This is a genomic window from Pseudomonas sp. v388, assembly GCF_003935425.1.
Lineage (GTDB): Bacteria > Pseudomonadota > Gammaproteobacteria > Pseudomonadales > Pseudomonadaceae > Aquipseudomonas.
The window spans coordinates 798,776-854,316 of the sequence record NZ_RHQN01000001.1 but is presented as its reverse complement, the minus strand read 5'-3'; the positions used below and the strand labels follow the sequence as shown (position 1 = coordinate 854,316).

55 protein-coding genes and 3 tRNA genes (2 of these 58 running past the window's edge) are annotated in these 55,541 nt (G+C 62.5%); 27 read left to right on the top strand and 31 right to left on the bottom strand.

Annotation, left to right across the window (positions count from 1 at the left end):
• The 7 genes from EGJ27_RS03810 to EGJ27_RS03785 form a co-directional block, all read right to left on the bottom strand.
• Positions 1–556, bottom strand: the 5' portion of a protein-coding gene (locus EGJ27_RS03810; protein ID WP_125829365.1) for an ABC transporter permease. 467 nt of this gene lie to the left of the window's left edge; only the first 556 of its 1,023 coding nucleotides appear in the window; its start codon is at positions 554–556; the stop codon falls past the left edge of the window.
• On the bottom strand, positions 556–1,617 hold the full coding sequence (locus tag EGJ27_RS03805; RefSeq protein ID WP_125829364.1) for a microcin C ABC transporter permease YejB: 1,062 nt from the start codon (positions 1,615–1,617) through the stop codon (positions 556–558). Before EGJ27_RS03805 ends, EGJ27_RS03810 begins: the two co-directional genes overlap by 1 nt.
• Positions 1,618–3,486, bottom strand: coding sequence for an extracellular solute-binding protein (locus EGJ27_RS03800; RefSeq protein ID WP_125829363.1), 1,869 nt, complete (start codon positions 3,484–3,486; stop codon positions 1,618–1,620).
• A 198-nt stretch (positions 3,487–3,684) separates the two neighbouring features.
• The gene (locus EGJ27_RS03795) at positions 3,685–3,966 is read right to left on the bottom strand and encodes a peptidylprolyl isomerase (protein WP_062381420.1); all 282 of its coding nucleotides are present in this window, start codon (positions 3,964–3,966) and stop codon (positions 3,685–3,687) included.
• Positions 3,967–4,048: 82 nt separating this feature from the next.
• Complete coding sequence (locus EGJ27_RS03790; RefSeq protein WP_125829362.1) at positions 4,049–5,128, bottom strand: 3-deoxy-7-phosphoheptulonate synthase; 1,080 nt, start codon at positions 5,126–5,128, stop codon at positions 4,049–4,051.
• Positions 5,129–5,168: 40 nt separating this feature from the next.
• Positions 5,169–5,321, bottom strand: coding sequence for a hypothetical protein (locus EGJ27_RS24865; protein WP_177522918.1), 153 nt, complete (start codon positions 5,319–5,321; stop codon positions 5,169–5,171).
• A gap of 518 nt (positions 5,322–5,839) precedes the next feature.
• Positions 5,840–6,070 (bottom strand): DNA-binding protein, encoded by a 231-nt coding sequence (locus EGJ27_RS03785; protein WP_125829361.1) that lies wholly within the window; start codon positions 6,068–6,070, stop codon positions 5,840–5,842.
• Between the two features lie 82 nt (positions 6,071–6,152).
• Here EGJ27_RS03785 and EGJ27_RS03780 point away from each other — a divergent pair, with 82 nt between their 5' ends.
• The 7 genes from EGJ27_RS03780 to EGJ27_RS03750 all read left to right on the top strand — a co-directional run bounded on the left by EGJ27_RS03780 (position 6,153) and on the right by EGJ27_RS03750 (position 11,073).
• A complete protein-coding gene (locus tag EGJ27_RS03780) occupies positions 6,153–6,518 on the top strand; it encodes a helix-turn-helix domain-containing protein (protein ID WP_125829360.1) in 366 nt (121 codons plus the stop codon).
• Positions 6,519–6,638: 120 nt separating this feature from the next.
• Positions 6,639–7,283, top strand: a complete 645-nt coding sequence (gene uvrY, locus EGJ27_RS03775; protein WP_125829359.1) for a UvrY/SirA/GacA family response regulator transcription factor — start codon at positions 6,639–6,641, stop codon at positions 7,281–7,283.
• A gap of 2 nt (positions 7,284–7,285) precedes the next feature.
• Positions 7,286–9,109 (top strand): excinuclease ABC subunit UvrC, encoded by a 1,824-nt coding sequence (uvrC, locus tag EGJ27_RS03770; protein ID WP_125829358.1) that lies wholly within the window; start codon positions 7,286–7,288, stop codon positions 9,107–9,109.
• A 32-nt stretch (positions 9,110–9,141) separates the two neighbouring features.
• Positions 9,142–9,702, top strand: coding sequence for a CDP-diacylglycerol--glycerol-3-phosphate 3-phosphatidyltransferase (gene pgsA, locus EGJ27_RS03765; protein WP_125829357.1), 561 nt, complete (start codon positions 9,142–9,144; stop codon positions 9,700–9,702).
• A gap of 63 nt (positions 9,703–9,765) precedes the next feature.
• Positions 9,766–9,841, top strand: a tRNA-Gly gene (locus tag EGJ27_RS03760).
• A gap of 242 nt (positions 9,842–10,083) precedes the next feature.
• A tRNA-Cys gene (locus EGJ27_RS03755) sits at positions 10,084–10,157 on the top strand.
• Positions 10,158–10,854: 697 nt separating this feature from the next.
• Entirely contained in the window at positions 10,855–11,073 is a 219-nt protein-coding gene (locus tag EGJ27_RS03750; protein ID WP_125829356.1) for a hypothetical protein, read from the top strand.
• 86 nt (positions 11,074–11,159) lie between these two features.
• Here the strand turns inward: EGJ27_RS03750 and EGJ27_RS03745 are convergent, their stop codons facing one another.
• Both EGJ27_RS03745 and EGJ27_RS03740 read right to left on the bottom strand, forming a co-directional pair.
• Positions 11,160–11,528, bottom strand: coding sequence for a hypothetical protein (locus EGJ27_RS03745; protein WP_125829355.1), 369 nt, complete (start codon positions 11,526–11,528; stop codon positions 11,160–11,162).
• A 319-nt stretch (positions 11,529–11,847) separates the two neighbouring features.
• Positions 11,848–12,117 (bottom strand): hypothetical protein, encoded by a 270-nt coding sequence (locus EGJ27_RS03740; RefSeq protein ID WP_125829354.1) that lies wholly within the window; start codon positions 12,115–12,117, stop codon positions 11,848–11,850.
• Between the two features lie 92 nt (positions 12,118–12,209).
• On the opposite strand from EGJ27_RS03740, the gene EGJ27_RS03735 reads away from it, so the two are divergent.
• Positions 12,210–12,584 carry a hypothetical protein gene (locus EGJ27_RS03735; protein ID WP_125829353.1) on the top strand — a complete coding sequence of 125 codons (375 nt, stop codon included), beginning with the start codon at positions 12,210–12,212 and terminating at the stop codon, positions 12,582–12,584.
• Between the two features lie 139 nt (positions 12,585–12,723).
• Here EGJ27_RS03735 and EGJ27_RS03730 read toward each other — a convergent pair.
• Positions 12,724–12,809, bottom strand: a tRNA-Leu gene (locus EGJ27_RS03730).
• Between the two features lie 456 nt (positions 12,810–13,265).
• Here EGJ27_RS03730 and EGJ27_RS03725 point away from each other — a divergent pair.
• Positions 13,266–13,661 carry a helix-turn-helix domain-containing protein gene (locus EGJ27_RS03725; protein ID WP_125829352.1) on the top strand — a complete coding sequence of 132 codons (396 nt, stop codon included), beginning with the start codon at positions 13,266–13,268 and terminating at the stop codon, positions 13,659–13,661.
• 16 nt (positions 13,662–13,677) lie between these two features.
• Here EGJ27_RS03725 and EGJ27_RS03720 read toward each other — a convergent pair whose 3' ends face one another.
• The 5 genes from EGJ27_RS03720 to EGJ27_RS03700 form a co-directional block, all read right to left on the bottom strand.
• Positions 13,678–14,736 (bottom strand): DNA topoisomerase IB, encoded by a 1,059-nt coding sequence (locus EGJ27_RS03720; protein WP_125829351.1) that lies wholly within the window; start codon positions 14,734–14,736, stop codon positions 13,678–13,680.
• Between the two features lie 73 nt (positions 14,737–14,809).
• The gene (gene modC, locus EGJ27_RS03715; protein WP_125829350.1) at positions 14,810–15,898 is read right to left on the bottom strand and encodes a molybdenum ABC transporter ATP-binding protein; all 1,089 of its coding nucleotides are present in this window, start codon (positions 15,896–15,898) and stop codon (positions 14,810–14,812) included.
• Positions 15,899–15,901: 3 nt separating this feature from the next.
• On the bottom strand, positions 15,902–16,582 hold the full coding sequence (gene modB, locus EGJ27_RS03710; RefSeq protein WP_125829349.1) for a molybdate ABC transporter permease subunit: 681 nt from the start codon (positions 16,580–16,582) through the stop codon (positions 15,902–15,904).
• Positions 16,583–17,350 (bottom strand): molybdate ABC transporter substrate-binding protein, encoded by a 768-nt coding sequence (gene modA / locus EGJ27_RS03705; protein WP_125829348.1) that lies wholly within the window; start codon positions 17,348–17,350, stop codon positions 16,583–16,585.
• Positions 17,351–17,452: 102 nt separating this feature from the next.
• Positions 17,453–18,541, bottom strand: a complete 1,089-nt coding sequence (locus tag EGJ27_RS03700; RefSeq protein WP_125829347.1) for a nitronate monooxygenase family protein — start codon at positions 18,539–18,541, stop codon at positions 17,453–17,455.
• A gap of 111 nt (positions 18,542–18,652) precedes the next feature.
• Here EGJ27_RS03700 and EGJ27_RS03695 point away from each other — a divergent pair, with 111 nt between their 5' ends.
• The 13 genes from EGJ27_RS03695 to EGJ27_RS03635 all read left to right on the top strand — a co-directional run bounded on the left by EGJ27_RS03695 (position 18,653) and on the right by EGJ27_RS03635 (position 34,154).
• On the top strand, positions 18,653–19,288 hold the full coding sequence (locus EGJ27_RS03695; protein ID WP_125829346.1) for a TetR/AcrR family transcriptional regulator: 636 nt from the start codon (positions 18,653–18,655) through the stop codon (positions 19,286–19,288).
• A gap of 45 nt (positions 19,289–19,333) precedes the next feature.
• Positions 19,334–20,317, top strand: a complete 984-nt coding sequence (locus EGJ27_RS03690) for an MDR family oxidoreductase (RefSeq protein ID WP_125829345.1) — start codon at positions 19,334–19,336, stop codon at positions 20,315–20,317.
• Between the two features lie 104 nt (positions 20,318–20,421).
• On the top strand, positions 20,422–21,396 hold the full coding sequence (xerC, locus tag EGJ27_RS03685; protein ID WP_125829344.1) for a tyrosine recombinase XerC: 975 nt from the start codon (positions 20,422–20,424) through the stop codon (positions 21,394–21,396).
• 478 nt (positions 21,397–21,874) lie between these two features.
• The gene (locus EGJ27_RS03680; RefSeq protein WP_125829343.1) at positions 21,875–22,267 is read left to right on the top strand and encodes a cupin domain-containing protein; all 393 of its coding nucleotides are present in this window, start codon (positions 21,875–21,877) and stop codon (positions 22,265–22,267) included.
• On the top strand, positions 22,260–23,759 hold the full coding sequence (locus tag EGJ27_RS03675; RefSeq protein WP_125829342.1) for a methionine--tRNA ligase: 1,500 nt from the start codon (positions 22,260–22,262) through the stop codon (positions 23,757–23,759). The genes EGJ27_RS03680 and EGJ27_RS03675 overlap by 8 nt, the downstream gene beginning before the upstream one ends.
• A gap of 14 nt (positions 23,760–23,773) precedes the next feature.
• Positions 23,774–24,976: an FAD-binding oxidoreductase gene (locus EGJ27_RS03670; RefSeq protein ID WP_125829341.1), complete on the top strand. Its 1,203-nt coding sequence runs from the start codon at positions 23,774–23,776 to the stop codon at positions 24,974–24,976.
• Positions 24,973–25,944, top strand: a complete 972-nt coding sequence (locus EGJ27_RS03665; RefSeq protein ID WP_125829340.1) for an ABC transporter substrate-binding protein — start codon at positions 24,973–24,975, stop codon at positions 25,942–25,944. The genes EGJ27_RS03670 and EGJ27_RS03665 overlap by 4 nt, the downstream gene beginning before the upstream one ends.
• Positions 25,945–25,991: 47 nt before the next feature.
• On the top strand, positions 25,992–27,314 hold the full coding sequence (locus tag EGJ27_RS03660; RefSeq protein WP_125829339.1) for a lysine N(6)-hydroxylase/L-ornithine N(5)-oxygenase family protein: 1,323 nt from the start codon (positions 25,992–25,994) through the stop codon (positions 27,312–27,314).
• Positions 27,315–27,351: 37 nt separating this feature from the next.
• On the top strand, positions 27,352–29,364 hold the full coding sequence (gene sbnB, locus EGJ27_RS03655; RefSeq protein ID WP_125829453.1) for a 2,3-diaminopropionate biosynthesis protein SbnB: 2,013 nt from the start codon (positions 27,352–27,354) through the stop codon (positions 29,362–29,364).
• A 5-nt stretch (positions 29,365–29,369) separates the two neighbouring features.
• Positions 29,370–31,091: an FAD/NAD(P)-binding protein gene (locus tag EGJ27_RS03650; protein ID WP_125829338.1), complete on the top strand. Its 1,722-nt coding sequence runs from the start codon at positions 29,370–29,372 to the stop codon at positions 31,089–31,091.
• 36 nt (positions 31,092–31,127) lie between these two features.
• On the top strand, positions 31,128–31,772 hold the full coding sequence (locus EGJ27_RS03645) for a LysE family transporter (RefSeq protein ID WP_125829337.1): 645 nt from the start codon (positions 31,128–31,130) through the stop codon (positions 31,770–31,772).
• Positions 31,773–31,799: 27 nt separating this feature from the next.
• Complete coding sequence (locus EGJ27_RS03640; protein ID WP_125829336.1) at positions 31,800–32,954, top strand: iron-containing alcohol dehydrogenase; 1,155 nt, start codon at positions 31,800–31,802, stop codon at positions 32,952–32,954.
• Positions 32,955–32,957: 3 nt separating this feature from the next.
• Positions 32,958–34,154, top strand: coding sequence for a serine hydrolase (locus EGJ27_RS03635; protein WP_125829335.1), 1,197 nt, complete (start codon positions 32,958–32,960; stop codon positions 34,152–34,154).
• 119 nt (positions 34,155–34,273) lie between these two features.
• Here the strand turns inward: EGJ27_RS03635 and EGJ27_RS03630 are convergent, their stop codons facing one another.
• Together EGJ27_RS03630 and EGJ27_RS03625 are read right to left on the bottom strand one after the other, a co-directional pair.
• Complete coding sequence (locus tag EGJ27_RS03630; protein WP_125829334.1) at positions 34,274–35,380, bottom strand: Gfo/Idh/MocA family protein; 1,107 nt, start codon at positions 35,378–35,380, stop codon at positions 34,274–34,276.
• 168 nt (positions 35,381–35,548) lie between these two features.
• On the bottom strand, positions 35,549–35,956 hold the full coding sequence (locus EGJ27_RS03625) for a RidA family protein (protein ID WP_125829333.1): 408 nt from the start codon (positions 35,954–35,956) through the stop codon (positions 35,549–35,551).
• Between the two features lie 140 nt (positions 35,957–36,096).
• Here EGJ27_RS03625 and EGJ27_RS03620 point away from each other — a divergent pair, with 140 nt between their 5' ends.
• The gene (locus EGJ27_RS03620; protein WP_125829332.1) at positions 36,097–37,023 is read left to right on the top strand and encodes a LysR family transcriptional regulator; all 927 of its coding nucleotides are present in this window, start codon (positions 36,097–36,099) and stop codon (positions 37,021–37,023) included.
• Here the strand turns inward: EGJ27_RS03620 and EGJ27_RS03615 are convergent, their stop codons facing one another.
• The 6 genes from EGJ27_RS03615 to EGJ27_RS03590 form a co-directional block, all read right to left on the bottom strand.
• Positions 37,024–37,362, bottom strand: coding sequence for a DUF3325 domain-containing protein (locus EGJ27_RS03615; protein WP_125829331.1), 339 nt, complete (start codon positions 37,360–37,362; stop codon positions 37,024–37,026).
• Positions 37,363–38,901, bottom strand: a complete 1,539-nt coding sequence (locus tag EGJ27_RS03610) for a PepSY domain-containing protein (protein ID WP_125829330.1) — start codon at positions 38,899–38,901, stop codon at positions 37,363–37,365. It lies immediately after the preceding gene.
• Positions 38,898–39,185 carry a DUF3649 domain-containing protein gene (locus EGJ27_RS03605; protein ID WP_125829329.1) on the bottom strand — a complete coding sequence of 96 codons (288 nt, stop codon included), beginning with the start codon at positions 39,183–39,185 and terminating at the stop codon, positions 38,898–38,900. Before EGJ27_RS03605 ends, EGJ27_RS03610 begins: the two co-directional genes overlap by 4 nt.
• Positions 39,186–39,230: 45 nt before the next feature.
• Positions 39,231–41,456, bottom strand: a complete 2,226-nt coding sequence (locus tag EGJ27_RS03600) for a FepA family TonB-dependent siderophore receptor (RefSeq protein WP_125829328.1) — start codon at positions 41,454–41,456, stop codon at positions 39,231–39,233.
• Positions 41,457–41,618: 162 nt separating this feature from the next.
• Positions 41,619–42,956, bottom strand: a complete 1,338-nt coding sequence (locus EGJ27_RS03595) for a sensor histidine kinase (protein WP_125829327.1) — start codon at positions 42,954–42,956, stop codon at positions 41,619–41,621.
• Positions 42,953–43,672, bottom strand: coding sequence for a response regulator transcription factor (locus EGJ27_RS03590; protein ID WP_125829326.1), 720 nt, complete (start codon positions 43,670–43,672; stop codon positions 42,953–42,955). The genes EGJ27_RS03595 and EGJ27_RS03590 overlap by 4 nt, the downstream gene beginning before the upstream one ends.
• A gap of 561 nt (positions 43,673–44,233) precedes the next feature.
• On the opposite strand from EGJ27_RS03590, the gene EGJ27_RS03585 reads away from it, so the two are divergent.
• Positions 44,234–45,880 carry an acetolactate synthase large subunit gene (locus EGJ27_RS03585; RefSeq protein WP_125829325.1) on the top strand — a complete coding sequence of 549 codons (1,647 nt, stop codon included), beginning with the start codon at positions 44,234–44,236 and terminating at the stop codon, positions 45,878–45,880.
• Between the two features lie 54 nt (positions 45,881–45,934).
• Here EGJ27_RS03585 and EGJ27_RS03580 read toward each other — a convergent pair whose 3' ends face one another.
• From EGJ27_RS03580 to EGJ27_RS03565, 4 genes are all read right to left on the bottom strand, one after another.
• Complete coding sequence (locus EGJ27_RS03580; protein ID WP_125829324.1) at positions 45,935–46,723, bottom strand: SDR family NAD(P)-dependent oxidoreductase; 789 nt, start codon at positions 46,721–46,723, stop codon at positions 45,935–45,937.
• A 91-nt stretch (positions 46,724–46,814) separates the two neighbouring features.
• Positions 46,815–47,246, bottom strand: a complete 432-nt coding sequence (locus EGJ27_RS03575) for a carboxymuconolactone decarboxylase family protein (RefSeq protein WP_125829323.1) — start codon at positions 47,244–47,246, stop codon at positions 46,815–46,817.
• Positions 47,247–47,307: 61 nt separating this feature from the next.
• Positions 47,308–47,925: an FMN-dependent NADH-azoreductase gene (locus tag EGJ27_RS03570; protein WP_125829322.1), complete on the bottom strand. Its 618-nt coding sequence runs from the start codon at positions 47,923–47,925 to the stop codon at positions 47,308–47,310.
• Positions 47,918–48,379, bottom strand: a complete 462-nt coding sequence (locus EGJ27_RS03565; protein ID WP_125829321.1) for a GNAT family N-acetyltransferase — start codon at positions 48,377–48,379, stop codon at positions 47,918–47,920. Before EGJ27_RS03565 ends, EGJ27_RS03570 begins: the two co-directional genes overlap by 8 nt.
• An 88-nt stretch (positions 48,380–48,467) precedes the next feature.
• Here EGJ27_RS03565 and EGJ27_RS03560 point away from each other — a divergent pair, with 88 nt between their 5' ends.
• Positions 48,468–49,934, top strand: coding sequence for a PLP-dependent aminotransferase family protein (locus EGJ27_RS03560; RefSeq protein ID WP_125829320.1), 1,467 nt, complete (start codon positions 48,468–48,470; stop codon positions 49,932–49,934).
• Between the two features lie 49 nt (positions 49,935–49,983).
• Here EGJ27_RS03560 and EGJ27_RS03555 read toward each other — a convergent pair whose 3' ends face one another.
• From EGJ27_RS03555 to EGJ27_RS03545, 3 genes are all read right to left on the bottom strand, one after another.
• Positions 49,984–50,193, bottom strand: a complete 210-nt coding sequence (locus tag EGJ27_RS03555; protein WP_125829319.1) for a DUF2945 domain-containing protein — start codon at positions 50,191–50,193, stop codon at positions 49,984–49,986.
• Positions 50,194–50,236: 43 nt separating this feature from the next.
• Entirely contained in the window at positions 50,237–50,728 is a 492-nt protein-coding gene (locus EGJ27_RS03550; protein WP_125829318.1) for a GNAT family N-acetyltransferase, read from the bottom strand.
• Positions 50,729–50,866: 138 nt separating this feature from the next.
• The gene (locus EGJ27_RS03545) at positions 50,867–51,346 is read right to left on the bottom strand and encodes a nuclear transport factor 2 family protein (protein ID WP_125829317.1); all 480 of its coding nucleotides are present in this window, start codon (positions 51,344–51,346) and stop codon (positions 50,867–50,869) included.
• Positions 51,347–51,517: 171 nt separating this feature from the next.
• On the opposite strand from EGJ27_RS03545, the gene EGJ27_RS03540 reads away from it, so the two are divergent.
• Positions 51,518–52,873 carry an MATE family efflux transporter gene (locus EGJ27_RS03540; protein WP_125829316.1) on the top strand — a complete coding sequence of 452 codons (1,356 nt, stop codon included), beginning with the start codon at positions 51,518–51,520 and terminating at the stop codon, positions 52,871–52,873.
• Positions 52,874–52,973: 100 nt separating this feature from the next.
• Complete coding sequence (locus tag EGJ27_RS03535; RefSeq protein ID WP_125829315.1) at positions 52,974–53,558, top strand: TetR/AcrR family transcriptional regulator; 585 nt, start codon at positions 52,974–52,976, stop codon at positions 53,556–53,558.
• Positions 53,559–53,574: 16 nt separating this feature from the next.
• Here EGJ27_RS03535 and EGJ27_RS03530 read toward each other — a convergent pair whose 3' ends face one another.
• A protein-coding gene (locus tag EGJ27_RS03530; RefSeq protein ID WP_125829314.1) for a glycoside hydrolase family 3 protein crosses the window boundary here: on the bottom strand, positions 53,575–55,541 show its 3' portion. It continues 724 nt past the right edge of the window; the window shows 1,967 of its 2,691 coding nt (coding positions 725–2,691); the start codon falls outside the window, past its right edge; it ends in the stop codon at positions 53,575–53,577.

Genomic DNA, 55,541 nt, shown 5'->3' with positions numbered 1-55,541 from the left:
CGGACCAGACTTCCAGCAGGCGCTGGCCGATCAGGTCGACCCAGCCGCCGTAGTAGCCTTGCAGGGCGCCGGCCGCGATGCCGATCAGCGCACTGATGACGGTCAGCGCCAGGGCGAACAGAATCGACACCCGGGTGCCGAAAATCACCCGCGCCATGACATCCCGCGCCTGATCGTCGGTGCCCAGCCAGTTGGTGGCAGAGGGTGGGCTGGGTGCCGGAATGTTCAGCTCGTAGTTGGGGGTGTCGGCGCTGAACGGAATCGGTGGGAACAGCATCCAGCCGTCGCCCTTGTCGATCAGCCGGCGCACGTATTCGCTGCGGTAATCGGGCTGGAACGGCAGTTCGCCGCCAAACTGGTTTTCGGTATAGCGCTTGAAAACGGGGAAATAGAGCGAGTGCTTGTAGCTGAGCAGCAGCGGCTTGTCGTTGGCGATCAGCTCGCCGCCCAGGGTCAGGGCGAACAGGGCGCAGAACAGCCATAACGACCACCAGCCGCGTCGATTGCTGCGAAACCGCTCCAGGCGCCTGCGCGCCACCGGGGAAAGTCTGGTCATCAGGCGTTCCTCGCGCTGAAGTCGATCCGCGGGTCGACCAGGGTGTAGCAGATGTCGCCCAGCAGCTTTATCAGCAGGCCGAACAGGGTGAAGATGAACAGCGAACCGAACACCACCGGATAGTCTCTGGATACCGCCGCCTCGTAGCTCATCCGGCCCAGACCGTCGAGGGAGAAGATCACTTCGATCAGCAGCGACCCGGCGAAGAACACGCTGATGAACGCCTGGGGAATACCCGACACCACCAGCAGCATCGCATTGCGGAACACATGTCCGTACAGCACGCGGCGCTCGCTCATGCCTTTGGCCCGTGCCGTGGTCACGTACTGGCGGGTGATTTCATTGAGGAAGGAGTTCTTGGTCAGCAGCGTCAAGGTGGCGAAGCCGCCGACGACCAGCGCACTGACCGGCAGCACCAGGTGCCAGAAATAGTCGGCGATCTTGCCCAGGGTGGACAGCTGGTCGAAGTTGTCCGACACCAGGCCCCGCACCGGAAACCAGTTCAGCGAGGTGCCGCCGCAAAACACCACCACCAGCAGCATGGCGAACAGAAACGCAGGCATGGCGTAGCCGATGATGATCGCGGTGCTGCTCCAGATATCGAACTGGCTGCCATGCCTGACGGCTTTGCGGATGCCCAGCGGGATCGACACCAGGTAGGTCAGCAGCGTCGCCCACAAGCCGAGCGACAGCGAGACCGGCATCTTCTGCAGGATCAGGTCGGTCACCGTCGCGCCCCGAAAGAAGCTGGTGCCAAAATCCAGCTGCGCGTAGTTCTTGAGCATCAGCCACAGGCGTTCATGCAGCGGCTTGTCGAACCCGTACTGGCGTTCGATTTCCTTGATCAGCTTGGGGTCCAGGCCCCGCGAGGCGCGTGAATGGCCGCCACCGGTGGTTTCCGAAGAAGCCCCCACGCCGGTGCCGCCGATGCCTTGCAGGCGCGCGACGGCCTGTTCCACCGGGCCGCCGGGCGCTGCCTGCACAATGAAGAAATTGACCAACAGAATGCACAGCAGCGTGGGAATGATCAGCAGCAGGCGTCGGATGATGTAACCCACCATTCACTTCATCTCCGAAACAAGTGCCGAGGCGCCGCGTCTGGCGGCGAACTGTTCGTTGGTCAGGGGCGTGGGGCTGACTTCCCACCAGGTTTCGATGGCTTCACCATTGCTGGCCTGCACCCTGGGGATGCCGAAGCGGTTCCACCACACGGTCGAAGAGCCGGGCGGGTAGTAATTGGGAATCCAGTAGTAATTCCACTGCAGTACCCGATCCAGGCTGCGAGCGTAGTCGGTCATGGTCTGCTTGTTATCGGCCTTCATCAGCCCGTCGATCAGGGTGTCGACGGCGGGGTCCTGAAGCGCCATGTAGTTGGATGAGCCAGGATCGGTGGCCACCTTCGAGCCGAAATTGTTGTAAAGGTCCGAGCCTGGGGATGTCGATACCGGATACCCGGTGACGATCATGTCGTAGTCGCGGGCCATGACCCGGTTCAGGTACTGGGCCGGGTCGATACGCCGGATATCGAACTGGATGCCGATCTGCGCCAGATTGCGTTTGTAAGGCAGCAGCATCCGCTCGATGCCCGATTGAGCGTTCAGGAACGTGAAGCTGAACGGCTCGCCCCGGGCATTGACCAGGTGGTCGCCTCGGGGTGTCCAGCCTGCCTCTTGCATCAGCGCCAGCGCCTGCAATTGCTTGTCGCGAATAAAGCCGCTGCCGTCGGTCTTGGGTGATGTGTAGACCCGGGTGAAGACTTCCTCGGGCACCGTGCCGCGCAAGGGTTCGAGAATCTTCAGTTCCGCCGGCGTCGGCGGCTGTGTGGCAGCCAGCTCGGAGTTGGAAAAGAAACTGTTCTGGCGGATGTACATGTCGCGCATCATCTGCCGGTTGGTCCATTCGAAGTCCCACACCAGAGACAGCGCCTGGCGCACCCGGCGGTCCTGGAACATCGGCTTGCTCAGGTTGAAGACATACCCTTGGGAACTCTGCACCGCGCCCTTGGCCAGATGCGCCTTTTGCAGCAGGCCCTGGGCAAGCGCCGGGCCGTCGTAACGAATCGAGTAGCCGGTGGCCGAGAATTCGCGGTTGTAATCGTAGGCACCGCCCTTGAGTACCTGGCGGGCCACGTCGATGTCGCCGAAATACTCGATGCTGAACCGGTCGAAATTATACAGGCCGCGACTGACCGGCAGATCCTTGGCCCACCAGTCCGGATCGCGTTCGAAAGTGATGGTGCGGCCCGGGTCCACGTGGCCGATCCGGTAGGGGCCGCTGCCGGGCGGGATTTCAAAGCCCGCGCCGTTGGCGAAATCGCGGGTTTTCCACCAGTGCTCGGGGAACACCGGCAGCGAAGCAAGATCCAGCGCCAGGGTGCGGTTGTCGTTGTGCTTGAAGTCGAAGCGCACTTGAGTCGGGGATTCGACCTGGACATCCTTGACTGCCGCAAATTCGGTGCGGTACTGCACGCTGCCCTGAGTCATCAACAGCTGGTAGGTGTATTTCACGTCACTGGCGGTGATGGGCGTGCCATCGGCGAAGCGTGCCTTGGGGTTGAGGTAGAACCGCAGCGACAGGCCGTCCTGGCCGCGTTCCATTTTCTGCGCGACAAGCCCATAGACGGTGTAGGGTTCATCCAGTGAACGCACCGCCAGCGGCGAGTACAGCATGCCGTTGATCTGCGCCACGCCCAAGCCTTTGTCGGTGAATGGCATCAGGTGGTCGAACTGGCCGATCTCCAGCGCTGAACGGCGCATGCTGCCCCCTTTGGGCGCATCGGGATTGACATAGTCGAAGTGCTGAAAGTCGGCAGGGTAACGGGGCGCTTCGCCGTAGACGGTCAAGGCGTGTTGCGGGGCGGCGGACAGGGGTTGCAGGCCCCAGAGCAGGGCAAGGCTTACGGTAATCAGCGATGAAAAAACGAAGCGCATCAATCGATTCCTGACAGGTGTCCGCACACAAGAAACGGGGAAGAACGAGGGGGGCGATCCGCGAACCGTCAAGCTGCCAAGGTACCGGATGCCCTTGGCTTTGTAACGGTCTTTACCGGCAAGCGCCAGTGGACGCTGGCAAAAACGAAAACGGCCCATCCGAAGATGAGCCGTTGAGTGTCAGCGTAGCGCAGGCAATCAGTCCTGGCGGCTGGTCACTTCCAGCAGGTGATAGCCGAACTGGGTCTTGACCGGACCCTGAACCACGTTGACCGGCGCGCTGAACACGACGGTGTCGAATTCCTTGACCATCTGGCCTGGACCGAACGAACCCAGGTCACCACCTTGACGGCTCGAAGGGCAGCTGGAGTTTGCCTTGGCAACCTCGGCAAAATCAGCGCCGCCTTCGATCTGAGCCTTGAGTTCGTTGCATTTTTCTTCGCTCGAAACAAGGATGTGGCGGGCAGTGGCTTTAGCCATGGGAAAACATCTCCAATCAAAAAAAAGAAAGAGCCTACCGGATTCAGTCCGGCATTTCCCGCTAAAAGTTCCTGCCCGACGCTTACCTGTAGCGCAGACGGTCCACCGCATTGCTTAACAGTTGCTCGGTCGCCTCCCAGCCCAGGCAGCCGTCGGTGATCGAAACGCCGTAGCGAAGTGTCTGGCTCAGCGGCTGGCAACCGTCGAACAGGTGGCTCTCCAGCATCATGCCGATCAGCGTGTGGTCACCGTCCAGACGTTGCTGCAACACGTCGTTGAACACCTGCGGCTGGCGCGATGGGTCCTTGCCGCTGTTGGCATGACTGCAATCGACCATGATGCGGGCGGCAATCCTGTTTTTTTCCAGGCTGGCCCGGACCTGCGCAACGCTGGTGCGGTCGAAGTTGGGGCCGCCATGACCGCCGCGCAGGACGATGTGCGTATCGGGGTTGCCGCGGGTCTCGATCACCGCTGGATGGCCGTGGCTGTCCACGCCGAAGTGCCGGTGGCCGTGGGTCGCCGAACGAATGGCATCGCTGGCGACATCGACACCACCGTCGGTGCCGTTCTTGAAGCCCACCGCCATTGGCAGGCCGCTGGCCATTTCCCGATGAATCTGCGACTCGGTGGTGCGCGCGCCGATGGCCACCCAACTGAGCAGGTCGTCGAAATAGCCGGCGGCCATGGGTTGCAGCAGTTCGGTCGCGATCGGCAGGCCCAGCTCGATCATGTCCAGCATCAAGCGCCGCGACAGAGCCAGGCCGGCCGCCATGTCGTCACTGCCATCCAGATGCGGATCGTAGGCCAGGCCCTTCCAGCCGATGGTGGTGCGTGGCTTTTCGACATAGGCGCGCATGACGATCAGCATCTGGTCGCTGACCTGAGACGCCAGTGCGGCCAGGCGCTCGGCATAGTCGAGTGCCGATTGCGGATCGTGAATCGAGCAGGGGCCGACGATGACCAGCAGGCGCGAGTCCTCACCGTCGAGGATGGCGCGCACGGCACGGCGTTGAGCATCGATCTGGGCGGCGAGCGGCACGGAAAGCGGCAACCGGGTCTTGAGTTCCAGGGTGCCGGGCAGGCGACGGGAAGCGGAAGTATCACGCAACACCACAGTGTTGGTGGAAAGGTCGGACGGTTTTACGGCAACGGACGAGTTCATATTAGGCTTCCTGGGCTGGCGGGTAGCTCCCGCCCAAGCCCTACAGGGGTGTTCGACAATTGGCCGGTTCGGCCGTGACGGGTTGGATGCCACCTGGCAGGGACCGGTCGGAGGCGGCAGGCTGGCCCGAACGGAGGTTGCTAAATCGCCAGGCGAAGTCGATGTCGTTGCGGTAATAGGTGGCGTAATTCATGGCGTAATCCTCGATTGAATGTGGGTGCAACGCTGTTTTGCGTGGCCCAGAAAAACGAAACCCCCGGTCGGGTAGCCGACCGGGGGTAGAGAAATTCTCTGGTTGGCGTCCCCTTCAGATGGGCGCCGTGTGGGTATCAGGCGCGCCAGTGGCTAAACCAATACCCATAATAAAAGTTGACCGGCAGGCAGACTGCAGCCGAATCGATCCACGCAGCAGCGTTCGTCGTCAGGCGAGTGACGCCGACGGTACGCAGCAGCGGTGTGGAAAGAAAGAGCGGCATGAGAATGAGAGTCTCCGAAAGGTCGGGGCCGAGCTTACGCCAGATGCGTTGCTGGATTCAAATGGAAATTCCAATCGAGCCTATAGCGGCCGCCGTTTTTACGGCAGCTCAAAACGGGCAGAGGCATGTAGGAATAATGACAGACGTAGCCTGTCGGAAAAGGCGGCGAAATCACCGGGAAGTCTGCTGCCTAAGACGTAAAGGTTTTCCGCACACAGGGCTGTGCGCAGGACCGTCAGTCGACCAGCGATTCTGCCGGGGTGCCCGGCGTCGGAATGCTGCCGATCTTCATCCCCAGTAAAACCGCCACTTTATGAGCTTCTCCACGCCGACCTTTCTTTCGCCCGGCCAGCACCTGGTAGGTCGTTGCCGGATCGATGCTGTTTTCGCGCGCGAATTCCTGAACAGATTTCCCCTGTTGTTCAAGCCAGGCCTTGGCTTGTGCAGCGGTACGTATTCCGGGCATAGTTCAAAACCGTTCAAGTCAGTTTAATTTTACATGGATTCTACCATTCGTAAGGATGGGGTCAACAGGGTTATGCATTCAAATGAGTGGAATAGGGTACCGGCTGAGAAAGGAAAGGGAACGCCTAGGGCTTTCCCAGCGTGCTTTCGGTGAAATCGGCGGCGTGGAGGCCAACGCCCAGGGAAAGTATGAAAGTGGTGATCGTGCACCCAAGGCTGATTATCTGGCTGCAGTGGCCGCTAAGGGAGTGGACGTACTCTATGTATTGACCGGCACGCCAACGCCCATGGCCGTCGACAATCTGAGCGTGGCCGAGGAAAAGGTGCTCGGCAGTTACCGTGTCTTGAACCGCGAAGACCAGGATGCAATCAGAAGGCTGACGACGACCATGGCCGAATTGTCGGCGTCCTATAGCAGTGGCAAGGGGCTACCTTCGGAAGGCGAGTGACAACTCCACCGCCTCGATCCGTGGCCGACAGGTGACTGATCTCGCTTGGGCTAGGTCTGGTCTGATGTTTTTTGTTATGGTGGCGGGTAATTCGTTATGACTGTTGCGTGAGGTGTCTGCTTGATTAGGGTGCTAGTTGTCGATGACCATGATCTCGTCCGGACAGGCATCACCCGCATGTTGGCCGACATAGACGGCCTGCAGGTGGTCGGGCAGGCCGACTCCGGCGAGGAATCCTTGAAGAAGGCGCGGGAACTCAAGCCCGACGTCGTGCTCATGGACGTCAAGATGCCTGGCATCGGTGGCCTTGAGGCCACTCGCAAGATGCTGCGCAGTCACCCGGACATCAAGGTCGTGGCCGTCACGGCCTGTGAGGAAGATCCGTTCCCAACCCGTCTGCTGCAGGCCGGCGCTGCGGGCTACATGACCAAGGGCGCAGGGCTGTCTGAAATGGTTCAGGCAATCCGGCTGGTATTCGCCGGCCAGCGCTACATCAGCCCGCAGATCGCTCAACAACTGGCGCTCAAGTCGTTCCAGCCGGCGGTCAACAACTCGCCATTCGACCTGCTGTCGGAGCGGGAGATCCAGATTGCGCTGATGATCGTGGGTTGCCAGAAAGTCCAGACCATTTCCGACAAGCTTTGCCTGTCGCCGAAAACCGTCAATACCTACCGTTATCGTATTTTTGAAAAGCTCTCGATCAGCAGTGATGTCGAACTGGCTTTACTGGCTGTACGTCACGGCATGGTCGATGCCAGCGCCTGAACATGACCCTTACGTTCGATCCTAGTGCTTTTCTTTCTACGTGCAGTGGGCGCCCGGGCGTTTACCGCATGTTCGACGCTGACGCGCGCCTGCTTTACGTCGGCAAGGCCAAGAACCTCAAGAAGCGCCTGGCCAGTTATTTCCGCAAGACCGGCCACGCGCCCAAGACCGGCGCACTGGTAGCCCGGATTGCGCAGATCGAGACCACGATCACCGCCAATGAAACAGAGGCCCTGCTGCTGGAGCAGACGCTCATCAAGGAGTGGCGGCCTCCGTACAACATTCTGCTGCGCGACGATAAGTCCTATCCCTATGTGTTTCTCTCCGATGGCGCTTTTCCACGGCTGAGCATCCATCGCGGTGCGAAACGGGCGAAAGGGCGCTATTTCGGGCCTTATCCAAGTGCGGGTGCCATTCGTGAAAGCCTGAGTCTGTTGCAGAAGACGTTCCAGGTGCGCCAGTGCGAAGACAGCTACTACAAGAACCGTAACCGGCCGTGCCTGCAGTACCAGATCAAGCGCTGCAAGGGGCCGTGTGTGGGGCTGGTCGAGCCTGAGGTGTATGCCCAGGACGTGCGGCACTCGGTGATGTTTCTCGAAGGCCGCAGCAACGCATTGAGCGATGAACTCAACGCGGCCATGGAAAAAGCGGCCATGGCGCTTGACTTCGAGCGTGCCGCCGAGCTTCGCGACCAGGTCGCCTTGCTGCGCCGCGTCCAGGACCAGCAAAGCATGGAGGGCGGCACCGGGGATGTCGATGTCATTGCTGCCTTCGTCAATCCGGGCGGCGCCTGCGTGCATCTGATCAGTGTGCGCGGCGGGCGAGTGCTCGGCAGCAAGAATTTTTTTCCGCAGGTGGGTATCGAGGAGGAGGTGGGTGAAGTCATGTCCGCTTTCCTGGCTCAGTATTACCTGGGCGGCGTCGACCGCGAGTTGCCTGCCGAAGTCATCGTCAACGTGGTGAACGAGGATTTCCCGGCCCTGATCGAAGCGATCGAGGAGCTGCGCGGGCGTGAGCTGGCCATCAGTCATCGTGTCCGTGGCACCCGTGCGCGCTGGCAGCAGCTGGCGGTCACCAATGCCGAGCAGGCGCTGTCGGCTCGCCTCGCCAACCGCCAGCATGTGGCGTCGCGGTTCGAGGCGCTTGGCCAGGTGCTCAATCTCGACGAGGCGCCGGTGCGTCTGGAATGCTACGACATCAGCCATTCCAGCGGCGAAGCCACGGTCGCGTCGTGCGTAGTGTTCGGGCCGGAAGGGCCGATCAAGGCCGATTACCGACGCTTCAACATCGAAGGCGTCACGGCGGGCGATGACTATGCCGCGATGCATCAGGCGCTCACGCGTCGCTTCAGCCGGATCATGGACGGCGAGGGCAAGCTGCCGGACGTCCTGCTGGTCGATGGCGGCAAGGGCCAGATGTCCATGGCGCGCGATGTTCTCAACGAGTTGGCGGTACCTGATCTCATCCTGCTCGGCGTGGCCAAGGGCACGACGCGCAAGGCGGGCTTCGAAACCTTGTATTTGAATGACGCCGCACACGAATTCACGCTGCCTGGTGATTCACCTGCCTTGCACCTGATTCAACAGATTCGCGACGAAGCCCACCGTTTCGCCATTACCGGCCACCGCGCGCGTCGCGGCAAGACGCGGCGTACCTCCACCCTGGAAGGTGTGGCAGGCGTGGGCCCAACTCGACGCCGCGACTTGCTAAAGCACTTCGGCGGATTGCAGGAATTGTCCCGCGCAAGCATCGATGAAATAGCGAAAGCGCCGGGAATCAGCAAAAAGCTGGCAGAGTCGATTTATGCAAACCTGCACAGCGAGTAGAATGCTCGCTCACCTCGTAGCCAGTTGTGCCGATGAATATCCCTAATCTGATTACCGTTTTACGCGTTGTACTGATTCCGATCTTCATTTTGTTGTTCTACTTGCCCTATCACTGGAGCTACATGGCCGCCAGTTCGGTCTTTGCCTTTGCGGCGGCCACCGACTGGCTGGATGGTTATCTGGCCCGCCGGCTTGAGCAAAGCACGCCTTTCGGCGCCTTTCTCGATCCGGTGGCGGACAAGCTGATGGTCGCAGTGGCGTTGGTCCTGTTGGTCCAGACCCACGCCAACCTGTGGTTGACGCTGCCTGCAGCGGTGATCATCGGGCGCGAGATCGTCATTTCCGCATTGAGGGAGTGGATGGCCGAAATCGGCGCACGTGCCCAGGTGGCTGTTTCAAGCATGGGTAAATGGAAAACCGCTGCGCAGATGCTCGCTCTGGTGATACTGCTCGCCAATGCGCCGGCCTTCACCCCTTGGGTGGTGTTGGGCTACGTTCTGTTATTGGTTGCCGCGGGTCTGACCCTTTGGTCGATGATCCTGTATCTGCGCGCCGCCTGGCCCCATCTGAAATCCACCGCAGAAAAAAAATAAGTTTTTGAATCAAAGGGTTGACGTAAGTTTCTCAGCGTATACAATGGCGCACGTTACCAAGACGCGGGAATAGCTCAGTTGGTAGAGCACGACCTTGCCAAGGTCGGGGTCGCGAGTTCGAGTCTCGTTTCCCGCTCCAGATTCAAGAAGGCGCCACTCAATGAGTGGCGTTTTCGTTTGTAGTAGCTGCATAAGGGAAGAGATAGCGATTTATTTTCTCCCCGTTCTTGACATGACCTCCGTATCAGTCCAGAATTGCGTCCATTCCTGGTTTGGGAATGCAGAAAACCCTTAAGATTCAATGGGTTGGGAATCAAAGCTAAGCTGCTGATTCCAAAGTTCAAATGCGTTTGATGTTGTTGCATGGCATCGTACGTTTGAGGCCGAGTAGCAAAATGGTTATGCAGCGGATTGCAAATCCGCCTACGCCGGTTCGATTCCGACCTCGGCCTCCACATACAAAGCCCCGCAGATTCAGGTCTGCGGGGTTTTTTATTGTGGGCGAAAAAGCATGTGTTCCCTGATTTTTGGGTAGGTGTTCCCTAACTTTGCCTTTTCTTCCAGCGTTCACGTCAGGGAGTACCCGTTCGCCGTGCATCAGATGGACAAGCTGGCAGACTGAGCCGACGCAGATAAGGCGCCGGTGATGGCCGCTATGGTGTGCGCAGGCAGCTGGTTGTTTAGTAGTGAGCTGGCGTCAAAAACCTGTACGTCAGGTACACAAGGCCCTGACAATCGAGTGCCCTCGACTTCGCGGGCCGCTACGGTTTGGGCGTGATTCGCTGCGATCTCACTGAGGGTGGACACGGTACATCTCCTTATGGCTGGCCGGCGCATCGCTGCGTAATAAATGGGTGGGCTGTCGCGTCAGAATTCCATCTTTCCGAATCGCTGACCGGAACCTTGCAAGCGTCAAGCCAGCAACCATACCGGTCGGCAGCGTCTGTAATGACTGACTATTGCTCTCGTTGCCGGCCGTCTTGATGGCTGAGCAGGGGTTTGAGGCGAGGAGCAATGTGGCGAGATGATGTCTGCGCACACTGGTTGCCGATGAATACAGAGCTGTTTGAAAAAAGATGGGGAACGCAGCGGCGGTACTCTGTGTCTACGAATGTATGGAAACTTCGTAACAGGGCACGCAAGGAGAGTGTTATGGAATTGGCAGGATGCATCGCCTACAGCAAGAACAGTGTCGAGCTGGGGCGCGTCGATCAGAGCGGTCACATTCGCCATGTTGATGAGCTGGTGTTCCGCATATCCCGTGGCGCGGTCTACTCAGTTCATGACATGTACCTGGGGCAGCTGAGAAATGGCGTGGGGGTGACCGATCGCGGTGAGTTGCTCTTCACCTTGAGTCCGGCGTTCGCATAAACCCTTCGCGTCAGGCGTCTTATCGACGTATGGCTCGATCCGGTCTATTACCACGCGAGGGGATCGCTATGCCACTCGCAAGTGAATCATGACCGCAGAAAACGAGGGGATTCCTGCATCAGCACGGCGAGGTTGACTGAAAGCGTTTCACCGGTTGGCCTCGACTCGATGGAGGGATGACGCAGCCAGTATTCCCAATAGTTGACGTCTGCCACCCACGTGGAGCCATGGCGTAATTTTGCCAGGTGGTGAGGCTCGCCCAGCTTGAACCATACACGGCGACCGGTGGGAGACATCCAGTGGTGCGTGGCTTCCCGCGGTGCAGTCGACCAGTCAGCCCCAGGCGTGGATGGCATTTCCTGCGCGGGGTGCCTGCGCATCAGTTGCGTCAGTCTTTCGCTGAATTCGACGTCATTGCGGGGTGTTGCAGAGAATTCATCCATGTATTCGGACATATCAGGGTCCATCCTTTTGCTTTGACGACAACCAATTCAAGCCAGCCGAATCCGTGGATTCAATTATTTACCAGTGAAAGATAACAGTTGAATGAAAGAGGGCGCTCGAACCGACTGGCGGTTTGCAATGTAGAAATCGACATCGTATGAATGCTGACCATTCTGGTTGCTTACTACAGATCGCCACCATTACCTCAGTCGCACGGCTTATTGTTGCTTTTACAGCAAAGTCATGTTGAACGGCATCGAAAAGACCTGCCCCACGGTTCAGGCACGAATCTCCATGTTGCGCTGTCACACCTCACCCATCCCGCTTAGGTCAATCCTTGCGATTCGCTCCGGAGCGTTCTCGCTTGAGACTGGTTTTCCGGTAGAGCTCCCAGCGCGCACGGGCTTCTGCAAGCTTGGCGTCAGCCACGCCCTTCAGCATGGAAAACTCGTGAATCGTCTCGGGTTTATCGGGAGGTGTGTCCAGCACAGCGTAGGCCGCTTCATAAAGTTGGTCAGCTTCAACGAAGCACTGGTTGATTTGACTGAGTTCCAACGTCTGTTCGGCTTCCGACACGTAAATTCTTGTGAGCGATTTCATAACTACTCCGTGCAACCAAGGGCAACTCGTTAGCCCTGTGGAATATCTGAAATTAGAATTTACTCCCGAAATTCCTAAGGTTAGCTATCCGTATGAAGGTAACGGTTGAGGAAGGCTATTCATGTGTACCAAAAGCACAGCACTTACCGACCGAAGGTACTCCGCGCACCGTTACCATTTATCGAACCAACGGCACTTCGGCAAAGCCAGCGCAATCTCAGTTTCATGCGCGGATAAGCTGCGCCGCATATCGGAGAATGATCATGGTGAATGAAGACAATGGCCCTGACAGCGCTTATCCAGGCCCGGCCGAGCCTGGCAGCCAAGACGAAACTTATCCTGATCTGGAAACTGACGCTGACAATGATGATCAGGACGAACTGACCGATGATTTCGTCGATTCGGACTTGCCGGACAACTCGCCGGTTGACGAGTCAGAGGAGCCTTCACCCGGCAGCAGTGCATGACAGGGTGGGAAGTCAGTAAAGGGGGAGGCGAGTAGGACAGGACGACGGGCAACCATGAACTGCGAAGCAAACCGACAATTGCGAACCGGAAACTCACAAAAAATTCCGGCTATAGAGGGCGTAAGCGGTGATTTTCATATGGTGCCCCGAGCCGGGGTCGAACCGGCACGTCCAAAGGACGAGGGATTTTAAGTCCCTTGCGTCTACCAATTTCGCCATCGGGGCGGTAGCGCCAAGAGCAGGGAATATATACACCCAGTCCCCACGAAGCAAGCGCGGGAGGGCCGGAAGCGCGCAATCGCGGGCTTTTTTTCAAAAATAAAACTCTCGATAAATCATGGGGCTATGAAATCTGCCTGTAGCGAGATCTCAGCTTGGTGTCCTATTGCGCGGCGCGACCTGTGTTCGCGTCACACATCACCGCTTGAAGCTCGCTGTCCGTTCGCCTATATAAATCTCTGGCGCGGGACGAATCGGGGCGGCGGTCGAAACAGCTCAGACCAGTTCGCCAATGAGCCGATAAGCGCTAGTTGAAATCGTCTAAAGATATAGGAAAAATTCCGACACGGTCGGTGGTATACGGTGGCTCGAGGGAGGCGGGCGGTGAACCGGCAGGCCGGGATGGGGCGGGCTGTGCAGCAAGAAACTGATCGTTTAAACAGGGGATGGAGTAGTCAGGCAATGAGCGACATCGGTTCACGTTTGAGACAGGAACGGAAGCGGTTGGGACTCTCCCAGCGGGAAATTGGCCAGTTAGGTGGAGTGGCCGCCAATGCACAAGGCAAGTATGAAAGCGGCGAGCGGGTCCCCAAGGCAGACTACCTGGCGGCCTTGGCCAGTATTGGGGTGGATGTTCTGTACGTCCTGACCGACCGGCGAACCAGTACGGTGGCGATGGACAACCTGGTTAGTCGGGTGGCCAGGACTGGTGGCGAGCCGGCGGCGCTGTTCGTCGAAGTGCAGCAGGCGGTCAGCCAACTGGTGACCACCATCGAGCAGATCTCCAACAGCTATGACTCCGAGGCTCGACAGGGTGACTCCGGCGGGCGAGCGTTGTCCATGGCGAGCCGGGAGTAGATTGGACGGCAGGCGTCTATCCTGCCTGCGTGTCCTCGATGACCTCTTCCACCTTGTCTGCCAACTGCCGCAGGAAGTTCGCCAGGGCGACTTCTTCCTGGCGCAGCCCTTTGCGCTGTCGGATTTTCGGAAGGCTGGCAAGGTTGCCGAGCAGAAAGCCTTCCAGCACCGCAGGATGGATATAGCATTTACGGCAGATCGCCGGCGTGTTGCCGAGCAGGCGCGAGACCTCCTTGACCATTTCCACGATGTGTCGCTTGGCATCGGCCTCCGGTTCCCATTGCAGCTTGCGCAGGGTGGCCAGGGCCATGGCGCTGGCGGCCCAGGTCCGGTAGTCCTTGGCGGTGAAGTCCGCGCCGGTAAGACTGTGCAGATAAGCATTGATATCCGAGGACGTCACGTTGTGACGCACGCCGTCATCATCCAGGTACTGGAACAGATTCTGACCGGGTAGCTCCATGCAGCGTTTGATCACATTCGCCAGTCGGCGGTCCTGCACGCTGACCCGGTGCTCGACGCCACTCTTGCCGCGAAACTCGAAGACAATCTTGCCCCCATGCACCTCGACATGCTTGTTGCGCAATGTGGTCAGCCCATACGAGCGGTTTTCCTTGGCGTACTGGCTGTTGCCGATACGGATCAAGGTAGCGTCCAGCAAAGAAACGACCGTTGCCATGACCTTTTCACGTCCCATGCCTGGCTGGGCGAGCTGGGCTTCGATCTGCTTGCGCACCTTGGGCAGCGCGTGGCCGAACTGGATCAGGCGGGCGTATTTGTTCTGGTCGCGTATCTCCCGCCACCGCGGGTGATAGCGGTACTGCTTGCGGCCGCGGGCATCACGGCCGGTGGCTTGCAGATGGCCTGCCGGGTCGGCGCAGATCCATACGTCTGTGTACGCGGGCGGTACTGCCAGGGCGTTGATGCGTTTGATCTCGGCCTGATCCCGGATGCGTTCGCCTTGGGTATCGAAATAGGCGAACTTGCCGCGCAACAGTTTGCGCGTGAATCCAGGCTGGCTGTCGTCTACATAATGCAGGTCGGATGCGGCGGGCGTGATGGGGGGCGAGTCGGGCATGGCTGAACCTCAAAGGCAGTTAACATCACTGACCGCTGCCGCGCGGCGAGGTGCCCAGTATCTGCCGTTCGGTTCAGGCCAGCACCGCCACCGCCTTGATCTGCGCCCACATCGCCTGGCCCGTGTGGATCTGCAACTGGTCGAAAGAGAAGCGTGTAATGCGCGCCAGGATCGGCGTGCCGCACGCATCCAGGCGCACAGTCACGTGGGCGCCGTTATCCGCCGCCTGATGACCGACCACCCGGACCGGGAGGCGGTTGAGAATGCTGCTCTGGCCGTCCGGCAGCAGATTGAGACTGACGTCTCTGGCTCCGATCTTGATGCGCAAGCGCGTACCCGGCGCTATCGCCCGATGCGCGACGCGGATAGCCAGTTCGCTGTGGGGCAGGGCCAGGCTCAACAGCTGATAGTGCGCATCATAGGCCGTCGCCGTGCCTTCGATGGTTACCCCCGCGTCATCGCCCAAGGCCAAGGGTAGATCGAGTCGCGCCAGGGTTTCACTGATCGGACCGCTGGCCAGCACCTTGCCCTGATCGAGCAGCACCAGGTGATCGGCCAGGCGCGCAACCTCATCCTGTGCGTGGCTGACATACAGCATGGGAATGTCCAGTTCGCCGTGCAGCCGTTCCAGATATGGCAGGATTTCGTTCTTGCGCTGAGTGTCCAGCGCCGACAGCGGTTCGTCGAACAGCATCAGGCCAGGGCTGGTGAGCAGGGCGCGGGCGATGCCGACGCGTTGCCGTTCGCCGCCGGAGAGGGTGTCGACCCGGCGCTGCAGAAGATGATCGATTCCCAGCAGTTCAGCCGCCTGGGGCGGTTGCAAGTGCTGCTGCCCGCGTGGAATCCGCTTGAAGCCGAACGCCAGGTTACCGCTCACAGAGAGATGGCTGAACAGGCTCGCTTCCTGAAAAACGTAGCCGATGGAGCGCTTATGCGGTGGTACGAATACGCCCCTGGCGGTGTCCTGCCAGGTTTCGCCGTTGACACGGATCACTCCGTGCTGAGCTTTCTCCAGACCGGCGATGCAGCGCAGGCAGGTAGTCTTTCCTGAGCCGGAAGGCCCGTAGAGGGCGGTCACGCCGGAGCCGGGGAGGCTGATGTCGACGTCGACTTCAAAGTCGGCGTAGCGCATCTGCAGGTGAATATCCATAGGCACAGCCATGACTCATCTCCATCCGGAGCTGGACTTGCCGCTGGAATACAACGCCAGCAGCACCAGAAATGAAAACACCAGCATGGCGCCTGCCAGCCAGTGGGCTTGCAGATATTCCATAGACTCGACGTGATCGAATATCTGCACCGAAACGACGCGGGTTTTCTCCGGTATGTTGCCACCGATCATTAATACCACCCCAAACTCCCCGACTGTGTGCGCGAACCCTAAAATCGCAGCAGCCAGGAAACCAGGTCTGGCGAGCGGCAGCACTACCGTGAAGAAGGTGTCCCAAGGGCCGGCACGCAGTGTCGCGGCCACTTCAAGCGGGCGTGGGCCGATGGCGGCGAAGGCGTTATGCAGTGGCTGCACGACGAAAGGCATCGAATACACCACTGAGCCGATCACCAGCCCGGTGAAACTGAACGTCAGCGTGCCAAGCCCCAGGCTCTGGGTGAACTGGCCCACCGCGCCGTTGGGGCCCAACAGCAACAACAGATAGAAGCCGATCACCGTGGGTGGCAGTACCAGGGGCAGGGCGACGATGGCGCCCACCGGACCTTTGAGCCAGGAGCGGGTGTGCGCCAGCCATAGTGCGATGGGCGTACCGATGACCAGCAGAATGAGCGTGGTCACCGAGGCCAGTTTCAAGGTCAGCCAGATCGCCGCCAGATCGGCGCTTCCCAGCGGCATTTACAGCTGATACCCGAACGACTTGATGATTCGAGCGGCTTGCGGGCCCTTGAGGTACTCCACCAATGCTCTGGCGGCTGCACTGTCCTTGCCTTTGTTGAGAATGACGGCGTCCTGACGGATCGGGTCATGCAACTGAGCCGGCACCACCCAGGCCGAACCGCTGGTGAGCTTGCCGTCCTTGTAGATTTGCGACAAAGCGACGAAGGCCAGTTCGGCATTGCCGGTGGAGGCAAACTGATACGCCTGAGTGATGCTCTGGCCTTCCACCAGGCGGGCACGAGTTGCGTCCTTCAGGCCGAGCTTGCTCAGCGTCTGCATGGCCGCCAGGCCATAAGGCGCGGCCTTGGGGTTGGCGATGGCCAGATGTTGATAGCCGTTGCCCTTGAGCACGTCACCCTGGTCATCGACATAACCGGGCCTGGCCGACCACAGCGCCAGCGTGCCGGTGGCGTAGGTGAAGCGCGAGCCTTTGACGGTCGCACCTTCCTGTTCCAGCCTGGCGGGCGTGGTGTCGTCGGCGGACAGGAATACCTCAAAGGGCGCGCCATTGTTGATCTGCGCGTAGAACTGGCCGGTTGCGCCGAACGACGCCACCAGTTTGTGTCCGGTGTCTTTCTCGAAGTCTGCGGCGATGGCCTGGATCGGTGCAGTGAAATTCGCCGCAACCGCGACCTGGACTTCGTCAGCCAGCGCTGAGGCTGCACCGAGGGCAGCACAGGCCGCGACAATGAAAACAAGCGGCGTGCGAAGGGCATTGACTGACATGAAGCGGCTCCGGTGTCTTGAAGTGGAAAAGGCCGCGTGCGGGCGGCCTTTCGCTATATACGAGAATATATAGCGATCTCCAGTCCCGATGGAAGTACCGATTCAGATCCGCGCTGCTACGCCTTGCAGCCTTGCCAGCGCTTGCGCGGCCAACTGACGGGTCAGTTGTTCGGCGGGCAGCTCGCGCTTGATGCCTACGGCCTGGCCTGCCCACATGTTCATGAAGTCGCCACTGCCGGCGGCTTCGGCCTTGGCCCGCAGTGGCATCAGTGCCCCGCCGGCCAGCGGGAACGCCGGCGCCAGCGGACTCATTGGTCCGATTTCGCGCATCACACGATTGACGATGCCGCGCGCGGGGCGGCCGGTGAACAGGTTGGTGAGTGCGGTCTGACTGTCCTTGGCTTCCCGCAGCGCCCGATGATACGGCTTGCTGACCTTGGCCTCCGGGCAGAACAGGTACGCAGTACCGACCTGCACCGCCGAGGCGCCAAGCATGAAAGCAGCGGCGATGCCGCGGCCGTCGGCAATTCCCCCGGCAGCGATCACCGGGACTTTCACGGCGTCGACGATCTGCGGCACCAGTGCCAGCGTGCCGACCTGAGTGTGCAGTTGATCGCTGAGAAACATGCCACGATGACCGCCCGCCTCATACCCCATGGCAATGATCGCGTCGCAGCCGTGGGCCTCCAGCCATATTGCTTCGTCCACCGTGGTCGCCGACGAGATGATGCGCGCGCCTGTGGCCCGCACGCGCTGCTGCAGAGCGGCTTGCGGCAGGCCGAAGTGGAAGCTGACCACTTCCGGCCGCAGGCTTTCGATCAGTGCGCAGCCGACTTCGTCGAACGGCGCGCGATTGGACACCGGCGTCGGTGCATCGTAGTCGGCGCCCAGTTCCTGGTAATAAGGCTGGAGGGCTTCTTTCCAGCGCTCGGCGCGTTCGGCGTCGAACGGCGGCGGGGTGTGGCAGAAGAAATTGAGATTCAGTGGCCCTTGGCTGTGCTGTCGGAATATCGCGACTTCTTCGCGGATCTGCTCATGGGTCAGCATCGCGCAGGGCAATGACGCCAGGCCGCCGCCTTTGGCCACGGCAATGGCCATGGCCGATCCGGTGACGCCGGCCATCGGCCCGTGGAGAATCGGCAGTTCGATAGCGAAAAGGTCCAACAGGCGACGGTCTGGCCAAGTGGTCATGTACAGGCTCCAGGCAGGGCGGTGGAAATTCCGGATTGCGCGCCGAGTATAACGGTTGTCCGGCAACACGCCGATTTGACATTAAATACGATCGGTCTAATCTAGCGCGTCATGACTGAACTCAATTCCAAGCCCCGGCGTCCCGGGCGTCCACCCAAGGTGGACCGCGACCCCCTCGAAACCCGCGAAGCCCTGTTGCGACGCGGCCTTGAGATCATGACCGAGCACGGTTTCACCAACACTGGCCTGGATTTCCTGCTCAAGGAAGTGCAGGTCCCCAAAGGCTCTTTCTATCACTATTTCGGCAGCAAGCAGGCGTTTGGCCTGGCCGTGCTTGACGAATACGCCCGCTATTTCGCCCGTCGCCTGGATCACTGGCTGCTGGATGAAAACCTGTCACCGCTGGAGCGTCTGGTCGGATTCGTGCAGAGCGCCAAGTCGGGCATGGCCCGCCATGAATACCGACGCGGCTGCCTGGTCGGAAACATGGGGCAGGAAATCGGCCTGCTCCCGGAAGAGTTTCGTAGCGCGCTGGAACTGATCCTGCTGGACTGGCAGGCCAGACTGACACGCTGCCTGCAGGCCGCCCAACAATCGGGCGAACTGGGCAGGCGTGCAGACTGCGCCGAGCTGGCCGCGTTTTTCTGGATCGGCTGGGAAGGCGCGGTGCTCCGTGCACGCATGGTTCGCAACGACGCGCCGCTCAATACCTTTATTGCAGGCTTTCTACGCGGCTTGCCGCAGTGAAAGCTCAGCGCCAATTAAAGACAACCGGTCTAAAGAGGAGGCAGCATGTTCAACGGCATTCTGATCAATAAAGACGAACAGGGTTATCGGGCGCATTTGGGGCCGATCGACGATGCTTCCTTGCCGACCGGAGATGTCACGGTCCGGGTCTCCCACAGCACGCTCAACTACAAAGACGCTCTTGCATTGACCGGGCAAAGCCCGATCGTGCGCAGCTTTCCCATGGTGCCGGGCATCGATCTGGCCGGTACGGTCGAAGCCAGCGAATCCACTCAGTTCAAGGTGGGCGATGCGGTGCTGCTCAACGGTTGGGGCGTGGGGGAATCCCATTGGGGTGGGCTGGCGCAGAAGGCGCGGCTCAAGGCTGACTGGCTGATCCCGCTGCCGGACGCCTTCACTCCAGCTCAGGCCATGGCCATCGGTACCGCGGGTTACACCGCCATGCTCAGTGTCCTGGCACTCGAACATCACGGGATCAGACCGGAAGACGGCGAAGTGCTGGTCACTGGCGCCAATGGCGGGGTCGGCAGCTTTGCGATTGCCCTGCTGGCCGGGTTGGGCTATCAGGTCGTTGCCTCCACCGGGCGTGCCGACGAGGCGGATTACCTCACGCGCCTGGGCGCGGCCAGCATCATTGACCGCAGCCGACTGTCCGAGCCGGGCAAGCCGCTGGCCAAGGAACAGTGGGCGGCGGCCATCGATTCGGTGGGCAGTCACACCCTGGCCAACGTTTGCGCGGGTATCCGTTATCGCGGCATTGTCGCCGCCTGCGGACTGGCCCAAGGCATGGAGTTCCCCGGCTCGGTCGCGCCGTTCATCCTGCGGGGCGTGACCCTGGCCGGTATCGACAGTGTGACCCGCCCGCGCGCCGATCGCCTGCAGGCGTGGGCGCGACTGGCGTCTGATCTGGATCGCTCGCTGCTGCCGCTGATCAGCCATGAGATCGGCCTCAGTGAGGTCATTGATATTGCGCCGCGCCTGCTGGCCGGACAGGTCAGAGGGCGGATTGTGGTCGATGTCGAACGTTGAGTCGCGGGCACGGTAGCCTTCAGCTGCGTGCTAAAGTCACTGTTTTGGACCCGGACGAGGCAGCTCAGCGCTGCCTCGCCCATGCAATAAAGGCGTCGCCTCACATGCCCGAAGACTCCCGCAGCGAGCCTGCCGCGCAACCCGTGGCCTCGCCACCTGCACCGAAACTGCCGGATATCAGCAATCCGCTGCAGCTCTACCTCGATCGTCTTGCTCCCTCCAGCCGCCTGACCATGACCTACGTGCTGCAGGACGCTGCCGACCGTCTCGGCCTGGCCGACGTGGACATTCGCGACGTGCCCTGGCACACCTTGCAACCTGGCCATGTCACTGCACTGGTCGCGGCGCTGCGCGCAGACGATTACGCACCCAATACCACCTCGCTGTATGTCAATGCAATCCGCGGGGTGATGAACGAAGCCTGGCGCCATGACTTGATCAGCCACGACCAGTTGCTCAAGATCCGCTCGATCAAACCGGTCAGCGGCACGCGGCTGGTCAAGGGCCGCAACATCCGGCGCAGCCTGATTCGCGAGCTGATGGACGTCTGCGCCGCCGACCCCAGGCCGCAAGGGCGCCGGGACGCGGCGATCATCGCGATCCTCTACGGCTCGGGGATGCGCAAGTCCGAGTCAGTCAATCTTGACCTGTCCCAGGTGGATTTCGCCGACCGCAGCCTGAAGGTACTCGGCAAGGGCAACAAGCAGATGATCAAGTACGCGCCGCAATGGGCGTTCCAGGCGCTGGATGCCTGGCTGCAGCTGCGCCGTTCGTGCCTGCCGCAAGGTCTGGACGATGATCCGTTTCTGTTCAATCGTATCCGTCGCGGCAGTCACATCACCCGGGAGCGGATCACCAAGCACGCAATCTACTTCATCGCCAAGCAGCGCGGTCGGCAGGTGGGGGTAAACATCATGCCCCATGATTTTCGCCGCTCGTTCATCACCCGTGTAATCGAAGAATACGATCTGTCGATCGCCCAGAAACTGGCACACCACACCCATATTGCGACCACCGCCAGCTACGACATGCGCAGCGAAAACGAACGGCGCCGGGTCGTGGACCGGTTTGACCTGTAGACACTTCCAGCCTGCCCGGCGCCAAACCTCGCAGGAGCCGACTGGTCCGCGAAGACATTTTCGCAACTGACCTGTTTGCTGCGCCGGTACCGCCTTTTCGCGGACATGCCCGCGCTCATCACGTATCCGCAAACAAAAAAAGGCCGCTTCGCTAAGCGAGGCGGCCTAAAGATCTAACCAAAGGAATGATGAAGAAGAGCAAGTATTCATGTGCCATGCGACGCGGATTCGCACGGTGACAAAAACGTGTTCAACCATCGCCGACAACGTTAACACCCCCGATTGCACAGGGTGTATCAGCTCTGTTGATAGTCATTATCATCATCCGCAACTTGCCACTTCAGCCCGCGGAACACGCCCCGCTGCGCGGTTCCATCCGTTATTTCGATCCGTCGCCCGCGAGGTATCAACCGATCCAATAGCCAACCCTCGGCCCGGATTACATGCTTGATCCCGTCAACAACGCACGGATTTGAGCATGGAAAAGTTCGATATTCACCGCAGGACCGACTTCGATGCGCTGGTGCCTGAATACGGTCTGGATGGCAGCCGCTTGCTGCCGTGGCAGGGTTATCCGATGCCGTTTGCCGGCGGCTGGTGTGTGGTGCGTCCAGGAACGCAGAGCGAGGCGCACACCCAGGTCGATCAGGAACTGTTCATCGCCATCAAGGGCCAGGCGCGCCTGGTGATCGGTGAGCGGGAAATGTCTTTCGCAACCGGGGACATTGCCGCGATCCCCAAGCACACCACCCATTACGTCATCAACGACTCGGCAGAAGACTTTCACTTTTACGTCATCTGGTGGGACATGAACCATGTGGACGCCTTCGTGGCACAGCACACCGACACCACGGGGTGCCTCGATGACTAGGTTCATTGTCACCATTACGCCGCCAACGCCCAATGGCGACCTGCACATCGGCCATATCGCCGGCCCGTTCCTGGCGGCTGACGTGTTCACCCGGGTACAACGTCAACGCGGGCATGAATGCGTGTTGCTGTCGTATTCCGACGACTACCAGTCCTACATGCTGCGCAAGGGGCTGGAGACCGGGACGCACCCGGTGGAGCTGGCCAGCCGCAACAGCGACCGCATCGAAGCCTCCCTGGCCGCGATCAATATCCAGCCCGACAATTGGATGCGCCCCCATGGCAACCCGTGGTTTGCCGAGGCCGTCGCCGAAGTGTTCGACGCGCTGCAAGCCGCAGGTTTCATCGAGTTTCGTGATTCCCTCCAGGCCTGGTGCCCGGACTGTGAAGTCTGGGGCTACGAAGCGTTTGCCCGGGGCCGCTGCAACTATTGCGGGACCGACTCCGACGCCAGTCAGTGCGAACATTGCGCCCAGGCGCCGGACGCGGAGCGGATGACCGACCTGCGCTGCAAGCTGTGCAACCAGCCGTGCCAGTGGAAAAGCGCCCATCGCGCCTTCCTCAAACTGGCGGCGTTTCGCCCGGTGTTGCGCGAACGTTTGCTGGATCGCCACTGGCGTGCGCCGCTCGGCACCTGGCTGCGCGACACCCTGGAGCATCTGCACGACTGGGGCGTGACCCGCCCCGGCGACGGTGGGCTGGATCTTCAGGCCGACGGCTCGTGCCGGGTGCATACCTGGTTCATGGGACTGGCCGGCTATATCGCGGCGTTTCGCGAATGGGCCGCTTGCACCGGACAGCCGGATCTGTTTCGCCAGTACTGGCAGTCGGGGCAGGGCAGTCTGGTGCATTTCCTGGGGTTCGATTGCGTGTTCAGCCACGCCATCGTCTACCCGGCGCAACTGTCGGTGCTTAGCGGCCTGAACGTGCAGCAGCACTTCGTTCCCAACCAGTTTCTCAAGCTCGATGGCCTGAACCTGTCCACCAGCCGCAATCACGCTATCTGGGTCGGCGATCTGGCCCGCCAGGCGTGTGCCGACAGCGCGCGTCTGTACCTGGCGAGCATCGCGCCGGAGCAGAGTGAAGGAGATTTTCGCCTGCAGCATTTCCTGCAATGGCGAGGCGAGCTGTTCGCCACGTTTTTCCCGGCGCTGCTGGAAGCCGGAAGCGAGCCAGGTCAGGACTGGTGGACCGGTCTTTGCGGACCCGACGCGGGGCTGCTGGAAGCGTTGCGCCTGCAATGGATCAAGGCCGCCGAGCCAGAGCGGTTCTCGATGAAAGGCATGGCGCAGGTACTGCTGGACGTGATCGCCATTACTCGCACACGCCTGGCCGCAGGTCGACCGGTCCATCACCTGGCAGCGTTCATCGCGGTGACCGGCCAAGCGCTGATCCCCGAAATGTCGGCGCTGATCTTCCAGCGCTTCGATCTGCCGGAGGCACGGGTGAACGCCACGCTGATGTCCGGCTCGGTCGCCGATTACTCCATCTGAACGGACGCACAAAGATGTTTATCGACTACCCGATTGCGGTGATCGGCGCCGGGATCATTGGCGCCGCCATTGCCGCCAGACTCACCAGCCTGGGCATTTCAGTGGTTTTGATCGACAAGGGCGCCGCCGGCAGCCTGGGCGCGAGCAGCTACTCCGGTGGACTGGTGCGGCTCTACGACCGCGACCCGTTGTTGATGGAGCTGGCGGCCATGTCCATCGGCCTGCTGGATCAGGACCCATTCGCCAGTGCCTACGCCAGCGCGTTGCAGCGCACCGGCGCGATCTACCGGGCAGGGCCGGATCAGCTGGAACGCCTGCACGCCGCCATCAAGCAGCACGCCAGCGCGCGTTATCCGATGCAGCTGTTGTCCGGCGGCGAACCGGGCTTTTCGGCACACCGCAGCAACCTGTTCGAACCCCATGCCAGTGTGGGCAACGTGCGCCAGGCGGTGGCCGCGCTTGCCGGCCGGGTGCGCCGCGATGGCCTGTTGCTGGAGCATTGCGAGGTCAAGTCGCTGGACTGCCGCTCGCGTGACGAAGTGCTGCTGGATATCGGCCAGGCCACGTTGCGTTGCCGCGCCGTGGTGGTTGCCGCCGGGGCCTGGAGTCAGCGCTGGCTGCCGCCACTGGGCTTGCACACTCGTTCGATTCCCTTGGCCCGGGTCCGCACTGACGACGAGTGGGCGATGCCGGTGATTGATGCTGTGACCCAAAGCTACGCCATCCCGCTGAGCCGTAACCTGGTGCAGACCGGCTGTGGTTTTCGCGACACAGCCCCATGGCCGCAAGACCTGAAATCGCCCGATGCCCGCCATGCCGAAGATGCCCGCGTGCGCATTGAACAACTCTCTCGGAGCGGGTGCGAACCTCGTGGTAGCGGCTTTAGCCGCGAAGCGGCCCGTCCAGCCACAGCCGATATCGCGCCTGTGGTCAGGGTTGGAGGCACCACGCGCCATCAGGTTCTCGACCTATTGCCCGGCTTCGACAGCTACACCCCGGACGGTCGGCCGGTGGTGGGTTTCTGCGCTGAAGACAGTCCGCTCTATGTGGCCACCGGTATGTCCGGCCTGGGCTTCAAATTCGCCCCCGCCGTTGCGCAGATCGCCGCCGGGCAGTTGCAACGCCACCTGAACGGGCAGGCGCCCGGCGCGGACTGGTCGGGCTTGTCACCCTCGCGCCTGATGCAGGTCGCCGGGCAGGTGAGGATGCAGCCATGAGCGACATCCGCAGGCAACCGGCGGCGCTGCGGGTCGGTGTCAGTGCCTTGTTCGACCCGGCCGACACGCCCCATGCGCGCACGTTTCTGCGCGCCCTGTGTGTCGCGCGCAATTTGCTGCCCGACCTGCAACCGGTGCAATGGCTGTTCCTCGATGACGGTGCCAATCCGGCGCGGGGTGCCGAGGTCGCCCGGCAGATGATCCAGTGGAAGGCCGACGTGGTCATCGGCCACTTCTCTTCCGACGCCGCCGTCAGCGCAGCCCGGCTGTACGAACCGGCCGGCATCGCGCTGCTGACGCCTGCGGCGACGATCGACTGCCTGACCCTAGAGCATCGCAACGTGTTTCGTTTCTGCCCATCCGACCGGCGCCTGGCCGGGGACCTGGTGAGCTGGCTGCAGGCCCGGCAATGGCGGGCGCTGCACATCGAGGCGGACACCAGCGCTCACGGTCAAGCCCTGGCTCAGGCCATAGCTGCGGCCGCGCATCTGGCCGGATTGCAGCAGGTCTTCGACCGGGAACAAGCCCAGGTGGAGGTCTTCGCCGGACGTTTGCGTGCCAGTCGACAGCACTGGCAGGCGCGTCGTGCCACCGGCAGTTCCAGGCCGCTGGTGCTCACGGACGATGCCGCGTCGCCGCAACTCGGCGCTGGCCGAGCAGGCGACGTAAACGCCTTCGTCATCGGCTTCGGCAACCCCCAGGCACCTGGCTGCCACAGCGCGCTGTTGCACCGGACGCTGTTCGAAGGGGCTCCCGAAACCTATTTCCGGGAAAGCCTGCTGATGCTGTACGTGCTGGCCCAACTGGCAGTCGGGCCGGAGCGAGGGCCGCAGCTGACCGACGTGCTGCAACGGCGCTGCTTCGCAACGCCACTGGGTGCCGTTGGCTTCGAAAACGGCGAATGCCGGGGCGCCACTACCCGGATATGGCAAGTCGGCAGCGCCGGTTTGCTGCCCTTGACCGGATAGCCGAGTCACCATTTTCCCCCTTAATTCCACCTTCAAGGACGAGCCTGATGAACACTCTGACGCCACCTTCTGTTACTTGCGACGCCGTATGCGTCGGTTTCGGCCCGGCCGGAATGGCCTTGTCCTGCGCCTTCGAGGACGCGCGGGAAGCAGGCGCGCCGCTGGCCGACCTGTCGGTGCAGTATCTGGAAGCTGCGCCCCACACCCAATGGCATCCCGAACTGTTGCTCAGCGGAACCGACATCAACCACCACGTGTTTCGCGACCTGGTGACGCCCCGTAACCCGCGCAGCCGGTTTTCCTTCGCCATGTACCTCAAGGCCCACGACCGCCTGTTCGACTTCGGCCTGCTGGGTCGTCCGGCGAGCCGTCATGAATGGTCGGACTACCTGGCCTGGGTGTCCCGCCAGGTAGACGCCCACACCCGGTTCGATGCGCCGGTACAGGACATCCTGCCAGTCATACGCGACGGGCGCCTGGAGCAGGTGCAAATCCGCATCCGCAATCGGCCGGAAACGTTCAGCACCCGGCATCTGGTGCTGTCCAGCGGCAGCGCGCCTCGGGTTCCCGAGCTGTTCGAACCCTTGCTCGGTCCACGGGTGTTTCATACCTCGCAGTTCCTCACCCGGCTTGACGCCCTGGGTGCGGCGCTGCCCAAGCGCTGGCTGGTGCTGGGTTCCGGGCAGAGCGCCAGTGAATCGGTGCTGGAACTGATCGGTCGAAACCCAGGCATCGAGGTGCATTCGGTGCATCGCTCGGCAGGCTTCAAGCTCACCCAACTGGGGCAGTTCCCCAACCGGGTGTTTGCCCCGGACCACGTCGACTACTTCCACAGCCTGGAGCCGGCTGCACGACAGCGGTTCCTGGAATGGAGCCGCTCGACCAACTACGCGGGCATCGATCCGGACGAAAGCCAGAAACTGTTTTCCCTGGTCTACGAAGACCGTATCGCCGGCCGCCGACGCCTGCGCAGTCATGCCTATCGGGCGGTATCGGCCATCCAGCCGTCGGGCGACGGCTATCGGGTCACGCTCACCGATACGTTCAGCGGTCAGCGCGAAACCCTGGAGGTGGACGCCATCGTCCTTGGCACCGGCTATCAGCAGTTCCGGGTGCCGCCATTGCTGAGCAACCTGCAACCCTGGCTCAAGGCCGACCGCGACGGCGGCCTGGTCATCGACCGCGACTACCAGGTCGGCACCCAAGGCGACTGCGACGTGAAGATCTGGGTCAACGGCCTGTCCGAGCGCAGCCACGGCATCAGCGACAGCCAGTCGTTCTCGCTGATGGCGTTGCGTGCCGAGCGCATTGCCGCCGCCCTTGAACGGGCCGTCCGCACGACGGCTCATGAATCGATCCTGACACAGTGAAGTGAACCTCATGCACCAAGCACACCTCCACCACGCTATGGCTTACGAGGCCGTGAGCGACATCGTTCACGACCGCGACTTTCTCAAGGTCCGCGGCCTGGGTCCGGATTTTCTCTTGAAGCTGGAATCTCTCAATCCGGCCGGGTCGATCAAACTCAAGACCGCCGTGGGCCTGGTGGACGACCTGCACGGGCGCGGCCTGATCGGGCCGGATACCGTGCTCATCGAGTCCTCGTCCGGCAACCTGGGTGTGGCGCTGGCGATGACTTGCGCCGAACGCGGCATTGCATTCACCTGCGTGATCGACCCCAACACCTCCAGCCACAACATCCGCATGATGCGCAGCTATGGCGCCTCGGTGATTCGCGTCGAAACGCCGGACGCCAACGGCGGTTATCTGGGCACGCGCATTGCGCTGATCCGGGAGAAACTCGCCGCCGACTCGCGTTATCTGTGGCTCAACCAGTATGAGAACGCCGCCAACCCCCGCGCCCATGCGCGGACCACCGCGCACTCCATCTCCCGCCAGATCGGGCACGTGGATTACCTGTTCGTCGGGGCCGGTACCACCGGAACGCTGATGGGCTGCGTGGAGCATTTTCGTCGTCATCATCCGACCACGCGGATCATCGCTGTGGACAGCGTGGGCTCGGTGACTTTCGGCACGCCAGCCGGCCGACGCTGCATACCGGGCCTGGGCACCAGCCAACGGCCGCCGATCTGCAACATCGACGGCATTCATGCGCTGGAAATGGTGCCGGAGGCGCGCGCTGTCACCATGTGCCGGATATTGGCGCGCACCAAGGGCCTGCTGGTGGGCGGCTCCACGGCCACGGTCATCGCCGCCGTGCATGCCTGGCGCGAACGCATCCAGCCGGGCGCGGTGGTGGTGGCGCTGTCGCCGGACTGGGGCGAGCGTTATCTGGACACCCTGTATGACGATCAATGGGTCGAGCGGCACTTCGGCGCGGAGGTCTTGGGCATGAGCCTGGCCGACATGCCCATCGTGCCGCAGCGGACCCGCTACCTGGCGGCCGAACGCGAGACGTGCGCGGCGTTTCATGTGGTGGACGGGCAGGTCGTAGCGCGCCTGCTGCACGCCGACCCGCAAGCCTGTATCGAGGATGTGCGGCAGGCTTATCTGGATCATCACGCCGGACAGACCGTCAACCCCGACAGTTACTTCCTGCACTTTCCCGATGCGCCGGCTAACCGGATCATCGCCTTGCCCGCCAGCCTCACCGGCAGCCAGCCGGTCAGCGGCATCAAATGGATTTCCAGTTTTCCGGGCAACATCGATGCAGGCTTGCAGCGCGCCTCGGCGGTGCTGGTACTCAACGATCCGTTGACCGGCTACGCCTTCGCTTGCCTGGAAGCCTCGCGGATCAGCGCCATGCGCACCGCGGCCTCGGCGGTGCTGGGCGCTTACTGGCTGAACCGCCGGCAACGTCGTGTCGGGCGCGTCGCGTTCATCGGCGCGGGGTTCATCGCCCGCACGATTCTCGACTTGCTGGTCAGCGATGGCTGGACGCTGCAGGACGTCCGTGTTCACGACCTCGACAAGGCCTCGGCCGAGGCGCTGCTGGGCCATGCGTCCCAGGTCCACGGGTTAGGCGCAGCGGCTGGCGAACTTCACGATTCGTTGACAGCGGATCTGGTGATTTTCGCCACCACCGCGCCCAGCCCTTACGTGCATGAGCCGGTGTTTCGGGCTGGGCAGATCATCCTCAATATTTCGCTGCGCGACCTCGGTCCCCAGGTGATTGGCGCAGCCGACAACATCCTCGACGACGTGGAGCATTGCCTCAAGGCCCGGACCTCGCCCGATCTGGCGGTACAGCACTATCAAGCCCGCTCGTTCATCACCGGCACCCTCGCGCAACTGATGCTGGGCGAGGTGGAACTGTGTCCTGATAAGCCGGCGATCTTCTCGCCGTTCGGGCTGGGCGTGCTGGACCTTGCCGTGGGCCAACGGATTTACCGGCAAGCGCGGGCCGAGGGCAGTGCCCTGGCCGTAGCGGATTTTTTCTTCGAATCGAACCGTTGGTGACTGCCATGCACTGTTTTGCTCCGCCGTTCAGAATCGCCATTGTCGGCATGGGCTCGCGCGGCCTCAGCGTCCTGGAACAACTGATTGGCCTGGCGCGGGAGGCGAGCGGCCTGCGGTTGCGTATCGACGTGTTCGACCCACGGGCACCGGGTTCCGGCCTGCACCACGCCCAGCAGCCCGACTACCTGATGCTCAACACCATGGCCGGGCAACTCACGGCGTTTTCTACGCGCTATCCGTCGTGTGAGTCGCCGGGCATGACTTTCCTGCAATGGTGTGACGCCAGCCGGGTGCGTCTCGACGAGCGTGGCCACGTCACCGAAAGCCATGGCAGGCCGGTGGCGTATGGTGATTTCGTGCCGCGCAAATTGCTGGGGCGATACCTGCAGGCGTGTTATCGCATGCTGGTCCGGCACTGCCCGGCGCATGTCCAGGTGCAGCACCACGCCGAGGCTGTCACTCAGTGCCGGCCGCTGGCGGACAGGCCCGGCTTTGGGCTGGTGACCGCCAGCGGCTGGCAACAGGCCTGCGACGGGTTGTTTCTCACCGCAGGTCACGCGCCGCAACCTGCCGCGCCGGATAACCTCGGGCAGCGAGTGGCTATCGAGGGCCTGGGCCTTACGGCCATGGATGCCCTGGCACACCTCACCGAAGGTCGCGGCGGGCGGTTCGTGCCGGACCGATGTTTCGCCGGTTGGCGGTATCAGCCTTCAGGCCGCGAGCCGCAACTGTTCATGTATTCGCGCAGCGGCCTGCCGTTTCACGCCCGGCCCCGATGGCAGCCTGGCGGCTGCGAGGCTTTCCCACGCCTGTACTTCACGGCGGCGGCCATCGATGCGCTGAGGTGCGGGCGCCATTCAGGCCGACTGGATTTTCGCGCCGACGTGCTGCCGTTGATCGACGCGGAAATGCGTGCCGTGTTCTATCAGGCCAAAGTCCGGCTTGCAGCGCCCAGGCAACTGGGGCACCTCCAGCAACAGATGCGACAGGCCCAGACGCCGGAAAAACGCACCACGCTGTTCGCCCGGCTGGCCGAGCAGTGGGATGATTTCGAGCCGCAGGACTGGCTGACGGTCGCACCGTGGACCGGGCCGCAGGGCCAATACGCGAACGGGTTTCGCCGCTGGATCGAGCGCGACCTGGCCTTGAGCCGCCTGGGCACCGCGCAAAGCCCGCTCAAGCAGGCGCTGGAAGTGTGGCGCGACTATCGCGACCTGCTGCGCCGGGTAGCGGACGGCAACGGTCTGACGGACCGCTCTACCCATGAGTTCTATGCGGTCTGGGCCGGGGTTTCCAACCGCCTGGTCGGCGGTCCGCAGCATGAACGCTATGAGGACCTGCTGGCCTTGCTCGATGCGGGCATCGTGACCCTGCTGCCTCCAGGCGCCGAACCCGCCCTCAGCGTCGATTCGGTCATCACAGCGCGCGTCGCCCATGGGCACGCGGGCCTGACCGGCGATCTGCTGGAGCAAGGATTGATCCGCGCAGCGCATCCGTACCCGGCCGACGGCATCGAGACCGATGCTCTGGGACGGGCCGTTCTCCAGGACGGTTCCGTGCAGCAGCGGCTCTGGGTGCTGGGGCCGGCCGTAGAAGGCTGGCTGTTCTACAACCACTACGTGCCGACGCCCGATCCGGCGTGCCTGGCCCCCACTCAGGCACGCGTTGCCGCGCAATCCTGTCTTGACAGTCTCACCGCCAGCCTGGCGAGACGGCACTGCGCCTGAACACCTCACCCCGTCCACTCATAAGGAAGACTACTCATGTACGAGATCACGTTGCTCACCGCGCTGGCCGGCGCCTTTATTGTGCTGATCATCAGCCCCGGCCCGAACTTTCTGGTCATCACCCAGCTGTCCTACAGCCAGTCACGGCAGCAGGGCATCTGTGCCGGGCTGGGCGTGGCCTCCGGCAGCATTCTCTGGGCGCTGCTGGCGGCCACCGGGCTGGGCCTGATGTTCCAGCAATTGCCGTGGCTGCAACCGGGCCTGCAATTGCTCGGTGGCGGCTACCTGACCTGGCTGGGCACCAAGAGCCTGCGCAGCGCCGGCAGCCAGCCCAAGCCCCGGGACATCGGCGCGCTGGGCATCGGCAGCCTGGGCCGCGCCTACCGCTTCGGCCTGCTGACCAACATGACCAACCCCAAGGCGCTGGCGTTCTACACCAGCGTATTCACCACCGTGACCACGCCGGGCATGCCGCTGTGGGTCCGCAGCGCGGGCGTGTCGATCATCGCGATTCTGGCCATTTCCTGGTTCGTGCTGCTGGCCACGCTGTTCTCGATCCCGGCCGTGCAGCGCCGCTACCAGCGCATGAAGAAGGCCATCGACGTGGTCACCGGCCTGTTCATGATCGTGTTCGGCCTGCGCCTGCTGATCGGCCTGCTGCCCGCCGGCCTGATCGGCTGAGGGTTGGCCCTTTGCAAGGAGAGACTCATGCACAGCAATGACTGGAATTACCCGACCGCGATGCGTGTCGGGGCAGGGCGCGCCGCTGAACTGGCTGACGCGTGCCGCAGCGTCGGGATGCAGCGGCCATTATTGATCACCGATCAGTGGCTCGGCCAAAGCGCCATGGTCGGCCGGGCGCTGGAGGACTGTCGTCGTGCGCTCGGCAGCTGCGGGCTGTTCGACAACGTCAAAGGCAACCCCACCGGCAGTAATGTCGCCCATGGCCTGGAAGCCTACAAGGCCGGCGGCCATGACGGGGTCATCGCGTTTGGCGGCGGCTCGGCACTGGACGCGGCCAAGGCGGTGGCGTTGATGTCCGGGCAGCATCGTCCGCTGTGGGATTTCGAGGACATCGGCGAGAATCATCGGCGGGTCGACCCGGCGGGCATCGCCCCGGTCATCGCGCTGCCGACCACCGCCGGCACAGGCTCCGAAGTCGGCCGCGCTTCGGTGATCACCGACGAGGCGGCACGGGTCAAGCGCACCATTCTGCACAGCCGGATGATGCCGCGCATCGCCATCCTGGATGCCGAGCTGACTGTGGATCTGCCCGCGCACTTGACCGCCGCCACCGGCGTCGACGCATTGACCCATTGCCTGGAAGCCTGGTGTTCGCCGGTCTGGCACCCGATGGCTGAAGCGGTGGCGGTCAAGGGGCTGCAGATGATCAAGGCGCATTTGCCGCGGGCAGTGGCCGACGGCCGGGACATCGAGGCTCGTCAGCAAATGCTGGTGGCATCCAGTCTGGGCGCCGCGGCTTTCCAGCGTGGCCTGGGGGGCGTGCATGCCATCGCACAGAGCCTCGGCGCCCTGTACGATTTGCATCACGGTCTGCTCAACGCGGTTCTGCTGCCTTACGTGCTGACAGCCAATCGCCCGGCGCTCGTCCGGCAAATGGACGATCTGGCGCTGTTCCTGCGTCTGCCCCGACCGGGTTTCGACGGCGTGATGAGTTGGTTGCTGGACCTGCGCGAACGTATCGGCATTCCCCACACCCTGGGCGCCATCGGCCTTGATGCAAGTGACGCGCAACGGGTCGGGCGCATGGCATACGTCGATGGCTGCTCGCACACCAATCCGATCCGGCATACGGCCGAAATGTATTCGCAGATCTTTTGCCGTGCGGTTCAAGGGAGCTAGACGATGCCGCAGCTCAATGAAACGGGGGTGCAGCGGGTCGCGAAGGTGTGGCGCGAGGCGGTGGAACAGGGACGAATCGTCGGCGGTGTCTTATTGCTGGCCCAGGCCGGCGAGCTACGCTATGTCAGCGCCCGAGGCTGGGCGGATCGCGAACGCCGCCTGCCGATGCAGCGCGACACCCGCTTCCGTCTGGCGTCGTTGACCAAGTTGCTGACTTCGGTCACCGCATTGCGCCTGTGCGAACGGGGCGTGCTGGATCTGGACAAGCCGGTCACCACCTGGCTGACTACCTTTCGCCCACGGCTGGCAGATGGCCGCGAGCCGGTCATCACGCTGCGGCATCTGCTGTCCCACACTGCCGGGCTGGGTTATGGATTCGAGCAGCCGCCGAACAATGCCTATCGGCTTGCAGGCGTGTCGGACGGCCTCGATCAGTCGAGCATCGGGCTGGCGGAAAACCTGCGACGGCTGGCGCAAGTGCCGTTGCTGTTCGCGCCAGGAACCGCGTGGGGGTATTCCCTGGCCACTGACGTGGTGGGCGCCGTCATCGAACAGGCGACCGGCGTGGGATTGGGCGAGAACGTGGCCCGTTGGGTGACCGCGCCTTTGAGCCTGCACTGCACGACCTTCGATCCGCCGGGCCAGGCCGATCTGGCCGTGGCCTACAAAGATGGCCCGAACGGGCCGCAGCCCGTCGGCGTCAGTGACGTTCTGCGACTGGACAGCGGGCGCGCGCAGATCAGTTCGGCTCGAGCGTTCGATGTCCGAGCCTTTCAGTCAGGTGGCGCGGGCATGCTGGGCACGGCGGACGATTACCTGCGACTGCTGGAATGTCTGCGCCAGGGCGGTGCACCGCTACTGAGCGCGCCCAGCACCGAGCAGCTGTTAGGCAATGCCATCGGTGAAACGCTGATAAAGGGCAGGGGTGCGGGCTGGACGTTCGGGTTGGGACCGCTGGTGCTGAGTGATCCGCGAGCGGCCAGGCAATTGCAGGGCGCCGGCACCTGGTCGTGGTGCGGAATCTACGGCAGTCATTACTGGGTCGACCCCCAGGCCGGTATCAGCCTGGTGGTCATGAGCAATACGGCGGTGGCCGGTGCCTGGGGAACGCTGGCCGACGGGCTGGTGGAGGCGATCTACAGCCCGAGGGTTCGAGGGCGGCCGCCGCCAAGCGCTACTATCCCTGGACTACGTGCCTAGTCGTTGTCGCTGGTGTGTGCCCAGCGTCTGTCCAGCTGCGGATCTGGCGCCTGGCCTTGGCCGGTGCCGGCTTTAAGCCCGGTTCCGGGTCGCGCAGGAAGGCGGTACGCGAGGCCGCGTCATTCGGTCGGCGATTCGGTATTGATGAACGCCGGCACCTCTGCCAGTGGATAATGGCGCTGCTGGTCGCGGGTGACAGGCCGTTTTGCAGGCAAGGGATCAAGGCGCTGAGGCTGCCCTGTTTCCAGCGCCCGGCCGATGGCTTGCACCACGCGAACGTCGCGCCAGCCTTCATCGCCGTCCGGCTCGGGCGCTACGTCGTTGAGGATGCAGTCGGAAAAATACGCGGTTTCGCCCGCGAATTGATCCACCACCGGGTGCGCATGTTCCTGGGTCTTGTCGCCGACGGTCGCCGTGTAGGTGATGGCGACCCCTGCACCGAAGCCGAAGCAGGGCTTTGCATCGATCTGGCCTTCGCTGCCCAGCAGTTGGAAGCGCTCACTGCTCGGCAGGCTGTAGCTGACGGTGAACTGTGCCAGCCGCTCCTGCGGGAAACGCAAGGAAACCGTGACGGTATCCGGGGTGCTCATCTTGCTGCCCGGTGTGGTGATGCCCACCGCGCTGACTTCAATCGGCTCGTCACCGAACAGTTGACGCACCATGTTCAAAGGATACGGCCCCATGTCGCTGACAGGACCCGCAGCGAAGCCATGTTCGGTGCGATGATTGCTGGCCTTGACCGTTTGGGTGAAGGTCGAGGTGAACAGGCGCGGATCGCCGAATTCCCCGGCCTGCACACGCTCGATCATTTCCAGGGTGCCCGGCTCGCAGTGCAGTCGATAAGCGATCATCAGTTTCGCACCGGAACGCTGCGAAGCCTCGATCATGGCCTGGCAGTCGGCCTCGCTGGTGGCCATGGGTTTTTCCAGCAACACATGGATGCCCGCTTCCAGTGCCGGGACCACGAACTGCCGGTGCAGAAAATTGGGTGTGGCGACATAAACCGCGTCAACTTCGCCTGAAGCGAGCAGGGCGGAATAATTGTCGTAGCTGTAGCTTTTGAGCCCGTATTGACGCGCCAGGCGTTCAGCCTTCACCGGGTCGCCGGTCACCAGCGCGGTCATGACGGAATTCTCCGTCTGGCCGACACCGGGCATGAACGCGCCTTGGGAAATTGATCCGCCCGCTACCACGCCGTAGCGGATTTTGCCGTCTGAACTGGGCATTCCAAGCCTCCTGGTCGATGGGCAGGCGATTGCCTGCCCGTTCAGAATGGAGCGCTCGGAAAACGTCAGGTTCAACGGGATTTTCGTCTCAAGCGCAAAGCGGCAGAAAACTGCGCGGCGAAAAGAGCAACGCCGCGGCCTGCCCGTGCCTGAACCTTGCCGCTACCCTCATGCGGCTCCGGCATCGGCGTTATGCCGGGCAATTACCTTGATCTCGAAATCAAAACCATACAGCCAGGTGACGCCGACACAGGTCACGGTCGGGTAAGGCGCGCTGCCCCAGAATTCCCGGGCAGTGTTCCAGATGGTGTCGAACCGTTTTTCCGGGTCGACGATGAAGATGGTGGTGTCTACCACGTCGTCGAAGCTGCTGCCTGCCGCTTCGAGAATCGCATTGAGGTTGGTGAATGCCTGGCGGACCTGTTGCTCAAGGCCTGGCTGGGGCGAGCCGTCTTCGAGGCTGCCGACCTGGCCGGACACGAATAGAAAGCCGTTGGAACGGACAGCCGGCGAGTAGCGGTTACGCTCGTAGAGGTCCTGGCGTCCAGCGGGGAATACGACGTCACGTGCGGTCATGGGAATGTCTCCAGTCAGAAGGTCGAAGCGACCCGAGTCAGTGATGGACAGACTGTAGAAGCTTGCATTGGCCGGATAAATGCCCAATTCTGGCCTGCACTGTTTGCAGATCCCAAACAATCACCGGCAGCGAGGCCGATATGGACCGTTTCGATGCGATGCAGGCCTTTGCTCGGGTGGTGGAGACCGGCAGCTTCACCAGGGCCGCCGACACCCTGCACATGAGCAAGACCAGCGTGACGCAGCTGATCCAGCAGCTGGAGGCACGCTTGCGGGTCAAGCTGCTCAACCGGACCACGCGCAAGGTCAATGTCACTGCCGAAGGTGCGCTGTACTACGAACACGTGGTGCGTTTGCTGGCGGACATGGACGATGCCGAGAGCAGCCTGTCCGGCGATACCGTGCTGCCTCGCGGGCGGCTGCGGGTCGATGTGCCCAGCCCGCTGGCAAGCTTGATCCTGATTCCCGCGCTGGCGGATTTTCACGCCCGCTACCCGGACATTCAGATCGACATGGGCGTAAGCGACCGGATCGTCGACATAATCGACCAGAGCGTGGATTGCGTGGTGCGGGGCGGCGAACTCACGGATCAGTCCTTGGTGGCGCGGCATGTCGGGGATCTGCGCTCCGGTATTTATGCGTCGCCCGGCTACCTGGAGCGTGTCGGGCGACCCGCGCATCCGAGCGAGATCGAGGGTTCGGCGCATCGTATCGTCGGCTTTCTCTGGGCCCGCCATGGCAAGGCGCTGCCGTACCCCATGCGTCGCGGGGCGGAGTCGGTATTGATTCAGGGTCGACCAGTGCTGGCCGTCGACGACGGCAACGCTTATGTCGCGGCGGGGGTCGCCGGGCTTGGTCTGCTGTGGCTGCCGGACTACATGGCCAAGGCCCATGTCGCCCGTGGCGAGCTGGTGTCGTTGTTCGAAGACTGGCAGCTCGACAGCATGCCGATGTATATCGCTTACCCGCCCAACCGGCATATCAGCCGCAAGTTGCGCGTGTTTATCGACTGGATCATCGAGCTGATGGCCGAGCACGCACCGCTGATCGAGCGCGGCGCGCGCTGATCAGCCGGCGATCAGCGCCAGCAGTCCAAGCAGCAGCCAGCCGATGCCCAGCAGCGCCATCAGCAGCCGCAGGGCATAAGGCGACAGCATCACCAGCGCCAGCCCAGCCAGCGACATCAGCCCCAACCAGCCGACCGGCCCCATGGCCCAGCCCCAGTTCGCCACGCTGGTGGCGAACCCGCCCGCCAGCGCCGTCCAGCCGAGGATGCGCAGGGCGTGCAGGCGCGTTGTTACCGGCACGCGTTGCAACAACTGCCGGTAGTGCCGTTCCAGCCCCAGACACAGACTCAGCATGCCGCTGAAGGCCAGCAGCGCGGAACTCATCAGTGCCAGACTCATTCAGTTCGCCTCCGCCGCATCAGGGCCTGTTTGTCGGGAAATGCGGGGTTGCGCCGGTTGGCCGAGCTTCCAGGTCATCCAGGCCAGCAACCCGCCGATGACGACTGCACAGGCGTGCAGGTAGAGGGCTTCGCCACGGTGTGCGCCGAACAGGTCCAGCAACGGCAGGCCCAGGCACAGCAGCGCCGTCAGGCCCAATTGCTCGCGCCAGGCCGCCATCCACGGGCGCACGATGGCGTGGCCCAGGCTGGCCAGCCATACCAGGAAAAACACCTGCACCTCATGGCCGCCGCGGTGCGCCAGCTCCACCGGCAGCAGACGATTGGCCCACATGAAGGCGACGCAGGCCAGCGCAAGACCGGCCACCACCGCCACGTTCAGCCGCTCGGCAACGTGATAGAGCAAGGCGGCGAGGGCGCCTTCGTTGTCATGCCGACGGCGGCGCTTGACGGTGAACAACACCACACCCGTGGCGAGCATGGCGCAACTGGCCAGGCCGCAGAGGAAATACAGCCAGCGCATCGGATAACCGCCGAATTGCGCGAAGTGCAGGCCGGACATGACCTTCTGGGTCAACAGGCTGGCCCGGCTTTCGGCAGGCGGGCGCAGGACTTTGCCGGTCACGCCATCGAACAGCATGCTCTGGCCCTTGCTCAGCTCGATGCGGTTACCCAGCACCGGCCGGGCTTCGATGCGCGCATCGCTGCGCCCCGGATTCCGGATCGACAACCCGGCCACCGGCCCCAGCTGCCGTTCGGCTTCGGCCAGCAACGGCCCCAGCGCAGTGAGCGCCACACCGGTGTGCACCTCGCTACGCTGACGTTCCGCCGCCTGCCGCTCTATCGGGGCGCCGCGGATTGCCCGGGTTGCCGCGTCGCGGTCGCCGTCGAACAGTGCGTCCATCGCCGCCGGCATGTAGATCAGGTAGAAAATCACCAGCCCGGTGTAGGTAATCATCAAGTGAAACGGCAACACCAGCACCGCCGTGGCATTGTGGGCGTCCAGCCAGGAACGCTGGCCCTTGGCAGGCCGAAAGGTGAAGAACTCCCTGAAGAACTTCTTGTGAATGACGATGCCGCTGACCAGTGCCACCAGCATCGCCATCGCCGCCAGGCCCACCACCCAGATGCCGAGATTGCGCGGCAGGTTGAGGGTGAAGTGGAAACGGAAGAAGAAGCTGCCGCCGGCGGTTTCCCGGATTGTAAGCGGTTCGCCATTGTGCGGGTCCAGTACGGTGCCGCCGCCGCGCCGCTGCTCGCCGGCGGACACAGTCAAGGCTGGCGAACGCTCGGTTGGCAGCCCGATGTTCCATGTGCGGGCATCGGCATGGCGGGCTTGCAGATAGCTCAGGGCGGTTTGCGCCGCCTGGACCTGGGTCAGCTCATGGGCGGGAATTTCCGGGCGCATCCAGCCGTCGATTTCCTTGTCGAACACCGCCAGCGTGCCGGTCAGGAAAATGGCGAACAGCAGCCAGCCGAAGATCAGGCCGCTCCAGGTGTGCAGCCACGACAGCGATTGGGTGACGGTCTTGTATTTCATCCCAGGCGCTCCAGCCATTGTGGCCAGAAGCCGATCACGCTCAACGGCAGCGCCAGGGCCATTCCCGCCCAGGCCTTGCGTGCGCTGCGGCAGGTAAATACCCAGAGAATGGCCAGGGTATAGACCAGAAATGAAAGCAGGGTGGCGATAATCAGGGCGTTCACCTTGTCCAGCGGCAGCAGCCTCGCCAACGCGGCAGTGAAGGCATAGGTAAACAGATAGCCGCCCAGGAGGGCGGCGGTGATTCGGGAGATCGTCGACCAGGCGGTGGAGCGTGTGTTCATGGCGGCTATCCAGGCGAAGCCCGGCACCAGGGCCGGGCGTTACCCTCAGAACGAGGTGGTGATCGAGGCGTACACCGAACGGCCCGGTTCGTTGTAAGTGCTGGCGCCGGCGCTGGTGCCGGCGCCTTCGCGGTAAACTCGCTTGTCGAACAGGTTGTTCAGGCCGGCGCTGAGCGAAAGGTGCTTGTTCAGCTCATAAGTGCCGCCGACGCCCCAGACATGGTACGGATCGACGGGCCGTAGTTCATTGGCGGCGGTGACCGGCGCATCGCGCAGCGGGTTGACCTGCCGCGGTTCCTGCTTGCCGTAGTAGGTGCCGGTCAGGCTCAGGGACAGCGCTTGGCTGACCTGCCAGTCCAGCAGGGTGTTGATCGTGTACTTGGGCGTGACCGACAGCGGGTTGCCGTCGCCGTCCTTGCTTTCCTGCATGTAGGTGAAGTTGGTGTTCCAGCTCAGGGTGTCGCCGTTCTCGCCCAGCAACGGAATACCCAGGTTACCTTCCCAGCCCTTGACCACCGCATCCTTGGCGTTATCCCACTGCAGGATCGCTTCGTTGATGGATGTGCGGCCGACCAGATCGTTGGAAGACACGATCTTGTTCTCGTAGTCGTTGCGGAAGTAGGTGAGGCCAGCACTCCAGCCATCTCGCACGAAGCTGATGCCCAGCTCCTTGTTGATGCTGATTTCCGGGTCCAGATTCTCGTTGCCCAGCACATAGCAGCCGCTTGAACTGAGGCTTGGCGCACAGCCGTTGCCGTTGCTGCGGTACAGGTAGTTGGGGTTGGACTGGTACAGGTTCGGTGCCTTGAACGCCCGGGCGATGCCGCCTTTGAGGGTGATGTCGTCGGTCAGCCTGTAGGACGAGTTGAGGCTTGGGCTCCAGTTGGCGCCGAACTGGTCATGGTGGTCCAGGCGCAGGCCGGGTGTGAGGTACCACTTGGGCGTCAGCTCGATATTGTCTTCCAGAAACACCGCCATGAGGGTGGCGTCCATGTCGGTGGCACGCGAACCTGCGGCCGAGTTGGGCAGGCTGCTGCCGATGGAGCGGTCCATGGTGCTCGGGTCATCGAGTTCCTGGCGGTTCCATTCGGTGCCCACGGTCAGTGTCTGCGGCAACAGGATCTCTAGGGGGATATCCAGTTGGCCCTGTAGCAGATAGCTGTCGTAGGTGCTGGTGCTCTTGTCGGCATTGGCGCTGATGTCGCCATCCACCGAACCGGTCTGGCCTTCCAGATAGCGGTTGTTACGTGTTTTTTCGTACTGCGCGAGCAGGCGCGAGGTGCCAAAGGCCCAATCGCCACGATGGGTGACGGAAAAATTCTGGCGGTACAGGGTGTTGGTTTCGCGTCCCAGCAGGCGATTGATGGTGCTGTCCGGCACCAGCGAATCGGTACCGCCGGTGCCGACGTCGCCCGCGTAGATGTTGCCCTGGCGGCTGTAGCCGGTTTCGAAATCCAGGGTTTGCTGCGGGTCGAGCGCCCAGCTGACCAGCGCGTTGATGTCCTTGTTGCGCACCCCTTCGCGGCCGGCCGCCAGCGACGCGCCACTCGCGGTGTGGTCCTGGTTGATGTCAGCGTCGTCGGCGTCGGTCTTGTTGAGGTTGCCGTAGACACGGAACGTCAGCGCATCGGTCAGCGGCCCGGCCAGGCTGAAGGTGGTGCGCTTGGTGACGCCCTCTGCATCGTCTTCCGGCATGCTGGTGTAGGCGGTGAGCGAGCCGGTCAGTTTGTCGGTCGGGCGCTTGGTAATGATGTTGACCACGCCGCCCATGGAGCCTGAACCGTAGCGCGCTGCCGCCGGGCCGCGCAGCACTTCGATGCTCTCTACCTGATCGGCCGGCACCCAGTTGCTGTCGCCGCGAGTGTCGCGTTCCCCGGAACGGGTGTAGCGCACCGAATTGCGTGAGGTGACCGGCTTGCCGTCGATCAGGATCAGGGTGTTTTCCGGACCCATGCCGCGCAGGTCGATCTGGCGGTTGTTGCCGCGACTGCCACTGGCGCCGTTGCCGGTGAGGTTGACGCCGGGCATCTTGCGCACGATGTCAGACAGGTCGTTGACCGGCGGGCGCTTCTTGATGTCTTCGGCGGTGATCAGGGAAACGCCCGACGCTTGCTTGAGTTCCTGCTCGGCGGTGGCCACCACATGGGTGTCCGACAAGTGCAGTGCATTCGGATCGTTGCTCTCGCCGTTCGGCGTGTCCGCCAGCAAGGCGGTGGGACAGGCGGCCAGCAGGGCCAGGAAAAGGTGGCTGAGCTTGAATTGCGGTTGCATCTACAACTCCTGTTGCCTTGAAAACGCCGGCTCTGAACCAGCTTTCAAACGGAGGGAGCGAGGAGCGAGCATCACGCTGCCAGCCGGCAATTGCGCTCATCCAAGTCCCTGGATGGCGAAGATGGTAGTCATTCTCAAATGAGAGTAAATGTATTTTACACTTTATACACTTGGTAGCCGCAGATGCAGGCGCAGCCCCGGCTCGGCGTTCTGCGCCCAGATCTGCCCGCCCAGCGAATGGACCACGCTGCGCGCAATGGATAACCCCAGGCCGAAGCCTTCGCCGCCGGGCCGTTGGGCATGCAGTCGGGTAAAAGGCTGGAACATCTGTTCGAGCTTTTCAGGAGCAACGCCGGTGCCCTGGTCTTCGATCCAGAGGTGCCAGTTCAGCCCCTCGCGCTGTCCGCCCAGCCGCACCACGGCGTTGTGCGGAGAATGACGAATGGCGTTGCGCAGAATGTTTTCGAACACCTGCGCCAGACCATTGAGGTTGCCCGACACCGTGCAGTCGGCCGGCAGGTCGCAGGGCAGCCGGTCCAGGGTCCAGCCGGTTTCGAAACAGGCGTCTTCGCTCAGCAATTCCCACAGCTCGCCGATCAACACCGGCTCCAGCGGCAGCTGTGGACGCTCGGTATCCAGCCAGACCAGTTCCAGGGTGTCGTTGATCAGGCCTTCCATGACCCGCACCTCGCGCTCCTGACGCAGGCGCATGGCGGCGATGTCCAGTTCGCGCTCACCGGCGACCCGCAGGCGGCTCAGCGGCGTGCGCAGTTCATGGGACAAGGCGCGCAGCAACTGCCGTTGAAACACCACGGTGTCTTCCACGCGGTCGGCCATGTGATTGAGGGCCCGGGCCAGCTCGCCCAGTTCGTCACGCCGGCCTGCGATGCGCGGACCGACCCGGGCGGCCAGGTCGCCGGTGCCCAGCGCATTGGCCTGGCGACGCAACGCGGCCATCGGCGCGATCAGCACCCGGTACAGCAGCACCGCCAGCAACAGCGCCAGGCTGGCGGGCAGGACTTGCTGCAACAGCAGTTGCCACAACTTCTGGTGCTGGCGCGGATGAAAGCGTCGTGGCAGGTCCAGCACCAGGCGGCCCTGGCCGTCGCTGAACGGCACGTAGAACGTCGGCCAGCCGTCGGGGCGCCCGACCATCCAGTCGAGCCTGCGCACGAAGTTCAGCTTGGCTTGCTCGTCCGGATGCAACCCGGTGGAGGACAGCGAGCGGCCATGATCGTCCACCACGACGGCCCATACCTGCTCGCGCTGGCGCAGGTCCGCGAGGAACTGGTCGACACCGGTCGCGCGGTTGCGCTTCCAGGCCTGCTCGGCCTGGGCGGCGTAATCGGTCAGGCCGCGCCGGGCCGGCTCGCCCAAACGCGCCGTGGCGTCGTGAAGGCGCTTGCTCAGGTCCACATGCAGGCTGACCACCAGCAGACACAACAGCGCCAGTACGCCGATCAGTTTCCATAGCAGCGAGTGCCGGTCAGGCAGATTCATGGGGCGGGACGGGTCAGCACGTAACCGGCGCCGCGCACCGTTTCGATCCGCGCGCCGTTGTAGCCCACGGCCTGCAACTTGCGGCGGATGCGGCTGACATGCATGTCCAGACTGCGGTCATGCTGCGAATAGGCGCGGTGCATCGCCTGCTGGTACAGAAATGCCTTGCTCATGACTTCGCCCGCATGCTCCAGCAGCACTTCCAGAATCCGGTACTCGGTGCTGCTCAGGTCGGCCCAGCTGCCTTGGTGGCAGGCATCGCATCGCTGTCTGTCGAGCACCAGCAGCGGGTCTTCATCGACCGGCGCTCTGCCCGATTCCTGTTCATAGGCGACCCGGCGCAACACCGCATCGATGCGCACGTCCATCTCCAGCATGCTGAAGGGCTTGGGCAGATAGTCATCCGCGCCCTGGCTGAAGCCGACGATGCGATCCTGCTCGGCGCCCAGCGCCGACATCAGGATCACCGGCAGGCGCTGGCGACGGCGCAGTTCGGCGAGCACCTCCAGGCCGCTGCTGCCGGGCAGCATGATATCCAGCAGGATCAGGTCGAAAGCCTGGGAGCGCACCAGGTCCAGGATGTCTCCAGCGTCATGGCGCAACGTGACAGTGAAGCCACGCCGGCCCAGGTGGCTGGCCAGGTGAGCGGCCAGCAACGGGTCGTCTTCGACGGCCAGGATCCGAGGGGTAGGCTGGGTGTGCAGGGCGCGGTGCATGGGGATTACATCCATAGATACGGCAGCGCGCGGATGCTAGCAAAGTTTCGAATGTATGTTAATGGTAATTGTTCGTATTAATGGCTTGCGGATTCGCCCACCGCAAGCCCGTTTAGTCCTGTATGAGCGAGCCTGCTCGCGAAGACAGACCGTCAAGTCCTGAACCGCGCTAGCGAAGACAGGTGAGCGACGCTGCGGGTCAGCAGCACGGCCACCAGCAGGGCGACCAACCCCACGGTGGCCACCACGCTGATGCTTTTTCAAGAACCCCCGCGGCGTATCTGTGTTCCAGGATTTTCTAGAAAATCTGACGCCATCAATGTGACGTTTCGACGGCTGATTTGTATAAGTTTGCGTCGCTGCAAGCGCAAGACTTTCAGCAAGGATTTTGTCCAGTCGTGTTAATTGATGAGACCGATGACCACCCGCCACGTGCCTTCCTGTGGGAAAGTGTCGTCCGCCTGTTTAGGCAAAACCATACAAGCAGGGCAGAACGTTTTGGCTACATCAGGCGTTCTATCTTGTTCCGCAGCACACCCAAGCCCATAGGAGACGCAAAAAATGGCCAAGGCCGCCGATGTCGTTGTGCAGTGCCTGGAAAACGAAGGAGTCGAATATGTGTTCGGCATTCCCGGTGAGGAGAACCTCGACCTTCTGGAATCGTTGCGCAAGTCGCAGATCAAGCTGGTACTGACCCGTCACGAACAATCCGCCGGTTTCATGGCTGCCACCTACGGTCGTCTGACCGGCAAGACCGGCGTCAGCCTGTCCACGCTGGGCCCGGGCGCAACCAACCTGGTAACCGCCGGCGCCTACGCCTTCCTGGGCGGCATGCCGATGCTGATGATCACCGGGCAGAAGCCGATCAAGAAATCCAAGCAGGGCCGCTTCCAGATTCTCGATGTGGTCGGCATGATGCAGCCGCTGACCAAATACACCCACCAGCTGGCGTCGGCCGACAACATTCCGTCCCGCGTGCGCGAAGCGTTCCGCCTGGCCGAAGAAGAAAAGCCGGGCGCCGTGCATCTGGAACTGCCGGAAGACATCGCCGCCGAGCAGACTGACAGCCTGCCGATCACCCCGAGCCTGAGCCGCCGCCCGCTGGCCGAGCACAAAGCGATCCAGGCCGCCGTCGACAAGATCAGCAACGCCCGCAGCCCGATCCTGGTGATCGGTGCCGGCGCCAACCGCAAGATGACCGCCAAGGTCCTCAAGCAGCTGATCGACAAGACCGGTATTCCGTTCGTGACCACGCAGATGGGCAAGGGTGTGGTGGACGAACGTCACTCGCGCTTCCTGGGCAACGCCGCGCTGTCGGCCGGCGATTTCGTGCATCGCGCCGTGGAAGCAGCCGACCTGATCGTCAATATCGGCCACGACGTGATCGAAAAGCCGCCTTTCTTCATGGTGCGCGGCGGCACTGAAGTCATCCACATCAACTTCCGCTCCGCCGAAGTCGATCCGGTGTACTTCCCGCAGGTCGAAGTGATCGGCGACATCGCCAACGCGGTCTGGCAGATCGGCGAAGCACTGACCGAAAACCCGCCGCACTGGGATTTCACCCGTCTGCTCACCATCCGTGAAGCCAACGAAGCGCAGATCATCGAAGGCGCCGACGACAACCGTTTCCCGGTCTACCCGCAGCGGCTGGTCGCCGATGTCCGTCGCGCCTTGCCATCCGAAGGCATCGTCGCCCTGGACAACGGCATCTACAAGCTGTGGTTCGCCCGCAACTACAAGGCCCACAAGCCCAACACCGTGCTGCTGGACAACGCGCTGGCGACCATGGGCGCGGGCCTGCCGTCGGCCATGGCGGCGCACCTGGTCTACCCGGATCGCCCAGTCATCGCGGTGTGCGGTGACGGCGGCTTCATGATGAACAGCCAGGAACTGGAAACTGCGGTTCGCCTGAAGATGAACCTGACCGTGGTGATTCTGCGTGACGACGGCTACGGCATGATTCGCTGGAAACAGTCGAACATGGGCTTCACCGATTACGGCCTGGATTACGGCAACCCGGACTTCGTGCAATACGCCCAGAGCTACGGTGCCCATGGGCATCGTGTGGAAAGCGCCGAAGAGTTCCTGCCACTGCTGGAGCGGTGCCAGAGCACGCCGGGCGTGCACGTTATCGACTGCCCGGTCGATTACTCGGAGAACGACTTCATTCTCAATGTGGACCTGAAAAGAAGAAGCTCGCTGGCCTGACCGGGGCCGGTGCAGCGTGCCGGCCGCATGGCCTGCGGGCAGCACGCTCGGGTTTCAGACGATGCTGTCTACCACACCACCGTCGACGCGCAATGCGGCGCCGGTGGTGGCCGATGCCTGCTGCGAACTGACGTACAGGATCATGTTGGCCACTTCCTCGACACTGGCAGCACGGCGAATGATCGACGAGCTGCGGTGGGTGTTGACGAAGTCGGCGGCCACTTCTTCAAGGCTCTGTCCGGTGCGCTCCACATCCGGTTGAAGCATCTCGGCGACGCCTTCCGATAACGTCGGGCCGGGCAATACCGCATTGACCGTGACCCCGGTTCCCGCCAGGCGCTTGGCCAGACCACGGGAGACCGACAGCTGCGCGGTCTTGGTGAAACCGTAGTGGATCATGTCGGCGGGAATGTTCAGCGCCGATTCCGACGACACAAACACGATACGCCCCCAACCGCGCTCAACCATCCCCGGTGCGTACAGCCTGGACAGCCGCACCCCGGACATCACGTTGGTATCGAAGAACCGCTGCCATTCGCTGTCCGGCGTTTCGAAGAAGTCCTGCGGCTGGTAGACGCCGAGGTTGTGAATGACGATGTCGAACTCGGGGTGCTCGGCGAACAGCCGATTGCATTCCGGTTCGCTGGCCAGGTCACCGACGAAGCCGGTGGCGCCGCAGGCCAGCGGCCCCAGTTTCCCCAGGGCCTTGTCGATGCCGGCCTGGCTGCGGCCGTTGATCACGACCTGCGCGCCGGCCTCAAGGAAACCTTTCACAGCGGCGAAGCCTATGCCATTGGTGGAACCGGTGACCAGCACCCGACGACCGTTGAAATCGATGTTCAAGATAAGCACTCCCGATGGTGGTTGATCACTCATCGTGGACTATTTTCGCGCTGTCGATAACCCGCAATACCCGCCGTCGGGCGGTCGGCGGCTACAGCTTCATGCCCACGGCCAGGCGGTTGAAGGCGTTCATCAAGGCGACCACAAAAGTCAGGTCGGAGATCTCGGCATCGGTGAAGTGCGCTTTCAGCGGCTCATAAAGCTCGTCGGTCGCACCCTGGGCGGAAACGTGGGTCAGGGTTTCGGCCCAGGCCAACGCAGCTTTTTCCCGTGGGCTGAACAGCTCGCTGATCCGCCACCCGGCCAGACAGTCGAGTCTGGCCTGGGAAATTCCAGCCTCACGCAATGCCTGCGCGTGCATGCCCAGGCAGTAGGCGCAGCCGTTGATTTGCGAGGTTCGCAGATAGATGAGTTCCACCAGCTCGACGCCCAGCGCGCTGTCGCTGAGTGCGGCGCTGGTGGCAAGCAGTCCTTGGTAGGCGGCCGGAGAAAGTTTGGCGAACGGAAGACGTAACTGACTCATGATCGAACTCCTGATGATAGACGGCGGTTGAGGGGTTGAGGGGTTGAGGGGTTGAAACAATTCAGGTCCGGGACCATTCGGCAAATGGGGCGTGGCGACCCAGTTCCCGACGCGCCTGGGTGTAGGCGGCGGCAACGGCGTCCTGACCTTGCACCAGACCTTGCAGGTAAACGAAATGGGTGTCGCCCAAGCCGATGGTCTGCAGGACGTGGCTCAGATAGTCGGTCAGGAAATCCGGCTGGCGGGCGTTCGGCCCGCGATGAAAACCGCCGGAACTGACCACCACGTAGACCGGGCGGGTTGCCAGCAGGCCGACCTTCCCGGTGGGGCGCGCGTCGAACGTGCGACCGATGCGCACTACGTTGTCGATCCACAGTTTCAACGCTGCGGGCACGGTGAAGTTGTGCATGGGCGTGGCGATCACCAGCGCAGCGCTGTTTTCGAGTTCCCTGACCAGTTGCTCCGACTGGCTGAACACCGCGTCGTGCGCAGGTGTCGGCCGGGTCAGTGCGGTAGCGTAATCCGCCGTCAAGGGCAGCAGCGGCGCGGCGATCAGATCGCGCTGACTGACGCGGGCCTGCGGGTGGTGTCGTGACAGGTGGCTGACCATTTCCCGCGCCAGGCGCAGCCCGACCGAGGTGTCGCGGGGGCTGGCATTGAGCAGCAATAATTCATGCATGGGGCGTCTCCGGCGTGGCGTCGAGCAACTGGACGAAATGCATGCCTCGGGCGAGCAGCCCTTCGCGAAAGTAAAAGCGTTGAGCCAGACTCATGTGCGATCCGGTGTCCAGCACCAGATGGGCGCAGCCCCGGCCCCTCGCGTGCTCACGGGCAGCGTCGAGCAACGTGGCGCCCAGACCGTGGTGGCGCTGCGGTTCGTCGACAATCAGATCGTCCACATAGATGAAGCGTCCGTAGATCAGGTTTTCCATTTCACGAAAGCCGATCAGGCCCAAGACCTGTCCGGCCTCCACCGCGCCGAGCAGTCGATAGCCGTGTTCGGCTTGCCGGGCCAGCTGCCGGGCGTAAGCCGACGGGTCGGTCAGATGCGGACGCAGCTGGCGCATCAATCTGAAACTGGCCAGTTGGTCCTGTGGCTGCTCGATGTAGCGAAGGGTCATGGGCGTTGGCATGGCTGGATCTCTGTGTCGAACCGTAGCCATACAATAGATCGCCGATGGCCTATGCTATAGGGCCAAAAACGGCATAAACGGCTAGGACATGAAAATCGATAGCGTCGCCGCCAGCTCCGCTTTGCAGCTGCCGGTGTACCGCCAGATCTATCAACGTTACAGGGACTCGATTGCGGCCGGCCACCTGCTGCCGGGCGACCGGGTGGCGTCGGTGCGCGCCTTGGCGGCGGAACTGAATCTGGCGCGAGGTACCGTAGAAGCGGCTTATCAGATGTTGATCGCCGAGGGTTATCTGCTGCCGCGCGGGCCTGCGGGCACGGTGGTGTCGCCGCATCTGAGCGCGCTGCCGTCCGCTGGGGAACCGCCTGCCGCTGCGCCGCCGCTTGAGCCGCTGCTGCATAACGGCGAGCGGCCGTTGCCGTTGCAGATGGGCCTGCCAGCGCTGGATGCATTTCCGCGCAAGGCCTGGACCCGCCTGGCGGGGCGGGCATTGCGGGAAAGTGGCCTGGACGGCCTCGTTTATCCGGATGCTCGCGGTCATGGGGCTTTGCGCAGTGCGATTGCCGGGTATCTGGGCGTGTCGCGTGGCATTGCCTGTTCGGCCAGTCAGGTATTCATCTGCGCCGGCTATCAAGCGTGCCTGGATCTGATCTGCCGCAGTTTGATGCGCCAGGGCGATGAATGCTGGTTTGAAGACCCCGGCTACTTTCAGGCGCGACGTTTTCTACACAGCGCCGGTGCGCGGTTGGTGCCGGTGCCGGTGGATGCCCATGGACTGGATGTCGACCAAGGCCTGGAACGGGCGCCACAGGCACGCTTTGCAGTGGTCACGCCGACGCATCAGTCGCCGCTGGGCGTGACGTTGTCGCTGCCCAGGCGCCAGCAGCTGCTCAGGTGGGCCGCGCAACAGCAAAGCTGGATCATCGAGGACGACTATGACAGCGAATACCGCTATCACGGACGACCGATTCCCGCGCTCAAGAGCCTGGATAACCATGGCCGCGTGTTGTACACCGGCACCTTCAGCAAGGTGCTGACGCCCGGCATCCGGCTGGCGTATCTGGTGGTGCCGCAAGAACTGGTCGGGCTGTTCACGCGCATGATCGACACTGCCCAGAACCACTGTCCGCAGCTGTGGCAGGCGACGGCAGCGACGTTCATCGACACCGGCCACTTCGCCAAACACCTGCGCAAGATGCGCGTGCTCTACGCTCAGCGGCGCGCCTGGCTGGTCGAGGCACTGCACGCAACGCTCGCAGGGCAGTTGCAGGTCGATATCCAGGCAGGCGGCATGCATGTCGTGGGGCGTCTGGCGGAAGGAATCGATGACCGGCAGGTGGCGTACAGCGCTCGACTCATCGGGCTGGCCGTACAACCGTTGTCGGCCTGGTACCTGGCGGCGCCACCGCAACGGGCGTTATTGATGGGGTTTACCAATGTGAGGGACGCCAGCGAGGCGCAGCATCTGGCACAGCGGCTAGGGGAAATCTGTCGTGATCGTCATGTTTTCCCAGCCGCTTTCGCCAGCCAGCCCGCTCCTGCAGGACGGAGCTAGCGCTGTAAGGGTGAGAGCCCGCCTGGCTGCAAAGGGGGGAGTGGATCGGTCAACGCTTATGCAGGGCGTCTTCCTTGTGCATCGCCAGGTGACCGGTCTTGTCGCTCTTGACCTCGTACTGCGGCTGATCCTTGGAGGCGGGGCGGTGTTTGCCCATGAACTCCACGTCCTTGGTATGCACTTTGGTCACCTTGCCGTGAATTTCGCCGGCCTCGGAATTCCAGCGCACGGTGTCGCCGGTCTTGAACTTCGTGGTCATGACAATCTCCTGCGCAATCGCGATCAGTCTGTGAGGAGCGGTTTCAGATATCCATCACCATCTCATGCCACGCCATGCCGCCGTGGTCGGACGCGGACGGTTTGACGTAACGGTAGCCCATGCGGCTATACAGCTCGACATGGCGGTCCTTGCACATCAAATGGATGGTTTTTTTGCCCGAACGTGCCATTTGTTCGACGAAGGTGCGCATCAGCAGGGTGGAATAGCCCTTTCCCTGGTGCGCAGGATCGACCACCACCGACATGATCACCACATTCGGCGCGTCGGGATCGTGGCCGATCAGCTCCTTGAAGGCTTCGTCCGACATCACCACGTCATGGGCGCAGCCGCCGTTGATGAAGCCGACGGTTTCGCCGTCCAGCTCCATGATCAGAAAACCTTGCGGGTACTGCGCGATGCGGGTCGCGATCTTCTGTTCAGTGGCGGCTTCGTCGCCTTCGTAGGCGCTGATCTCGATCTGATAGCAGCGTGCGGTGTCAGCCGGTGTGGCGTTGCGGAAATGCGGTTGATTCATTGGCCTTCCATCTTCTGAGTGGAGTACAGCGTGGCAGTCAGACAACTGGAACCGACGTCGCCCGTGAAGGGGCCGTTACCGCCACATAGATGTTCCGGCTCCGGCCTCTGCGCGGATACGTCCGCTCTTGCAGCTGTTTCAAAGCCCTAGCTGCGAAAGCCCTGGATGATCATCCGGGCGGCGGCCCAGCGGCCAGTGGAACTTGCGCTCCGATTCCCTGATCGGCAGGTCATTGATGCAGGCGTAACGCGAGGCCATCAACCCGTCTTCAGCAAATTCCCAGTTCTCGTTGCCGTAGGATCGGAACCAGTTGCCCGAGTCATCGTGCCATTCGTAGGCGTAGCGCACGGCAATACGGTTGTCGGTGAAGGCCCACAGTTCCTTGATCAGCCGGTAATCAAGTTCCTTTTTCCATTTGCGGTCCAGGAATGCCTGGGCTTGTTCCCGACCGTGCACGAACTCGGCGCGGTTGCGCCATTGGGTGTCCGGCGTGTAGGCAAGCGCAACTTTTTCCGGGTTGCGACTGTTCCAGCCGTCTTCGGCGAGCCGGACTTTTTCGATGGCCGATTCCGCAGTGAAGGGCGGCAGGGGTGGGCGAGTTGCAGTGATGGACGACATACGGGTGTCTCCGGACGAGAGGGCTTCTGGCCCCCGTTAGTAGAATATTCCTCATGCCCGCGTCAAGCCGAAGCGGTCGTAAAGTCATGGCAGGCCGACATTGGCGCAGGTAGACTGCCGCGCTTGCCCGGCCGGCCACGCGCCGGAGTCCCGTTTTTGAGGTGATGCACGTTGTCCGCAGCCACTGCGAGGTTTGCCGCCGGTTCGGTGAAGCGTCACGTTCTGGTGATGACCAGCACCAGTGCCGTGAGCCTGTTTGCCGTGTTCCTGGTCGATATCCTGACGCTTGTCTACGTGTCCATGCTTCATCAGCCGTTGCTGATCGCCGCCGTGGGCATTGCCAAGGTGTTGATCTTTGCCAATACCGCGCTGGTGTCGGGGCTGATCATCGCGGCCACTTCGGTGCTCTCGACGCGAATCGGCCGGCAGGGCGCGTCCGATCTGGGCGGCCAGACGTTCAGCCTGTTGCTGCTGATCACCGCAATCTCCAGCGTGACCACCGCCCTGCAACTGATGTTCGTGGAGCCGCTGATGCAGCTGGTCGGTGCCGATCCGGTCATGTGTCTGGCGGCGCGCGATTTCATCCTGCTGGCGCTGCCGGCCACCATTCTTCAGGCCGTCGTGCAGATGTCGGTGCAGATCCTGCGCGCCGCCGGCCATGGCGCCCGGGCTCTATGGGTGGTGCTGTGTGGCGCCGCGACCCTGGCCATCGCCGACCCGCTGCTGATCTTCGTGCTCGACCTCCAACTGTTGGGGGCGGGCCTGGCCTACGCGTTGTCGGCCATTGTCTCCACCGCGCTGGGCGTGTACTGGGTGCGCCGCCATGTCGGGCTGTCGTGGCGCATCGACCTTACTGAGCTGCGCAGCCATGTGGCGCAGACCTTGCGCATCGGGCTGCCCGCCGTGGTGGGAAACGTGGCGACGCCGGTCGCCATCGCTTATCTGGTGTCCACCGTTGCGTCCTTCGGCGTGGACGCGCTGGCGGGCATGACGGTGACGGATCGGCTCACGCAGTTTGCCTACTGTGTGTTCTTCGCCATTCCGGGCGCGCTGGCACCGGTTCTGGGCCAGAATGTCGGTGCCGGCCTGCCGCAACGCGCGCTTGAGGCCGTGAGGTTCGCGCGCAGGCTGCTGGTGGGCTACGGTCTGGTGGTGGGCTGCCTGATGTGGCTGTTGCGGGGCGCCATCGCCGATTTCTACCAGCTTTCGGGGCAGGGCCGCGCCCTGTTCGAGGCGTTCTGTGTGTATGGTGGCCTGTTATGGGCGGTGATCAGTCTGGACTTCATCGCGTTGTCGGTCTTCCTGACCATGGGCCGCCCCTGGCTGGTCGCGCTATTTGCCTGGTTGCGGGTCACCGTCGGAACCTTTCCTTTCGTGTGGGCAGGTGCTCACTGGTTCGGCAGCGGCGGCGCGCTGCTGGGCATGCTGACCGGCAACGCGCTGATTGCGATTGCCTCGACCACTGCCGCATCCTTGGCGGCGCGGCGCTTTTTCGAGCGCGGGCCAGGCCTTGCAAGGCTCGGGTAACTTGAACCAAAGCGTGATTGGATGATTTATGCCTGTTGATGGACCAGAACACGAACACGACACACCGCCCTCGAAGCGGCGCAAGGCGCCCAAGGGCGAGATGCGCAGAACCGCTCTGCTGGATGCGGCCACCCAGGTGTTTGCCCGGGACGGCTATTCCAGTGCGTCAATGCGCGATGTTGCCCAAATTGCCGGAATCACGACCGTCGGCTTGCTGCACCACTTTCCCAACAAGGTCGCGCTGCTGACTGCGTTGCTGGAAAGGCGGGATCAGAAGGTGGTGTCGCGGTTTCAGGATATGGAGATGGAGCTGACCCTGGACGGGTTCATACGCTTCTTGAGGCTGAGCATGAGCTTCAGTGTCGAGGACGCTGACGAGTGTCAGGCCTCCATGGTGATGAATACCGAAAGCCTGTCCAAGTCCCATCCGGCGTGGCAGTGGTACAAGGAACGCTTCGAGATGACCCATCAGCATGCCCGTGGGCACCTGACTTCGTTGATCGAGCAGGGGCAGATTCGCGCCGATGTCGACGTGAAGGCCCTGGCCCAGGAGATTTTCTCGGTGATGGACGGCTTGCAGATCCAGTGGTTGCGAAGTCCCAAAAGCGTGAATGTGAAGCAGGTGTTCGATATTTACCTGCAACGCCTGGCCAACGACCTGCAAGTCAGACAGGCTCATCCCTGAGCCTGTCTTCACGGTTTTAGTACGCCTGCGAATCGCTGACCTGCACGGCCTTGCGCACCGGTACCGGCAGCGGGTTGCTGCCGCTGGTGGTCAGTTTTTCGGGGTACAGGGTAACCAGCGTGCGATCCAGCGGCAGGGTCTCGGAATCCGGCCCTACCAGAATCCGGAACTTGCCCGCATCGACGTCCCAGCTTGCGGTGTTGTCGGTGTAGTAAGCCAGCGAGCGCGAGTCCACCGGGATGGTGACGGTCTTGCTTTCGCCCGGCTTGAGGTAAACCTTGGTGAAGCCCTTGAGTTCTTTCTCCGGGCGATCAACCAGCGGCTTGATCGGACGCACGTACAGCTGCGCCACTTCGTAGCCCGCCTTGTCACCGGTGTTGGTGATCTTGAACGAGGCCGTGACGGTGGTGCCCGGCGTCATCACGTTGGTCGACAGCTTCAGGTCGCTGTAGTCGAACGTGGTGTACGACAGGCCGTAACCGAACGGGTACAGCGGCTTGGCGTGTTTCTTGTCATAACCGCGGTAGCCCAGGTAGATCCCTTCGCTGTAGGTCATCTCGGTCAACGCGTTGTCGCCGATGTACAGCGACGGATCGTTGTACGACGCGTAGGTCGGGTTCTGTTCCAGCTTTTTGTCGAGGGTGATCGGCAGTTTGCCCGAGGGGTTGACCTTGCCGAACAGGATCTCGGCGATGGCCTGGCCGCCTTGCTGGCCCGGGAACCAGGCGTGCAGGCTGGCGCCGACCTTGTCGGCCCATGGCTGCATGTTCAGGCCGCCGCCGCTGTGCATGATGACCACGGTGTTGGGGTTGGCCTTGGTGGCCCAGGTGATCTGTTCGGCCTGGTATTCAGGCAGGTCGTTGCTGCGATCACTCGCTTCGCCTTCATATTCGGCGGTCATGCCCGTCGCCATGACCACGGCGTCGTACTTGGACAGATCCTTTGGCGGACGCAGCGAAGCCCAGCTCATCTGCACGCCCGTCAGGCCGCCCAGGGTCGGAATGAACGTGCCTTCCAGGCGACGGTATTCCAGCTTGACGCTGTACTCCTTGCCTGCTTGCAGCCGAGCGGTCTTGCCGGAGTGAGCGACCGCCTTGACCAGATCGGTGGACGGCGACTTGCCGTCGCTCTCGAGCACCAGTTCGTCATTGACCCACAGCTTGTAAGCGCCGTCCGCGCGAATCTTGAAGATCTGCTCGCCGCTGATGGTCGGCTTGATGGTGGAGGTGAAGCGCGCCGAGAAAGCGCCAGCTGTTGGGCTGAAGCCCGAAACGGTGGTGGTGCCGCCGTCGGTGATGTTGTTATTGGCGCTCCAGCTGAGGTTCACGCCGGGCTCGACCCGAGTCAGGGTCGCAGAGCCGGCCAGTTCGGTGTTGGAGAAATACTCGGCCTTCACACCGCTGTTGCGAATGCCGTTCTGACCGCTTGAAGGCTGGTACCAGACCGAGGTCCTGGGGTTGAGCGACATCTCTTTGATGAACTCGACATTGCTGCTCGACGACGCCAGTTGCTGCAGGCCACTCAGCTCGGTGACATAGGTGGTCGGTTCCGAGCTGGCGGTGCCGAACGGCGAGGCCGGCACGTCATACGCCAGGTTGCCGATGACCGCAATCTTCGCGTCCTTCGCCAACGGCAGCAGTGGCTTGCCGCTGCTGGTCTTTTCGTTGCGCAGCAGCACGGTGGATTCACGCGCCATGTTCAACGAGGCACGCTGGCCGTACTCCGGATGATCCAGGGTCTGAGCCTTGTTGATGCTCTTGTCGAAACCGTAGCTGACCAGGCCGCGCAGGTTGCGCTTGACCTTGTCGTCGATCACGTTCTGGGTCAGTTGGCCGCTCCACAGGTAAGGCAGCAGCTTGGCCTCGGTGAATTGCAGGCCCGACGGCATGTCGATGTCGGTGCCGGCCCAGGCGCCCTTGAAGGCGTCGGTGACCGAGTTGAAGTCACTGATCACGAAGCCCTGAAAGCCCCATTCACCCTTGA

Bases quoted from the DNA above. Each gene is read 5' to 3' on its own strand.
- EGJ27_RS03805 (WP_125829364.1), bottom strand. From the start codon at position 1,617: ATGGTGGGTTACATCATCCGACGCCTGCTGCTGATCATTCCCACGCTG.
- EGJ27_RS03800 (WP_125829363.1), bottom strand. From the start codon at position 3,486: ATGCGCTTCGTTTTTTCATCGCTGATTACCGTAAGCCTTGCCCTGCTC.
- EGJ27_RS03795 (WP_062381420.1), bottom strand. From the start codon at position 3,966: ATGGCTAAAGCCACTGCCCGCCACATCCTTGTTTCGAGCGAAGAAAAA.
- EGJ27_RS03790 (WP_125829362.1), bottom strand. From the start codon at position 5,128: ATGAACTCGTCCGTTGCCGTAAAACCGTCCGACCTTTCCACCAACACT.
- EGJ27_RS24865 (WP_177522918.1), bottom strand. From the start codon at position 5,321: ATGAATTACGCCACCTATTACCGCAACGACATCGACTTCGCCTGGCGA.
- EGJ27_RS03785 (WP_125829361.1), bottom strand. From the start codon at position 6,070: ATGCCCGGAATACGTACCGCTGCACAAGCCAAGGCCTGGCTTGAACAA.
- EGJ27_RS03780 (WP_125829360.1), top strand. From the start codon at position 6,153: ATGAGTGGAATAGGGTACCGGCTGAGAAAGGAAAGGGAACGCCTAGGG.
- uvrC (WP_125829358.1), top strand. From the start codon at position 7,286: ATGACCCTTACGTTCGATCCTAGTGCTTTTCTTTCTACGTGCAGTGGG.
- pgsA (WP_125829357.1), top strand. From the start codon at position 9,142: ATGAATATCCCTAATCTGATTACCGTTTTACGCGTTGTACTGATTCCG.
- EGJ27_RS03750 (WP_125829356.1), top strand. From the start codon at position 10,855: ATGGAATTGGCAGGATGCATCGCCTACAGCAAGAACAGTGTCGAGCTG.
- EGJ27_RS03745 (WP_125829355.1), bottom strand. From the start codon at position 11,528: ATGTCCGAATACATGGATGAATTCTCTGCAACACCCCGCAATGACGTC.
- EGJ27_RS03740 (WP_125829354.1), bottom strand. From the start codon at position 12,117: ATGAAATCGCTCACAAGAATTTACGTGTCGGAAGCCGAACAGACGTTG.
- EGJ27_RS03735 (WP_125829353.1), top strand. From the start codon at position 12,210: ATGAAGGTAACGGTTGAGGAAGGCTATTCATGTGTACCAAAAGCACAG.
- EGJ27_RS03725 (WP_125829352.1), top strand. From the start codon at position 13,266: ATGAGCGACATCGGTTCACGTTTGAGACAGGAACGGAAGCGGTTGGGA.
- EGJ27_RS03720 (WP_125829351.1), bottom strand. From the start codon at position 14,736: ATGCCCGACTCGCCCCCCATCACGCCCGCCGCATCCGACCTGCATTAT.
- modC (WP_125829350.1), bottom strand. From the start codon at position 15,898: ATGGCTGTGCCTATGGATATTCACCTGCAGATGCGCTACGCCGACTTT.
- modB (WP_125829349.1), bottom strand. From the start codon at position 16,582: ATGCCGCTGGGAAGCGCCGATCTGGCGGCGATCTGGCTGACCTTGAAA.
- modA (WP_125829348.1), bottom strand. From the start codon at position 17,350: ATGTCAGTCAATGCCCTTCGCACGCCGCTTGTTTTCATTGTCGCGGCC.
- EGJ27_RS03700 (WP_125829347.1), bottom strand. From the start codon at position 18,541: ATGACCACTTGGCCAGACCGTCGCCTGTTGGACCTTTTCGCTATCGAA.
- EGJ27_RS03695 (WP_125829346.1), top strand. From the start codon at position 18,653: ATGACTGAACTCAATTCCAAGCCCCGGCGTCCCGGGCGTCCACCCAAG.
- EGJ27_RS03690 (WP_125829345.1), top strand. From the start codon at position 19,334: ATGTTCAACGGCATTCTGATCAATAAAGACGAACAGGGTTATCGGGCG.
- xerC (WP_125829344.1), top strand. From the start codon at position 20,422: ATGCCCGAAGACTCCCGCAGCGAGCCTGCCGCGCAACCCGTGGCCTCG.
- EGJ27_RS03680 (WP_125829343.1), top strand. From the start codon at position 21,875: ATGGAAAAGTTCGATATTCACCGCAGGACCGACTTCGATGCGCTGGTG.
- EGJ27_RS03675 (WP_125829342.1), top strand. From the start codon at position 22,260: ATGACTAGGTTCATTGTCACCATTACGCCGCCAACGCCCAATGGCGAC.
- EGJ27_RS03670 (WP_125829341.1), top strand. From the start codon at position 23,774: ATGTTTATCGACTACCCGATTGCGGTGATCGGCGCCGGGATCATTGGC.
- EGJ27_RS03665 (WP_125829340.1), top strand. From the start codon at position 24,973: ATGAGCGACATCCGCAGGCAACCGGCGGCGCTGCGGGTCGGTGTCAGT.
- EGJ27_RS03660 (WP_125829339.1), top strand. From the start codon at position 25,992: ATGAACACTCTGACGCCACCTTCTGTTACTTGCGACGCCGTATGCGTC.
- sbnB (WP_125829453.1), top strand. From the start codon at position 27,352: ATGGCTTACGAGGCCGTGAGCGACATCGTTCACGACCGCGACTTTCTC.
- EGJ27_RS03650 (WP_125829338.1), top strand. From the start codon at position 29,370: ATGCACTGTTTTGCTCCGCCGTTCAGAATCGCCATTGTCGGCATGGGC.
- EGJ27_RS03645 (WP_125829337.1), top strand. From the start codon at position 31,128: ATGTACGAGATCACGTTGCTCACCGCGCTGGCCGGCGCCTTTATTGTG.
- EGJ27_RS03640 (WP_125829336.1), top strand. From the start codon at position 31,800: ATGCACAGCAATGACTGGAATTACCCGACCGCGATGCGTGTCGGGGCA.
- EGJ27_RS03635 (WP_125829335.1), top strand. From the start codon at position 32,958: ATGCCGCAGCTCAATGAAACGGGGGTGCAGCGGGTCGCGAAGGTGTGG.
- EGJ27_RS03630 (WP_125829334.1), bottom strand. From the start codon at position 35,380: ATGCCCAGTTCAGACGGCAAAATCCGCTACGGCGTGGTAGCGGGCGGA.
- EGJ27_RS03625 (WP_125829333.1), bottom strand. From the start codon at position 35,956: ATGACCGCACGTGACGTCGTATTCCCCGCTGGACGCCAGGACCTCTAC.
- EGJ27_RS03620 (WP_125829332.1), top strand. From the start codon at position 36,097: ATGGACCGTTTCGATGCGATGCAGGCCTTTGCTCGGGTGGTGGAGACC.
- EGJ27_RS03615 (WP_125829331.1), bottom strand. From the start codon at position 37,362: ATGAGTCTGGCACTGATGAGTTCCGCGCTGCTGGCCTTCAGCGGCATG.
- EGJ27_RS03610 (WP_125829330.1), bottom strand. From the start codon at position 38,901: ATGAAATACAAGACCGTCACCCAATCGCTGTCGTGGCTGCACACCTGG.
- EGJ27_RS03605 (WP_125829329.1), bottom strand. From the start codon at position 39,185: ATGAACACACGCTCCACCGCCTGGTCGACGATCTCCCGAATCACCGCC.
- EGJ27_RS03600 (WP_125829328.1), bottom strand. From the start codon at position 41,456: ATGCAACCGCAATTCAAGCTCAGCCACCTTTTCCTGGCCCTGCTGGCC.
- EGJ27_RS03595 (WP_125829327.1), bottom strand. From the start codon at position 42,956: ATGAATCTGCCTGACCGGCACTCGCTGCTATGGAAACTGATCGGCGTA.
- EGJ27_RS03590 (WP_125829326.1), bottom strand. From the start codon at position 43,672: ATGCACCGCGCCCTGCACACCCAGCCTACCCCTCGGATCCTGGCCGTC.
- EGJ27_RS03585 (WP_125829325.1), top strand. From the start codon at position 44,234: ATGGCCAAGGCCGCCGATGTCGTTGTGCAGTGCCTGGAAAACGAAGGA.
- EGJ27_RS03575 (WP_125829323.1), bottom strand. From the start codon at position 47,246: ATGAGTCAGTTACGTCTTCCGTTCGCCAAACTTTCTCCGGCCGCCTAC.
- EGJ27_RS03570 (WP_125829322.1), bottom strand. From the start codon at position 47,925: ATGCATGAATTATTGCTGCTCAATGCCAGCCCCCGCGACACCTCGGTC.
- EGJ27_RS03565 (WP_125829321.1), bottom strand. From the start codon at position 48,379: ATGCCAACGCCCATGACCCTTCGCTACATCGAGCAGCCACAGGACCAA.
- EGJ27_RS03560 (WP_125829320.1), top strand. From the start codon at position 48,468: ATGAAAATCGATAGCGTCGCCGCCAGCTCCGCTTTGCAGCTGCCGGTG.
- EGJ27_RS03555 (WP_125829319.1), bottom strand. From the start codon at position 50,193: ATGACCACGAAGTTCAAGACCGGCGACACCGTGCGCTGGAATTCCGAG.
- EGJ27_RS03550 (WP_125829318.1), bottom strand. From the start codon at position 50,728: ATGAATCAACCGCATTTCCGCAACGCCACACCGGCTGACACCGCACGC.
- EGJ27_RS03545 (WP_125829317.1), bottom strand. From the start codon at position 51,346: ATGTCGTCCATCACTGCAACTCGCCCACCCCTGCCGCCCTTCACTGCG.
- EGJ27_RS03535 (WP_125829315.1), top strand. From the start codon at position 52,974: ATGCGCAGAACCGCTCTGCTGGATGCGGCCACCCAGGTGTTTGCCCGG.